Genomic DNA, 57,671 nt, shown 5'->3' on the forward strand with positions numbered 1-57,671 from the left:
GGTGGACGGAGTCGGGGCCCGAACTCCCCGCCGACGCCCTGCTGTCGCTGACGGAGGACGAGGAGGGCCGGGTGGTCGCCGCGACGCTCTCCCCGGGAACCGGAGAACTCCGCGTCACCCGGCGCAAGGACGAGCCGGGGATCGCCCTGGAGGCCTGGCGCACCGTCTGACCCCGCCCACACGAACAAGGGCCCGGCCACCACCTGTTCAGGTATCGGCCGGGCCCTTGTTCGTCGGAGCAGGTCAGGAACTCCCCCCGGTGGCGGGCGACTTCTTCGCCGACTCGGGGATCGCGGAGTCGGTGCGCAGCGCCTTCCACAGGGTCGACGCCCGCGGTTCGGCCGCCACCACCCGGTTCGGGTCGACCTTGTCGTACGCCACCGGGAGCATGATCGTCTCCATGGTGGACGGGTCGACGCCGTTCATGCTCCGGCCGAACTCGGCCAGCGCCGTGAGCGAGGCGAGGTCGGAGTCGGTGGTGAGGGCCTGGGTCAGGCTGTCGGCGATCTTGTACGTCTTCGTCGGGCTGCCCAGCAGGTCCTGCTTCTTGATCTCGGACAGGAGCGCGATCATGAACTGCTGCTGGAGGCCGATGCGTCCGAGGTCGCTGCCGTCGCCGATGCCGTGCCGGGTCCGCACGAACTCCAGGGACTGGGTGCCGTTCAGCTGGTGCGTGCCCGCGGCGAGGTCGAGGCCGCTGGAGCTGTCGTGGATGTCCTTGTCGACGGTGACGGTCACGCCGCCTATCGCGTCCACCAGGTCCTTGAAGCCGGCGAAGTCGATCTCCATGTAGTGGTCCATGCGGATCCCGGAGATCTTCTCCACGGTCTTCACCACACAGGCCGAACCGACCTGGGAGTAGATGGAGTTGAACATGACGCGCTGCGCGGAGGGCACCTTCGAACCGTCCGCCTTGGTGCACTCGGGGCGGGTCACCAGGGTGTCACGCGGGATGCTGACCGCGACGGCCTTCTGCCGGCCCTCGGGTATGTGCATCACCAGCGCGGTGTCGGAACGCGCCCCGGAGACGTTGCCCGTCTTGAGGGCGGCGTTGGCGCCCGAGCGCGAGTCGGATCCGAGGACCAGGATGTTCTGCCCGGAGGTGGGCAGCTTCGCCGGCCGGTCGTCACCGATGGCCTTGTCGAGGTCGACGCCCTTGATGTTGCCGTCGAGGTCGCTGTAGAGCCAGTAGCCGGTGCCGCCGGCCGCGAGGACGAGGACGGTCAGACCCAGCAGGATCTTCCTGCCCGTGCGACGGCCGCCGGTGCGCTCGCGCTTGGCGCTCCGCCTTCCGCCGCCGCCCTTTCGCGGCGCTTCGGATGCGGGGGTCTGGGGCGTCGGGACATGGCTCATCCTGGTCCGGGTCCTAGCTGGTCGTGCCCTGGTACGGGCGGATGTCGATGGCTCGAGGACTCGGGTGGGGGAGTGGCCGGTCCGTGCATTGCCGGGCTGACCTGCACTATAGACACGGGTTCGGACGTATGTGCGTCCAGGGGCGCCGGTCTCGTCCCTGTGGCTCAGGACCGTAGGAGCCACCCTCTCGGGAGGTGCCGGACGAGCGATCCCGGGCGTGAAAGGCCGAGGACCGCCCGGTCAGGGGCACAAGACGGGCATTGCTCCCGACTTGATTGAAAGTTCAGTGAATCGCGTCTCACGTTTGTGTCTGACGGGGACAAAAAGTGGACAGCCAGTGGCTGAGATGTGAATATTCCGTGACGTGATCTTCTCGGTTCGGGGCCGGGTGGTCCGCCTGTGTGATCACTTTGGGTGCGAGGGGGGCCTCAGCCCTTTTCCGGAAGACGCTGAGGAGCCGTGGTGAGCCCGGGTAACCCCGAGAACAGTGCCCTGGTATCGACATATCGATCCCTGGTGCCGGTGCGGGCACGTCGGCGCATCGTGCGCCGTGTGCCGCGCCCGCTGCGAGTCGCGGTCGTATGTACCCTCTCGGCCCTCGACTCGATCCGCTCGGCTCTGGCGAAAGCCGCGCTGGGCCGGCGCCACAGTCCGGCACTGCGCGATGGCCGCGCACCGATGCGCGTCGTGCAGTCCGCCGACCGGCACGTCCTGGCCACGGTGGTCCCGGGCGCCACCGAGTGGGCCGCTCGGGCCAGGAATCTCCATCTGCTGGTGGCGGTGCTGGAAGACGCCGAGATCGACTACTTCGCCGTGCGCGGCAACGGCAAGAACGTGCCTTGCGTGGCTGTTCCCGCCGTGTTCCGTGATGACGTGGAGGAGGTTCTCCTGCTCGTCTTCGGCCGCAACCCCGGCTACGTCAGCGCGCACGCAGGGGGGCAGCCGCGGAACGGAGGGTCGGCGAAGACCTGGCGCAGGCTCCGCTCGGAGCAGGTGCTCCGCCTGTGCTGGAGCGTCTGCGACCCGACGGAGAACCTCGTCTTCGGCCACGAATCGGGATGTGATCTGGAGTTCTGGGAGGAGGCCGACGGGCAACTGGTCGCACCGCGCCCCAACGCAGTGGTCGCGAGCACGCCGGTGCGCGGTGAACGTCGTCGCGTCGAGCAGCGACTCTTCAGCCCTGTTCCGTCCCTGTACGGAACGGGCCGGACCCGTACGCTTCCCGAGTTCACCGCTCCGCTGATCAGCGACCACCTCTACCCGATCGACCTCGTCTACACCTGGGTCGACGACTCGGACCCGGTCTGGCGCAGGCGCAAGGAAGCGGCACAGCGGAACCTGACCGCAGGTCCGACCTCGCTGCACGAGCAGGCGGCGAACGACGCGCGCTTCACGAGCAGGGACGAGCTCCGGTACTCCCTGAGGTCGGTCCATCAGTACGCGCCCTGGGTGCGGAACATCTTCCTGGTGACCGCGGGACAGGTTCCCGGCTGGCTGGACATCGAGTACCCGGGCCTGCACGTGGTCGATCACCGGGAGATCTTCTCCGACCCGGACGCGCTGCCCACCTTCAACTCCCACGCGATCGAAAGCCAGTTGCACCACATTCCCGAGCTCGCCGAGCACTTCCTCTACTTGAACGACGACGTGTTCTTCGGGCGGCCGGTGCTTCCGGACCACTTCTTTCATCCGAACGGACTCACCAAGTTCTTCATGTCCAAGGCGCTGATCCCGACCGGCCAGATCAAGCCGGAGGACCTTCCCGTGGACGCCGCGGGAAAGAACAGCCGCGGTCTCATCGCCCAGGAGTTCGGCACGGTCATCTCCCAGAAGATGAAGCACACCCCGCACGCCCTCAGGCGCAGTGTCCTCTCCGAGATCGAGGAGACCTACGCGAGGGCCCACTGGGTGACCCAGCACGCACGGTTCCGTTCCCCGTACGACGTTCCCGTCGCCTCGTCGCTGCACCATTACTACGCGTACAACTCCGCCCGCGCCACGGTGGGCGACCTGCGCTACGTCTACATCGACATCGGTGACAGCAAGGCGGAGCAACGGATGAACCGGCTGCTTGCCCGGCGTGACTTCGACACGTTCTGTGTCAACGACACAGTGGTGCCGGAAGACAGAGAGGCACAGGTGCGGATGGTGAGCCGTTTCCTCGACTCGTACTTCCCCGTCCCGAGCCCCTACGAGCGCACCGCCGGCGCCCTCGCTCCGCGGGTGGCCGCGCCGACGGAGCTGGAGGCCTTTCAGGCATGACCTCCTCTACGACGAAGCCTCTGACCACGTCCGGCGCGGCGGGAATTCGGCGACGCGGACTTCGTGGCCGCGTGGTGGCGCTTCGACTCTGGCTGATGCTGCATCTCTTCGTTCCGATGAAGAGAAAACGCAGCGCACAACTGCGCTACGCGGCCGTTCTCGACGGCCAGACCGTGAATCTGCATGCGGTCCTGCCCCCCGGCGTGCCCATGCCCGAGCGTGCGACAGTGATGCTTCGCCGGGGCCGCAGGCGGCACCATGCGCAGGCGCATGTCTACCGAGGCCCGGTCGACGAGGTCCTCGTGGACGCAGCTGTTCTGATGGGTGCGGAAGTCGGCGGGATACCCATCGGCACCGGAAAGTGGAAGCTCAGGCTTCGTATCCACGCAGGGCGCCGGTCCCGGTCCGTGGCGCTGCTGCTCCTGGAGCCCCCGGTACCTTATGAGGGCCCGACCAAACCCATGACGACATCCCGTATCACGGGAGTGCGTTATCGCGTCGGGCGCACCGTCACCGGTACCGCACGGATCGTCAGCTCGGATCCCGTGCCGGCTGTCGAGGTGTCCAAGGTGCACATGTCGCATGCCGGAGTCACCGTGGACTTCCGGGTGCTGGGTACGGAAGTCGAGCGCCCCTGGACGGAGTTCGTCGCTGCCGGACGCCAAGTCCGCCAGCCTGCCCAACCGTTGGGGCCCGGTCTCTTCAGGACCGAAGTCCCACTGGACCGGATGGGACCACGCTCCTCGAGGCCCGAACACTGGGACGTCGTGCTGTGCCAGGAGGCCGGCTCCCCCTTGAGGCTGGGGCGCCGGCTGCACGACGTCCGCAACCCGCGACGTGTCTTCGCGATGCGCAGCATGGCCATGACTCCCGTCGGCCGCACACCCTTGATCGTCCAACCGCGCTATACCCCCGCAGGAAATCTTCGAGTCACCTGCACGCGCATGCCCGAGGCAGGCTGAACCCCAGAAGTGAAGATCACATTCCTGCTGACCACCGCGGACGCCGTCGGTGGCACCGAACGCGCCGTCTTCAACCAAGCCACCGAACTCGCCGTCCGGCACGAGGTCCGCGTCCTCAGCGTCTTCAAGAGCAGATCAACGCAATTCTTCGCGCCTGGCGAGCGTGTACGCCTCGACTACCTGGTCGACATCACCGGGGAGACTCCGCGGCCACTGCGTTCCAGCACCGTGGAGGAGGAAGTGTGGGCGGGGCTGTCCGCCCGGCCGAGTGAAATCGTCGACCGGTCCTGGGAGTCGGCGTTCAACCGTCTCACCGACCTCGAGCTCGAACTCGCCCTGCAGCAGACGGACACCGACATTCTGATCACCACGACTCCCGCGCTGATGGCGCTGGCAGTCCGTCTGGCTCCGGCCCGGGTGATCACCGTCCACCAGGAGCACCGTGTCTCCGAGTTGCGGGGCACAAGCGGTGAACCGCTGCTCCGCCATGCCGCGCGGCTGGACGCACTGGCGGTCTTGAGCGAGCGGACCCGGGAATGGTTCGCCGAGACCCTGGGCGCGGCCGCTCCTCGTTTGGAGGTCGTGCCGAACGCACTGCCCAGCGGGTTCCGGCCGCGGTCGACCCTTGAGACCCGAACGGTCGTCATCGCAGGCCGGCTCGTCGCGGAGAAGCAGATCGACCATGCCCTCACCGCTTGGGCGACGGTGACGCAGCAGCACCCCGACTGGCAGTTGCGCGTGTTCGGGGACGGACCGCTCAGTGGTGCCCTGCGCCGCCAGATGGACATGCTCGGGCTGCACGACTGCGTTCAGCTCAACGGCAATTCACCGAACCTTGCGGAGGAGTGGGCCAAGGCCGGCATCGCCCTGCTCACCTCTCGGAACGAGGCATTCGGACTGGTCCTCGCGGAAGCGCAGGCGGCAGGTGTTCCCGTCGTCTCCTACGACGCGCCCAACGGCCCGCGGGAAGTGGTGATCGACGGGGAGACCGGCATTCTGGTACCCCCCGGTGACATCGACTCTCTGACCTCGGCTCTGCTGCGGCTGATCGAGGATTCGGAGCTCCGCCACCGTATGGGCGGCGCGGCGCTGGCCTCTGTCAGACGGTTCTCGCCCTCGGTGGTCACCGCTCAGTGGGAAGAGATGTTCCACGAGCTCATCGCAGAGCGCGACCGTGGGCGCAGGGCGATGGTGAAGGCCGAGCGCCAAGCGGTCCACGCCCACCTGAGCGGCCCTGAGGGAGGCGTGTCGGCGGCGCCTCCGCCTCCTCCCGGATCGGTCCGTTCGAGCGATCAGCGGGCCTTGGAACAACGCTTGCTGAACAAGCGAGGCATGGTCCAGGACGGCGGTCAGGTGTGCGCACTGCTCGAGTGGCAGTCGCCCTGGGACGTGGTTCAGGCGAATCTCGCGCTCGCGGCCAACGCCTTGGAAGGCGCGGACATTCCGTACATGGTCATGCGCGACCACATGGTGCGGCATTCGGTCGCCGTGCACCGCTCCTACCAGCAGGCTGTTTTCAAGGCGCTGGCCGAGCGGTATCAGGACGAGGCCGTCTACACGTCCGTCCTCAACGAGGCCCAGAAGACGGTGGCGACGGCTCTCGCGGCTCTGATCGGTCAGTACTCCGAGGACCCGTGCTCCGGCATCAGCGTCTACCAGAGTGTGGTGTCGCCGTCACGGACTCTGCGTCTTGGCGCGGTCTACGGTTGCCTGATCACGTTCTGGGACGACGAACCCGACGAAACCGGGTACCTCAAAAGCCCGTCGCGGACTCTCATCGGTGACCGAGTTCCGCTCAGCGCCATGCGCCGTACCCCCATGAGTCTGGGTGGTCGCCGTTACCCGACGATCGTGCCTTTCGGACAGACGCTCCATGGAGACATCGACTTTCCCGTGGACGCTGTCTACACGTGGGTGAACGGTTCCGATGTCGCCTGGCTGGAGCGGAAGAATTCCGTCCTGGCCGGTCTGGGAATGGACACTCAGGACGCGGCCACGAGCGCGGCACGCTTCCGCGACCGGGACGAATTGCGTTACTCCTTGCGGTCGATCGACATGTACGCACCGTGGATCCGCAACATCTACATCGTCACCGACAAGCAGGACCCGAAGTGGCTGGACCTGTCGCATCCCCGTGTGCGGGTCGTGGACCACACGGAGATATTCGGCGACAGAGGGGCGTTGCCCACGTACAACTCCCATGCCATCGAAAGCCAGTTGCACCATATCGAGGGTCTGGCAGAGCATTTCCTCTACTTCAACGACGACGTTTTCCTCGGGCGGACCGTGCAGCCCGGCATGTTCTTTCTCGGCAACGGTCAGGCCAGGCATTTCATGTCGCCCACAGCCGTGCCGATGTCACCGTCGTCGAACGGGGACGAGTTCAACATCGGTGCCGCGAAGAACAATCGGTCCCTGATCGAGCGCTCTTTCGGGCAGACACTGGTGCACTCGTTCCTGCACGCTCCTCATCCCTTGCGGCGCAGCATTCTTGTCGACATCGAGCGGGAATTTGCGGAGGAGATCGCGGTCGCCGCGAGTAACCAACTGCGTGATCACAGCGATGTGTCGGTGGCATCGTCCCTGCACCACTACTACGGATTCCACACGCTGCGCAGCGTGCCGGGAAGCATCTCCTGCGGGTTCGTCAATGTCGGACTCGCCGAGCACGGTCCTCGATTGCAGCGCATTCTCACGGCGCGTCCCCATGACGTATTCTGTCTGAACGATTTTCACGACGGGGATGTGCCGGAAGAGGAACAGGACGCAATCCTGACTGCTTTCCTCCCGAGCTATTTTCCAGTGGCCAGTCAGTTCGAGACGGGGTCCACCCGAAATCTGCGTGCCCATGCCGGCTATCTTTCGGAATGGCCGCTGTGACCAATTTTGACCTGGTAGAAGAAAGAGATCTGAGCGTGTCCAGCACTGCCTCCGTCCTGCAGATCGTCGCGCACCCGGACGACGACCTGTTCTTCATGAACCCCGCCACCTTTCAGACGGTCAAGGCGGGTACGCCCACCACGACCGTATATCTGACCAACGGGGACTCGGACGGCCGAAACCGCAGCCCTTGGCAGTTGACCGCGCCCGTCGCGGACCAGGAGGCATACGGGAAGGCGCGACAGAACGGCATTCGAGCCGCCTACGGTGCCATGGTGTTCGGTGACCGCACGGCAGCGTGGACATCGTCCACGCTGCCCACGGAGGACGGGGCCGTCGCCGAGGTCTACACCCTCACGGACGCGCCATGGATCAAGCTGATCTTTCTCAACATCCGCCAGCACGGGATTGAGGGCGGACTGCCGCGCAGCCTCCACGTTCTGTGGCAGGGGGAGGAAGAGCGCGTCCGTACGCTGGTGGTGAGCGGCGGGATCGTGAACGAACAGCACTGGTACACGCGTTCCGGCCTGGTCGACACCTTGGTCCAGATCCTCGACCTCACCCGACCGACGCTGGTCAGGACCCTCGACCCGGACCCTGACCGCCTCGTTCACGACGAACGGTTCCCGCAGCGTTACGACTTCGGCGATCATGCGGACCATTGCGACCACACCGCAGCCGCACTCTTCGCGTCCCTCGCGCTGGAACAGTACGAAGGTCCTGACGAAGGCCGCACTTTCGTCGTCGAAGCCTTCCGGGGCTACTACAACGAACGCTGGCCCCACGGTCTCGGTACCACGACGGTGTCCCTGAAGGAGTACTTCCTCAACATCTACGGTGCCGCGGACGGGTACGACTGCGGCGATCCCGCGGGCAGTGGCGACTACGCGGTCGGCCTCAGCGCACGCTCCACGGGCTGGGTCCAGAGCACTACGCCACGCCATCCGAACGGACCCTGGCTCGGGCTGGACGCACGTGGTCGGCTGACGGCGTTCGCCGTGGTCAACCAGCAGGCAGCGCTCTGGCTGGAGTCGCAGGCGGGCAGCGGCCAGTTCCGTGGACCGTTCCTCCTGGGGGGTGGCCCGCTGTCGCCGGGGCTGACGGCGAGCCTCACCCCGGACGCCCGTTGGCAGGTCTTCGCCCGGCGCATGTCCCACATCGGACCGGACCACGCGCACCGACGCGAGATCGTCGTGCTCGAGCAAGCCGAGCGGGACGGGGTGTTCACCGACTGGAGCATTCTGGGCAACCCCAGCGCGGGGCAGCCCGGACGTGATCGCCATCTGGGTGTGCCGGCTGTCACCCGTGACGCTCTGGGACGCCTGCACCTCTTCGTCCGCAACGCGGGACAGGGACTGCACACCCGTATCCAGGAGACGAACGGCGCCTGGGGCAAATGGACCGATCTGCGTGGCCATGAACTGCAGGAAGGGGTCTCCGCGCTGACGGCGCCGAACGGTCGTGTAGAGATCTTCGCCGCCAGCAGAGAAGGAGTCTTCCACTGGGTCCAGGGTCGTCATCAGGAGGAGTTGCTGCGTGCTCCCCGTTTCCGGCTCAAGGTTCCGGCCTCGCCCGCCACGGCCGTGGTCCAGCCGAACGGCAGGGTCATGACCGTGTTCCGGCAGCCCGAGACGGGACGGCTGCTCATGGCCGAAGAGGACACGCCGGGCGGCCGGTGGAGCAAGCCGCCTGTGTCGATCGGTGGACGAGGCGGCTACGGCGCGGTCGCCTGTGCCGCGAGCCCGGACATGGAGCTCGGGACACTGGTGGCCACCCTCAGCGACCTGGGCGGCGTCGCCTATCGGTTCGTTCCCGGTGGTCATCCCTGGCAGGAACTGTCCACCGATGCCCTCGGTGGACCGCCGGCGTACGCTCCGGCCGCGGCCTTCGACACGCTCGGCCGTGCGTGGATCGCCGTGCTGGGTGTGGACGGGCGTTTGGCCGTCGCCCGGCAGGCCGGCCGGGGATCGGTCGGGTTCGACGCCTGGCAGGTTCTCGGCTGAAGCCTGACGTCGAGTGACCCGGCGTGGCGCCTCGAACCGGCGCCGCGGAAGGCGACCATGACGTGCTGATCACTCCTCCGACCGCTTTCGCGCTGCACGGCGCAGGGCGGGTCGGCCCGGTGGTGATGGGACGGGCGTGCACGGGTGAGTGTGATGCGGCAGCCCGCCAAGGCGTGCCGCGGACGGTTCCGCTGCCGGTGTGTGACCGGCTCCCGGACCGATGTGCAGAGCAAACGAGGAAGGAAGAGGGAAAGCGTGAGGAGGATCTGCGTCCCGGGCAACTCCGTCGCCGCCTGGGCGGCGGAGAAGGAAGCACCGTTCGCCCGCTGGGGCCAGTACTTCGGCGAGTTCCTGAACGACTTCCATGAGGGGGAGGCCCGGGAGGACGAGCAGGCTGCCACGACGCCGGTGGCCGTACCGCCCGCTTCCTCCCGATGCCCAGTCAGTTCGAGGCGGGTCCACCGCGCAATCAGATGTTCCACAAGGGACGTCTTCCTGGATGGCTGCTATGAGTTTTAGTCTCCCTGACCTGAATCGTCCCTCTTCTGCCCCGGAGCGAGGAGAACCCGACGGCGTGGAGCCCGCGGGGGAACCCGTCGCGAGGCCCTCGCTAGTCCAGGTGCTGGCGCATCCGGACGACGACCTGTACTTCATCAACCCCGACCTGCAACGAGCGCTGGAGACGGGGCACCGGGTCACCAGCGTGTATCTGACGGCCGGGGAGGCCGACGGGCGCAACATCGACACCCGCGATCTCAGCCGGATGGACGGCGAGCCGGACTTCGAGGGGTACGCCGAGGCGCGCCAGCAGGGACTGCGCGCGGCGTACGCGGACATGGTGACGGGTGACCGCGAGAGCGAGTGGGCGCGTGACGTCTTCATGTTCTCCACCGGTGTGACGGTGGACCGTTCCACCCTGGTGGCCGCACCGCATGTCCAGCTGGTCTTCTTCGGGCTGCGGATGATCGACCCCGAGAGCGAATTCCCGGACGACGACGTACTGCCCGTCCAGCTGACCGAGCTGTGGAACGGGGAGATCTCCGCGCAGCCCACCCTGATCGCCGCGGAGTCGCCGCTGCGCCGGACGCAGGAGATCAGCAAGGACGGGCTGCTGCGCTCCCTGGTCGAGCTGCTCCACCGCGCGCGCCCCGACCAGTTCTGGACCATGGACCCCGACCCCTGGCACACGGACTGGAACGAGGAAGAGGGGCCGAAGTCCAGCGATCACCACGACCACACCGCGACGGCACAGTTCGCGTTGGCGGCGCTGGAGCGCTACATCGGGGAGGGCGGCGTGCCGCCCCTCGTCGACAACTGCGTCGGCTACGGCAACAAGCACTGGCCCAGCAACCTCACCGAGGACGCCTGGGCCGAGAAGAAGCGCGTGCTCAACGTGTACACCTCCGCCGACGGACACGTCTGTAGCCGCCGCTACTGCGGTGACCGGCAACTGTCCGACGGCGCCGACATCCGTCGCTACGGATGGAGTACGAGGGCCCGGTACGAGGGCGGCACCGACTGGCTCCATCTCCAGGCCGACGGCCGGCTCGCCGCGTACGCCGTGCTCGGAGGTCGGGCTGCGGTCTGGACCGAGAGCAAGCCGGGCAGCGGCACCTGGGACGGGCCGGATCTCCTTCCCGGCCACGGGCTGACCCCGGCGCTGGCCCTGGCACCGGACAGTACGGGCGGCGTGCACCTCGTCGGCCTGCGTCGCACCCCCGGACCGGACGGTCAGGTGGACGTGGAGGTCGTCCGCATGTGGCGGCAGGCCCACACAGGCGAGGTGCTGCCCTGGGAGAGTGTCGGCAACCCCAACGAGAGGTCGGAGGACTGGCGGCGCTGCCGGGAGGTCGGAGTTCCCGAGGCTGTTGCAGAGCCCACGGGACGACTGCATGTGTTCATGCGCAACTTCGGGTCCGGTGTCAGCGCCCGTCGTGAGACCGACGAGGGCTGGGGGCGCTGGGAGGACCTGGGCGGCCGCAACATACAGGACTGCCTGACTGCGGTCCTGAAGTCCACCGGGCGGATTGAACTGTTCGCCGCGAACCGCAGCGGCGGTGTGCACTGGTACCAGGAGGCCGTGTACGGCCCGTACAAACTGCAGGACGGTGTGACGTCGGCCGACCCGGACGCCTGGCGGCCCGTCGGTGGACTCACTCCGGTGCAGATCGGACGCTCGCGCATGGTGTTCTTCTACCGCGAGGAGGACTCCGGAGAGGTGCTGTGCGTGCGGCAGCGACCTGACGGCCGATGGAACGGACGTGTCGAACGGCTCGGCGGTCACGGCGGGACCGGCAGGATCGCGGCTCTGCGGCAGCAGAACGCCCGTCAGGACTCCATCGTCCTCGCGCGCCGCAACGCTCGGAACCGGCTGAGCACTGCGGTTGTCGCCACCCAAGGGCAGGGGGAGACACCGCAATGGACCGACCACGACGTACTGATCGCGCGTCCGCCTGCCCTGGCGCTGGACCACGCGGGGCGGGTCGTGGTGGCGGTGATGGGCCCCGACGCGCGGGTGAGAGTGATGCGGCAGGCCACGCGAGATGCCGCCGAAGGTTTCGGGCCGCCGACAGTCGTGTGACCGGCTTCCGGAACCATGTACAGAGAAATGATGAAGGTATGAGGAAAAAATGAGGAAGATCCGCATCTTGGGCAACTCCCTGGCCGCTTCGCGGGTGGAGAGGGAGGCACCGCTCGCTGGCTGGGGCCAGTACATCGGTGAGTTCTTGAACGAGGGCTACGAGGTGCACAACTACGCCCGTGATGCCATGACGTTGCGCGGCTACTACGCCGAGCGTTTCGCCGCACTCCTCACCCTCCTGCAGCCCGGCGATCTGGTGATCCTCGCCTTCGGCCACGTCGAGCAGCGCATCAACGAGCCGCGCCGATACCACGGACCGCGCGAGTACAAGGAGTACCTGCGCCTGTGCGTCGACGCGATCCGGGTCGAGGGGGGCATTCCCGTGCTGCTCACCCCGGAGGCCCGCTGTGTCTTCGACGAGGCCGGGAACATTCTGAATACTCATGACGAATACCCCGAACTCACCCGCGAGGCGGCGGCCGAGACCGGCGCTCTGCTGGTCGACATGAACGAGTACACGACGACGATGCTCGCGGAACTCGGGCCCACGCGAGCGCGTCGGCTGTTCCGCTGGATGGACCCGGGCGAACACCCGAACCACCCCGACGGGGTCGTTGACTCCACCCACTTCAACACCCAGGGAGCGCGCGAGGTGGCGCGGCTCACGGCCGTCCGTTTCCTCGAAACCCCGGGCCTGCCACCGGACATGGTCAACCCGCAACTGGTGACGCCCGGCGAGACACCCCCAGTGCTCACCGAGTTCATGGTGAGCAATCCCGAGATGGCCCTCACTCTGACGCCGAGCCTGCTGGGTATGGCGGACTTCACCTCGCCCGCGCCTGGGCAACTCGTCGGTGCCATGTGCAAGTTGGCGGGCACCACACCCGTGGGAACCGACTACATCCTCTTCTACGAGCAGGGCCGTTACCTCGGTGGCACCGCCGTCTCCGTCTCGGGGACGTGGCAGTGGCGCCGAACCGTCAACTGGAGCGCGGGCCGGCACAGCGTGGAGGCGCTCGCAGTCAAGGGCGATGCCGTCTCCTGGACGTCCGTGCTCGAATTCGAGGTTCTCGACCACGTCGAACCGCCGCAGGTCGAGGGCCCCAAGCCGGACGTTTTGAGCGGCCCACGCCCGCGCTTCTTCGGCAAGACTGCCCGCGGCACGACCAAGGTGATGGTCCTGGAGCAGGGCCGACTCATAGCCGCGGCACCCGTCAAGGCGGACGGAACCTGGCAGGTCACCCACGCCCACGACTGGCGCCCGGGTACCTACACCGTCGAGTTCGTCGGGATCTTCAGCGCCATCCACTCCGAGCCCGCCTCGCTGACGCTGCGCGTGCACGGCATCCCCGAGGACAGCTGGCTGCACACGTCGCTGGCGTCCCGCCACTCATGCACGGGCGAGTGCGCGCACTACCCGGTGATGCCGACCTGGTGAACTGACGCCTGAAGTTCGACGCCTGACGTTCCGGATATGAATGCGAAAGTGGGCCTCCGCCAGAAGCGGAGGCCCACTTTCCTGTATGCCGTCAGGCCGTTACGCCGGAACCGACGCCACGCCCGCGTCCAGGAAACGCTTCCCGGTCACGCGCTCCGAGACGCCCTCGCGGTCCAGGTACGGCGTGATGCCGCCCAGGTGGAAGGGCCAGCCCGCGCCGGTGATCAGGCAGAGGTCGATGTCCTGGGCCTCGGCGACGACGCCCTCGTCGAGCATGAGGCCGATCTCCTGGGCCACCGCGTCGAGGACCCGGTCCCGCACCTGCTCCTCGGTCAGGACGACGTCGCCCTGCTTGAGGAGAGCCGCGACCTCGGGGTCCAGCTCCGGCTTGCCGGAGTCGTAGACGTAGAAGCCGCGCTTGCCCGCCTTGACGACGGCCGCGAGGTTCGGGGAGACCGTGAAGCGGTCCGGGAAGGCCCGGTTGAGGGTCTCCGAGACGTGCAGGCCGATCGCGGGGCCGACCAGTTCGAGGAGGACCAGCGGGGACATCGGCAGGCCGAGCGGCTCGATGGCCTTCTCGGCGACCTCGACCGAGGTGCCCTCGTCGATGACGTTCTGGATCTCGCCCATGAAGCGGGTCAGGATGCGGTTCACGACGAACGCCGGGGCGTCCTTGGTGAGAACCGCGGTCTTCTTCAGCTTCTTGGCGACGGCGAACGCCGTGGCCAGCGAGGCGTCGTCGGTCTGCTCGCCGCGCACGATCTCCAGGAGCGGGAGGATCGCGACCGGGTTGAAGAAGTGGAAGCCCACGACCCGCTCGGGGTTCTTCAGCTTCGACGCCATCTCGGTGACCGACAGCGAGGAGGTGTTGGTGGCGAAGATCGCGTGCGCCGGGGCGACCGCCTCGACCTCCGCGAACACCTGCTGCTTGACGCCGATCTCCTCGAAGACGGCCTCGATGACGAAGTCGGCGTCGGAGAAGCCCTCCGCCTTGTCCAGCACACCGGAGACCAGGGCCTTCAGGCGGTTGGCCTTGTCCCGGTTCACGCGGCCCTTGAGCAGCAGCTTGTCGATCTCGGCGTGGACGTAGCCCACACCCTTGTCGACGCGCTCCTGGTCGATGTCCGTGAGGACGACCGGGACCTCCAGGCGGCGCAGGAAGAGCAGGGCGAGCTGGCTGGCCATCAGGCCCGCGCCGACGACGCCCACCTTGGTGACCGGACGCGCGAGCGACTTGTCCGGCGCACCCGCCGGACGCTTGCCGCGCTTCTGGACCAGGTTGAACGCGTAGATGCCGGAGCGCAGTTCGCCACCCATGATCAGGTCGGCGAGCGCCACGTCCTCGGCGTCGTAGCCCTTCTGGAGGTCGCCGTCCTTGGCCGCGGCGATGATGTCCAGCGCGCGGTAGGCGGCCGGGGCGGCCCCGTGCACCTTGCTGTCGGCGATGAACCGGCCACGCGCGACGGCCTGGTCCCAGGCCTCGCCGCGGTCGATCTCCGGGCGCTCGACGGCGATCTCGCCCTTGAGGACGGCGGCCGTCCACAGCAGCGACTGCTCCAGGAAGTCCGCACCCTCGAAGAGCGCGTCGGCGATGCCGAGGTCGTAGACCTGACCGCCCTTGAGCTGCTTGTTCTGGTTGAGCGAGTTCTCGATGATCACCGAGACGGCCTTGTCCGCGCCGATCAGGTTCGGCAGGATCGTGCAGCCGCCCCAGCCGGGGACCAGACCGAGGAAGACCTCGGGCAGCGAGAACGCCGGCAGGGCCGCGGAGACGGTCCGGTACGAGCAGTGCAGACCGACCTCGACGCCACCGCCCATCGCCGCGCCGTTGTAGTAGGCGAAGGTCGGGACCGCGAGGCCCGACAGACGCTTGAAGACCTCGTGGCCGCCCTTGCCGATGGCGAGCGCGTCCTCGTGCTTCTTCAGCAGCTCGACACCCTTGAGGTCGGCGCCGACCGCGAAGATGAACGGCTTGCCGGTGACACCGATACCGACGATCTCGCCGGCCGCGGCCTCCTTCTCGACCTGGTCGACGGCGGTGTTCAGGTTCGCCAGCGACTGAGGACCGAAGGTGGTCGGCTTGGTGTGGTCGAAGCCGTTGTCGAGGGTGATGAGCGCGAAGCGCCCGGCACCGAACGGCAGGTCGAGGTGGCGTACGTTCGCGGACGTCACTACCTCGTCGGGGAACAGCTCGGCTGCGCCCTTCAGGAGTTCAGCGGTGGTCACTTGTCGCCTCCGGCGTCCTTGTGGTGCGGGTTCTCCCAGATCACCGTGGCGCCCATGCCGAAGCCGACGCACATGGTGGTGAGGCCGTAACGGACCTCCGGCTGCTCCTCGAACTGGCGGGCCAGCTGCGTCATCAGACGGACGCCGGAGGAGGCGAGGGGGTGGCCGTACGCGATGGCGCCGCCGTACTGGTTGACGCGCGCGTCGTCGTCGGCGATGCCGTAGTGCTCCAGGAAGGCGAGCACCTGGACGGCGAAGGCCTCGTTGATCTCGAAGAGGTTGATGTCCTCGATCGACAGACCGGCCTGGGCGAGGGCCTTCTCGGTGGCCGGGATCGGGCCGTAGCCCATGACCTCCGGCTCGACGCCCGCGAAGGCGTACGAGACCAGGCGCATCTTGACCGGCAGGCCGTTCTCGCGGGCGAAGTCCTCGGAGGCGAGGATCGACGCGGTCGCACCGTCGTTCAGACCGGCGGCGTTACCGGCGGTGACCCGGCCGTGGACGCGGAACGGGGTCTTCAGGCTGGACAGGTTCTCCAGCGTGGTGCCCGGACGCATCGGCTCGTCGGCGGTGACCAGGCCCCAGCCCGTCTCACCGATCTCCGCGTTGGTGTTGCGCACCGAGATCGGCACCAGGTCCTGCTGGATCTTGCCGTTGGCGTACGCCTTGGCGGCCTTCTCCTGCGAGCGCACGGCGTACTCGTCGGCGCGCTGCTTGGTGATGGTCGGGTAGCGGTCGTGCAGGTTCTCGGCGGTCATGCCCATGAACAGGGCGGACTCGTCGACCAGCTTCTCGCTGACGAACCGCGGGTTCGGGTCCACGCCCTCGCCCATGGGGTGACGGCCCATGTGCTCGACACCGCCGGCGATGACGACGTCGTACGCGCCGAAGCCGATGGAGCCCGCGGTGGCGGTGACGGCCGTCAGGGCGCCGGCGCACATGCGGTCGATGGAGTAGCCGGGGACCGACTGGGGGAGCCCGGCGAGGATGCCGGCCGTGCGGCCCAGGGTCAGACCCTGGTCACCGATCTGCGTGGTCGCGGCGATGGCGACCTCGTCGATCTTCTTGGGGTCAAGACCGGGGTTGCGGCGCAGCAGCTCCCGGATGGCCTTCACGACGAGGTCGTCGGCGCGGGTCTCGTGGTAGATGCCCTTCGGGCCCGCCTTGCCGAACGGGGTGCGGACGCCGTCTACGAAGACGACGTCCCTGACGGTACGAGGCACGATGGCTCTCCTCCAGATGCGGGATGGCACTGCTGCGCGACACACGCCTGAGCGCGCGCTCAGCACCCATGCTACTTACGAGTAACCAACCTGCCCAGTCCCGCGGGCGGGAGCGGCGAAGGTCACATCCGGAAGGCCTACGCGTTCCGGCCCGGCCACTCGCGAGCGGGCGGCCGGCGCCGGGCCGCCGCCCGGGGTCCGCCCCGCCGGCCCTCGCGCCGGACGGTCCGTCCGCGGCCTTCCGGCCTGCCGTCACGCCGCTTCACCAGAGTCGGACACCCAGGAAACGGCCGCACGCGGACGCCCCAGGATCTTGGCGTGATCTCGTCGCCCGTTCGACGGGCCGATTCCCCTTCGAGGACCCGTCCGGCGCGCACCGGGAGAGCCGGCACACGCCCCGGGCGGCGCACACGGTGGGGCACGACGGACATGCCGGGCGCGCGGAGTGCTTCCGGCACACGGAGCAACCGGAGCGCGCGCCGGACGTCCGGCGCGCACCCGGCGTACAGGCGGCGCACGGTGCACACGGGCGCGCGCCCGGTACGGTCCTACGCCCGGCACGGCACGGTTCTACGTCCGGCCCGGCACAGTTCCACGCCCGGCACGGTCCTACGCCAAACGGGTGGCCGTACGCCGGGTGCGCCGATACGCCCGAGGCGCGGCCCGTACGCCATGCCCGCCGTCGAGCGGGGAGACCGCCGCCGTGGAGAGGCACTCCGGGCCGTCTCGGGTTCCGGTCCGGACCGCCCCGGGCACAGCGCCCCCGGCGGGCCGGGGCGTCCCGAGGGTCCGGTCGTCCTAGGCGGTCTTCACGGACAGCGCCGTCACCAGTTCCGGCGTGACCAGCTCCACCTGCCAGGGCCGCGCCCCGCAGGCGGTGAGCGCCGCGCCCACCGACTCCGTGTCCGGTGTCGTGGGCGGCTCCCAGCACACGCGCCGCACGGTGTCCGGGGTGATCAGGTTCTCCTGTGGCATGTTCAGCCGGTCGGCCAGCGCCGACACGGCGGCCCGCGCGGCGGAGAGCCGGGCGGCGGCGGCCGGGTCCTTGTCGGCCCAGGCCCGCGGCGGGGGAGGCCCGGTCACCGGCTGGCCGGGCTGGGGCAGCTCGGCGTCCGGCAGCGCCTTCGCGCGGTCGACCGCGGCCTGCCACTGCTCCAGCTGGCGCCGGCCCATGCGGTGCCCGAAGCCGTTCAGGGCGGCCAGGGCCTGCAGGTTGGCGGGCACAGCCAGCGCGGCTTCGACGATCGCCGCGTCCCCGAGCACCTTGCCCGGCGAGATGTCCCGGCGCTGCGCGACGCGGTCGCGGGTCTCCCACAGCTCCCGGACGACGGCCATCTGCCGACGGCGGCGCACCTTGTGCATCCCGGACGTACGGCGCCAGGGGTCCTTGCGCGGGGGCGCGGGCTCGGCCTGGGCGATGGCGTCGAACTCCTGCCGGGCCCACTCCAGCTTGCCCTGCCGGTCGAGCTCCTTCTCCAGGGCGTCGCGCAGGTCGACCAGCAGTTCCACGTCGAGCGCGGCGTAGCGCAGCCAGGGCTCGGGCAGCGGGCGGGTCGACCAGTCGACGGCGGAGTGCCCCTTCTCCAGGACGAAGCCGAGGACGCTCTCCACCATGGCTCCGAGGCCCACCCGGGGGAACCCGGCCAGGCGTCCGGCCAGCTCGGTGTCGAAGAGGGTGGTGGGGATCATGCCTATCCCGCGGAGGCAGGGCAGGTCCTGGGTGGCGGCGTGCAGGACCCATTCCGCCCCGGAGACGGCCTCACCGAGACCGGACAGGTCGGGACAGGCGACGGGGTCGATGAGCGCGCTGCCGGCGCCCTCGCGGCGCAGCTGCACCAGGTAGGCCCGCTGGCCGTACCGGTACCCGGAGGCGCGCTCGGCGTCGACGGCCACCGGGCCGGAGCCGGCGGCGAACGCGGCGATCACCTCGGCGAGCGAGGTCTCGTCGGTGATCACCGGCGGGATGCCTTCTCGGGGCTCGAGCAACGGGGTCGGCGCCGATTCGACGTCGTCCGGAGGGCCGCCTCCGGTGGTTCGCAGTGAGCTGTCTGCTGCGGTCTCTTGGGCGTCGGTCACCTGTCAAGGGTATCTGTGGATGGACGACGCCCGTCGACGGAACGTTCCGTCGACGGGCGTCGGATGGTCGTAAACCAGTCAGGTGAGCGCAACACGGGGTTCACGGGCCGGGAGTCGGCCAGGGGGCCGGGAGGCCGTTCGGTGTCGGGGTGGGATGCGGGCAGGAGGGTGGTGGGGGAGGGGTCAGTGGATGATTCCGGTCCGCAGGGCCACCGCGACCATTCCGGCGCGGTCGCCCGTGCCGAGTTTGCGCGCGATGCGGGCGAGGTGGCTCTTGACGGTCAGTGCGGACAGGCCCATGGAGACGCCGATGGCCTTGTTCGACTGGCCCTCCGCGACCAGGCGCAGGACCTCGACCTCTCGGCCGGACAGTTCGCGGTAGCCGCCCGGGTGGCTCGGGGAACCCGGGGGGCGGCGGTGCATACGGGCGGCGGCCGAGCCGATGGGCGCGGCGCCGGGCCGGGTGGGGAGCCCGACGTTCGTACGGGTGCCGGTGACGACGTAGCCCTTGACACCGCCCGCGAGGGCGTTGCGTACGGCGCCGATGTCGTCGGCGGCGGAAAGGGCGAGGCCGTTGGGCCAGCCGGCGGCTCGGGTCTCGGAAAGGAGGGTGAGGCCGGAACCGTCCGGCAGGTGGACGTCGGCGACGCAGATGTCACGCGGGTTGCCGATTCGGGGACGGGCCTCCGCTACGGACGACGCCTCGATGACGTCGCGCACTCCGAGCGCCCACAGATGGCGGGTGACGGTGGAACGGACCCGAGGGTCGGCCACGACCACCATGGCGGTCGGCTTGTTCGGGCGGTAGGCGACCAGGCTTGCGGGCTGCTCGAGGAGAACGGACACCAGGCCTCCTGGGGTGCGGGACGGGACCGGCTCTGGGGGGCGAGCCAGGACGAACCGTGCTTTCAAGGTCACAGACGTCTTCGGCATCAAACCTGTCGACCTTTAGGGAATGATCACGATGGGGTGAGTAACAATCCGCGCAATTCGGACGCGCGATCGATCATCCGAAGATCGAACCGAGTCGTTCCGCGTCGTTCCGCGTCGATACGCGGCCGAAAGTGGTCGTATCGATATGCGGCCGGTAAGGAAACGGAAAGGGCGCGCGCGTCGGCGCGCGCCCTCGCGGGGGTCAGCGGGACTGTGGTCCCCGGCGCTGCGGCAGGGTGACCACCGAGGCGTCACCCGGAGTCACCGGCGGCAGCCCCGCGACCTGGCACAGCAGGTCGCACCAGCCGGCGAGGTGCGCGGCGGTGTCCGGTACGCCGCCGAGCCCCTCCCGGGGGGTCCAGGACGCGCGGATCTCGATCTGCGAGGCGGCCGGGCGTTCCGCGAGCCCGCCGAAGTAGTGCGAGCTCGCGCGCGTGACGGTGCCGCTCGCCTCGCCGTACGAGAGACCGCGGGCCTGGAGCGCGCCGGTCAGCCATGACCAGCAGACCTCGGGGAGCAGTGGGTCGGCGGCCATCTCCGGTTCCAGCTCCGCGCGGACCAGGGTCACCAGACGGAAGGAGCCCTGCCAGGCGTCGTGCCCCGCCGGGTCGTGCAGCAGGACGAGGCGGCCGTCGGCCAGATCCTCGTCGTCGGCGACGACCGCGGCCTCCAGCGCGTACGCGTACGGAGCCAGGCGCTGCGGTGGTCGCGTCGGGTCGATCTCGATGTCCGGCCGCGGCCGCGCGGCCCGCAGCGCTTCGACGGCCGCCCGGAAGGGCAACGGGGCCGTCTCCGCCGCATTCCTGTCCTCCTCCTTCTTCTCCTTCGCGTCGTCCATTCCGCCAGCGCCGTCCGACAGTCGTCCCTGAGCCGCAGCCATGCCGGGAAGATTAAGGGGAACGGAGCCCGCGCGCAGGGAGAGACACCCGTGCGTGGGACCCCTGTCCGGATCGTGCCGCGCGAACACCGCCCGGTGGGAGGGCCGCCCGGAGGGCCGCGGGCGGGGCGGCGGAGCCCGGGACGGGGATGCCCGTGAGCCGTGGGAGACTTTCCGTCGTGAGCGCCAACCACAGCCCCGCCGGGCAGCAGCCGACAGCCACGTACGAGTCCGCCTTCCTCAAGGCGTGCAGGCGCGAGCCCGTGCCGCACACGCCCGTGTGGTTCATGCGGCAGGCCGGTCGCTCACTGCCCGAGTACCTCAAGGTGCGCGAGGGCATCCCCATGCTGGAGTCCTGCATGAGGCCCGAGCTGGTCGCCGAGATCACGCTCCAGCCGGTGCGCCGGCACCACGTGGACGCCGCGATCTACTTCAGCGACATCGTGGTCCCGCTGAAGGCCATCGGCGTCGACCTGGACATCAAGCCGGGCGTCGGCCCGGTCGTCCAGAACCCGATCCGCACCCGTGCCGACCTGGCCCAGCTGCGCGATCTGACCCCGGAGGACGTCTGGTACGTCACCGAGGCGATCGGGCTCCTGACGGCCGAACTCGGCGAGACCCCCCTCATCGGTTTCGCGGGCGCGCCTTTCACCCTCGCGAGTTACCTCGTGGAGGGCGGTCCGTCCAAGAACCACGAGCACACCAAGGCGCTGATGTACAGCGACCCACAGCTGTGGGCCGACCTGCTCGACCGTCTCGCCGAGATCACCTCCGCCTTCCTGAAGGTGCAGATCGAGGCCGGGGCGAGCGCCGTCCAGCTCTTCGACTCCTGGGTCGGCGCCCTGGCCCCCGCCGACTACCGCCGCTCCGTGATGCCCGCCTCCGCCAAGGTCTTCGACGCCGTGGCCTCGTACGGCGTGCCGCGCATCCACTTCGGCGTCGGCACCGGTGAACTGCTCGGCCTCATGGGCGAGGCCGGCGCGGACGTCGTCGGCGTCGACTGGCGCGTCCCGCTCGACGAGGCCGCCCGCCGCGTCGGCCCCGGCAAGGCGCTCCAGGGCAACCTCGACCCCGCGGTCCTGTTCGCGTCCACCGAGGCCGTCGAGACGAAGACCCGCGAGGTGCTCGACGCCGCCGCCGGCCTGGAGGGCCACGTCTTCAACCTCGGGCACGGTGTCATGCCGAGCATGGACCCGGACGCGCTGAGCCGGCTGGTGGAGTACGTCCACACGCAGACGGCAAGCTAGTGCCGCGACGGGGCGAACGTTGCCTGTCGCGGCACTAGTCCGGCTCCCGTAGCCCCGGCTCACCAACTGTGCCGCGCCTGTCTGCCGAACAGCAGGCGGCGCGGTTCGGGCGGTGGCGGGGTGCCCGGACGCAGCGGCCAGGCCAGGAGCATGCCGGCCAGGAAGCCGACGACGTGCGCCGCGTACGCCACGGTGCCCGCGGCGGGCACGGCGGCGCCGGACGAGTACGCGGCCTGGAGCACGAACCAGAAGCCCAGCACGAGCCACGCGGGCAGCCGGAGCGGCAGGAACACCAGGAACGGGACCAGGACCCAGACCCTGGCTCTCGGATACAGCACCAGATACCCGCCGAGGACCCCGGCGATCGCCCCCGAGGCGCCGATCAGCGGATCGCCCGAGTCCTCGTTGACCAGCGCGAAGCCGTACGCCGCCGCGAAACCGCACGCCACGTAGAACAGCGTGAAGCGCACATGCCCCAGCCGGTCCTCGATGTTGTTGCCGAAGATCAGTAGGAAGAGCATGTTGCCCAGCAGATGCAGCCAGCTCCCGTGCAGGAACATCGCCGTGAGCACCGACAGCGGCGGCGACTTGTCGTAGCCCCGCGGGCCCAGCAGACAGCCCGGTCCGTGCGGTCCGCCGCCGACTTCCCCGGTCGGCACCAGCCGGGGGATCCGATGATGGATCAGTTCCTGCGGCACGGCGGCGTAGTGGTCCATGAACGCGCGCAAGTGACACAGCTGCGACAGGGCGCTGTCGCCCGCCACCGATCCGGAGAGACCGGGGGTGTAGAGGAACACGAGCACATTGGCGGCGATCAGCGCGTACGTCACATAGGGCGTGCGCCGCACCGGGTTCACGTCATGGACGGGAATGACCACGAGGGACTACTGCCCCCGCTGGGCGGGGTGAATCCGGGCTCCACCGGGCTCGGCCCGGTCCGGCCGCCGGCACGGTTTCCCGCCGGACCCACTGAACACATGTGCCCCCACGGCCGTATGTCTCCTCAGCCCCCCGCGCCGCTCCGGCGGCGTGGCGCGGGTATGACGACGCGACGACGTGAAGACGTGAGGACACAGGCCATGAGCGACCGAGTTACTCCTCCGATGCACGCCCTGCCCGACGGCGAGGCGGAGATCGCGCTGGTGCTGCACCTCCCCTGGGAGGACGTCGCGGCGCTCGGCCAGGAGGCCGGACGGCTCGCGGCCCGGTTGCAGCGGCCCGTGACCCTGGACGAGGCCGTCAGCCATCGGCTGCGGTCCTCCCGGCCGGCGGCACACGCGAAGCCGGCCCAGACCGCGCCCGCGGTCACCGCGGGCGCGGTCTCCTCGGCCGGCTCGGTCTCCTCGCTGCCGCCTCGGCCGCCCGCCGAGCACGCCCGGCAGGCGATCGACCGGATCAATGGGGCGGCGGGGAACGAGTCCGCGTAGCCGTCGAGCGGGCTGTCGTCCTACGGGCGGACCGTCCGGGCGGGGCGGGAGCGCGCCGCCCAGGGTGCCCCGGACGCCGCGCCGGGAAGCGGGTGCCGGGCGTCCGCCGGGCGGGCGAGACCGTGCGGACACGCCCCGGTTCCCGTCACGGGCCCGCCCGGCGCACCTTCGCCACCGCCTTGCGGGCCGCCACCAGGACGGGGTCCCAGACAGGCGAGAACGGCGGCGCGTAGCCGAGGTCCAGCATCGTCATCTGTTCCACCGTCATGCCCGCGGTCAGCGCCACCGCCGCGATGTCCACCCGCTTCGCCGCGCCCTCCCGGCCGACGATCTGCACGCCGAGCAGCCGTCCCGTGCGGTGCTCCGCGAGCATCTTCACCGTCATGAGGGCGGCGTTCGGGTAGTAGCCCGCGCGGCTCGTCGACTCGATGGTGACGGTCTCGAACCGCAGGCCCGCCCGGTGCGCGTCCTTCTCCCGCAGTCCGGTGCGGGCGATCTCCAGATCACAGACCTTGCTCACCGCGGTGCCGACGACACCGGGGAACGTGGCGTATCCGCCGGCCACGTTGGAGCCGATGACCTGCCCGTGCTTGTTCGCGTGGGTACCCAGCGCGATGTGCCGCTCGCGTCCCGAGACCAGGTCGAGCACCTCGACGCAGTCGCCGCCCGCCCAGATGTTCTCGTGCCCGCGCACGCGCATCGCCAGGTCGGTCAGCAGCCCGCCGTGGTCGCCGAGCGGCAGCCCCGCCGCGCGGGCGAGCGTCGTCTCGGGGCGCACGCCGATACCGAGCACCACCACGTCCGCCGGGTACGTGGCGTCCTCGGTGACGACCGCGCTGACCCGCCCTTCGGCGCCGGTGAGGAACGCGGTGACCTCGGCGTCGTCGACCATGGTGATCCCGAGGCCCTCCATGGCGGTGTGCACCAGGCGGCCCATGTCCGGGTCGAGCGTGGACATGGGCTCCTTGCCGCGGTTGACCACCGTCACCTCGTACCCGCGGTTGATGAGCGCCTCGGCCATCTCCACGCCGATGTAGCCCGCGCCGACGACCACGGCCCGGCGGCCCTCGGCAGCCGTCAGCGAGTCGAGCAGGGCCTGCCCGTCGTCCAGGGTCTGCACGCCGTGCACGCCCGGCGCGTCGGCGCCCGGCAGGTCGGGGCGGACCGGACGCGCGCCGGTCGCGATCACGAGTCGGTCGTACGACGTCCACTGCTCGTCCCCGCTGCCGAGGTCCCGGGAGCGCACCCGGGCCCCCGCGACGTCGATCTCGGTGACCTCCGTACGCATCCTCAGGTCGATGGAGCGCTCCCGGTGTTCCTCGGGGGTCCGCGCGATCAGCCGGTCGCGGTCCGGGACGTCGCCGCCCACCCAGTACGGGATGCCGCACGCCGAGTACGACGTGAAGTGGCCCCGCTCGAACGCCACGATCTCCAGCTCGTCCGGACCGCGCAGCCGGCGGGCCTGTGACGCGGCGGACATTCCCGCCGCGTCACCCCCGATCACGACCAGTCGTTCCCGGGCGCCACGCCCGCCGTCGGCACCGTTCGTATCGCTCATGCTCATACGAACACGCTACGGGGGCCCGGTACTTCAGTCCTCCTCGCCGCCTTCCGCGGTTCCGCCGCGCGCGGGCGGGGCGGCCTTCGGCGCGGCCTCGCCCGCCGGAGCCGGGCCGGGAGCCGGGCGGGAAGCCGGAACCGGGACCGGGACCGCCGACGCCCGCGCGGCGGCACTCGGGGCCGGACCCGGAGCCACCGCCGGGGCCGGGCGGCGGGGCAGCCGGGGACGCACGAAACGCATCCACACCAGGGCGATCAGGCCGAGGACCACCGCGAAGGGGAGCAGCGCCCCGATCGCCAGGGCCAGCCAGCGCACCATGGTGACCAGCACGTCCCAGCCGCCCTGGAGCGCGTCCAGGAAGCCCGGGTCCTCGTCCTTCTTGGCGGCCTTCTTCACCGGGGTCTCGGACAGCGAGAGGGTGATCGTGGCCAGGCTCGTGCGGTCCTTCAGCGACGCCTGCTGGGCGAGCAGCGATTCCAGGTCGGCCTGCCGGCTGCTCAACTCCCCTTCCAGCGCCACCACATCACTGAGCTTGGTCGCCTTGTCCATCAGTTCCCGGACCCGGGTCACGCTGGCGCGCTGCGACTTGACCCGGCTCTCCACGTCCACGACCTGATCGGTGACGTCCTGTGCCTTGGCGGTCCGCTCGACGACCTTGCCGGCGCCCTCCAGGTCGGCGAGCACCTGGTCGTAGCGCTCGGTGGGCACCCGCAGGACGACGCGGGTGCGCTCGTGGCCCCTGCCGTCACGGGTGGTGGTCTCGTTGCCGACGTAGCCGCCGGCGTTCTCGGCCGTGGCCCGGGCGTCGTCCAGGGCCTTGGCCACCTCCTTGACCTCGACGGTCAGGGAAGCGGTGCGGATGATGCGGTTCACGGTCACCTTGGGCGGGGCGGCCTTGCGTCCGCCCGAGCTGTCGCTGCCGGCCGCACCTGAGTCCGCCTGCTCCGCGGGGCCGGCCTTCGCGTCTCCAGCGTCCTGCGCGTACCCCTTGTCGCTGCTGGTGCCGGCCGTGTCATCGGCGGCGCCGCATCCCGACAGCGCGAGCGTGGTGACGAGGAACATGCCGGCGAGGACCCGGGCCGGGCGGGCGGTGCGTCCTGGCGAGGCGGGTGAGACGGACGAGACGGGTGGCACGGGTCGGTCCGGACGTCCGGAGCTGCGTGTGAGCATGCGGTCTACCCCCAAGGTGGTGACGACTGACGCTTCTTCGACGCCGCGGCGGCCCGGAACGTTGGACGACTCCGGTCCCGATGCGGTCACGGTCCGGGCTCGCGCCGGACACCGGGCTCCCCGACAAAGGCGTCGGTGGTGTCTGAGAAGGTGGAGCCATGCGCGAAGAGGACACTTCTCCGGGTTCGGGACACGTCGTGGTGGTCGGCGGAGGGATCGCGGGGCTGGCAGCCGCCCACCGCCTGCTCGGGCGGGGCGCGCGCGTCACCGTCCTGGAGGCCTCCGACCGCCTGGGCGGCAAGCTGCTGGCCGGCGAGATCGCGGGCGCACGCGTCGACCTCGGCGCCGAGTCGATGCTGGCGCGCCGCCCGGAGGCCGTGGACCTCGCCCGCGAGGCGGGACTGGGCGACCGCCTCCAGCCGCCCGCCACCGCGACGGCCTCCCTGTGGACCCGCGGCACCCTGCGCCCCATGCCCAAGGGCCACGTCATGGGTGTCCCCGGCAGCGCGTCCGCCGTCGCGGACGTCCTCTCCGAAGAGGGCCTGCGCCGCATCGAGCAGGACGCCGACCTGCCCCGCACCGAGGTGGGCGAGGACATCGCCGTCGGCGAGTACGTGGCGGCGCGTGTCGGCCGCGAGGTCGTCGACCGCCTCGTGGAACCCCTCCTCGGCGGCGTGTACGCGGGCGACGCCTACCGCATCTCGCTGCGCCTGGCCGTCCCCCAGCTCTACGCCGCCGCCCGCACGCACACCTCCCTCACCGAGGCCGTCCGCGACATCCAGGCCAAGGCGGCCGCCGCCGGGCAGACCGGCCCCGTGTTCATGGGCATCGACGGCGGGGTGGGCCGGCTGCCGCTCGCCGTCGCCGGGTCGGTGACGGCACGCGGGGGCGAGATCCTCACCGGGACGCCGGTGACCGAGCTGCGCAGGACCACGGCGGCCGGGGCCGGGGAGCCCGCCCGCGCCGCCTGGCGCGTCGTCGCCGGGGACCGTGTCCTGCACGCCGACGCGGTCGTCCTGGCGCTGCCCGCCCCGGCCGCCGCCGCGCTGCTGCGGGCCGAGGCCCCGGCCGCGGCGGCCGAGCTGGCCGCCGTGGAATACGCGTCGATGGCCCTGGTGACCCTCGCCTACCGCAGCGAGGGCGTCACCCTCCCCGAAGGAAGCGGCTTCCTGGTGCCGCCGGTCGACGGGCACACCATCAAGGCGTCCACCTTCGCCTCCCGCAAGTGGGGCTGGATCGCCGACCAGGACCCCGGCCTGCTGGTCCTGCGCACCTCCGTCGGGCGGTACGGCGAGACGGAGGTGCTCGGCAGGCCCGACGCCGACCTCGTCGAGGTGTCCCGCCACGACCTGCGGGAGGCGACGGGGCTGGACGCCGAGCCGGTGGAGACCCGGGTGACCCGCTGGGACGACGGCCTGCCCCAGTACCCGGTCGGCCACCACGCGCGCGTGGCCCGCGTCCGCGAGCACGTCGCAAAGCTGCCGGGCCTCGCGGTGTGCGGCGCGGCGTACGACGGGGTCGGCATCCCGGCCTGCATCGCGTCCGCGTACGCCGCCGTCGACCGGCTCGGCGGCGACGGCGGCGGTCTCGAGGCGCTGCGGGCCGACCCGGTGCAGAGCCTGCACGGCGGCGCGGGAGAATAGCCTCATGAGTGACGACGCCCCCACCACCGAGGCCGCCAGGATCCCGAACAAGGGCAAGCTGGCCAAGGACCTGAACGAGGTCATCCGCTACACCCTGTGGTCGGTCTTCAAGCTGAAGGACGTGCTCCCCGAGGACCGGGCCGGTTACGCCGACGAGGTCCAGGAGCTGTTCGACCAGCTCGCCGCCAAGGACGTCACCGTCCGCGGCACCTACGACGTCTCGGGACTGCGCGCCGACGCCGACGTCATGATCTGGTGGCACGCCGAGACCAGTGACCAGCTCCAGGAGGCGTACAACCTCTTCCGCCGTACGAAGCTGGGCCGTGCCCTGGAGCCCGTCTGGTCGAACATGGCGCTGCACCGGCCCGCCGAGTTCAACCGCTCGCACATCCCGGCGTTCCTCGCCGACGAGACGCCCCGCGACTACATCAGCGTCTACCCCTTCGTGCGCTCCTACGACTGGTACCTGCTGCCCGACGAGGACCGCCGCCGGATGCTCGCCGACCACGGCAAGATGGCCCGCGGGTACCCCGACGTCCGCGCGAACACGGTCGCCTCGTTCTCGCTCGGCGACTACGAGTGGCTCCTCGCCTTCGAGGCCGACGAGCTCTACCGCATCGTCGACCTCATGCGCCACCTGCGCGCCTCCGAGGCCCGGATGCACGTCCGTGAAGAGGTCCCGTTCTACACCGGCCGCCGCAAGGACGTCGCCGAACTGGTCGCGGGCCTCGCCTGACCGTCCCGGCCGGGTTCGGCCGGACGGTCCCGCGAGCAGGCGGGCGCCCCTCCGGGGGACGCCCGCCTTCGGTTTTCCCGGAGCCGGTCAGTGTGCCCGGGCCACCGGTTCCCGGTGCGGTGCGCACCCCGCGTTCCGCCCGGGGAGCCGGCCCTCCAGCAGATAGGCGTCCAGATAGCCGTTGACGCAGGTGTTGGGGCCGCCCGCGATCCCATGGGTGCCGGCACCGTTCTCGGTCACCAGCACCGAGCCCCACAGCCGTCGCTGCAACTCCTTGGCACCCTCGTACGGCGTCGCCGCGTCCCGCTCGGCGGCGAGGATCAGCGTCGGCGGCAGCTCCCCGGGCAGCGTCCGTACGTCGAGCGGCTTCTGCCGGGGCGCGGACCAGTACGCGCACGGCAGGTTCATCCACACGTTGTCCCAGGTCTCGAACGGGGCGACCCGCGCGAGACGGGTGTTGTCGCGGTCCCAGGTGCGCCAGTCGGTCGGCCAGGGCGCGTCGTTGCACTCCACGGCCGTGTAGACCGCGTTGCCGTTCTCCTGCTCGGCGGCGGCCTCCGGATGCGGTCCCGCCAGCTGGATCAGCGGCTTCGGGTCGCCCTTCAGATAGGCGGACAGCGCCAGCGCGCGCTGCGGCCAGTAGTCGTCGAAGTACCCGGCCTGGAGGAACGCGCCCTGAAGCTGGGCGGGCCCCACCGTGCCGCCCGCGGGGGAGGCGGCGAGCCGGGCCCGCGCCTTCTCGTAGGAGCGCCGTACCTCCTCGGACGTGCGGCCCAGCTTGTACACCGTGTCGTGCCGGGCCATCCACGCGCGGAAGTCGGCCCAGCGGGTCTCGAACGCGGCCGACTGGTCGAGGTTGTTGCCGTACCAGACCTTCTCGGGGGCGGGGTTCACCGCCGAGTCGAAGACCATACGGCGTACGTGCGAGGGGAACAGCGTCGCGTACAGGGCACCGAAGTAGGTCCCGTACGAGGCACCCATGAACGTCAGCTTCCGCTCGCCGAGCGCGGCCCGCAGCACGTCCAGGTCACGGGCGTTGTTGAGCGAGGTGTAGTGGCGCAGGGCGGAGCCCGAACGCCGGGCGCAGCCGCGGGCGTACGCCTTCGCCTCCGCGATCCGTGCCTTCTTGAACGACTCCGAGGGGACCGCCGGGGCCTGGAGGAGCGGCTTCGGCGGGTGCTTGGGGTCCCGGCAGGACAGCGGCGCCGACCGGTCGACACCGCGCGGGGCGTAGCCGACGAGGTCGTAGGCGCCTCCGATCCGCTTCCACGCGGGCAGCATGCCGATCAGCGGGAAGTACACGCCGGAGGCGCCGGGACCGCCGGGGTTGTACACGAGAGCGCCCTGGCGCGGCACCTTGTGCCTCGCGTTGTGCGGATCCTTGCCGGTGGCCTTCACCCGGCTGACGGTCAGTCTGATCCGTTTGCCGTCGGGGAGCGCGTAGTCGAGGGGCACCGTGACCGTGCCGCACTGGAGGCCGGACGGCAGGTGTTCCTCCTTGGGGCACTTGCCGAAGCGGATGCCCGCGGCGGCGGCGCGCTGGGCGGCGACGGCGGTGCCGCGCGTCTCGGCGGAAACGAGCGGGTCCGGCCAGGCCGGCGCGCCGTCCGCCGGAGCGGCGACGAGGCCGGTCAGCAGCAGGGACCCCGCGGTTCCGTGGAGGACGGCAGTTCTCATCGCGAAATCCCTTCGGCGCACGGCAGCGACAGAAGGGATGCTTCGGCCGGCGGCCGGCGAAGTAAAGCACCGCCCGCCGGTGTCGGCGCCAATGACCCCGATGCGCCCCCCCGGGAGCGCCCCCTCCCGTCAGGAGGTCTCGCGGTCGCGGTGTGTCAGGGCCGCGCGCAGTTCCGGCTCGCCGATCGCGCGGATGCCGCGTACGGCGACGGAAGTGAGGTACGTACGGTCGTCGCCGGACGCGTCGGCGTGCCTGGCCAGGGTGCCGAGCAGCCGCTGTCCGGCCGGGGAGGCCCAGCGGGTGCAGGGGTGCACCTCGATCCGGGCTATGGCGAGACAGCTCAGCGTCAGGATGAGCGGAAGCAGGAACCAGACGGCCACCGGCACGTCGCTGCCCGGAGCCTGGCCCGGCAGCAGCAGGGCCACCACGCCCAGCGCGAGGACCGCGGCCGCGGCGGCCCGGACCTGGCGGACGGCACTCGCGACGGAGGTGCGGGCCCCGTCGGGGACGGCGAGGCCGGCCGCGACCAGGCGGTCCGCGAGACGGCGTACCGAGTCGGCGGCGGCGGTGGCCGCCCGCACGGGTGCTATCCGGGACTGGCCCTCGGGTCCGATGGCCCTGATGACCGAGCGCTCCATGTCGTCGCGCCCGCGCGGGTCGACGACCGTGGCCCAGCCGGTGTGCGCGAGCAGCAGGCGACGCTGGCGGGCCATCGACACCAGGGTCAGGTCGGCCACCCGGGCCGGTCCGCCGGACAGGAACGCGGCCTCGTACAGCGTGAGGTCGTGCCCGCGCGCGGCGTCGGCGTCGAGGGACGCGGTGTGGACCGCGGCCAGACACAGCCGGGTGCAGGAGACGCCGGCCGCCAGCCAGGCGAGGAACAGGAGAAGGACCCAGAACATGGCGTGTTTCTATGCGATGTGGCCGGTGGCGTCATGTTCCACTCACGATGTGGGACGCAGCCGTTCCCGGTATGTGACGTTCCGTTTGCCGCGGACCTCGGCGAATCGGCGCCCCACGTGCCCAACTCGTATGAGTCGGGCCGCTCTTGAGGAACAGACCCCTCGCGGACGGCCCGACCTGGTCGTTCAGGAGGTCGGGGAGGGATGGGGGCGCGTGGCGGCCGGAGGGAGCGGGTAGCCCGAGGACGGGGTCACCGGGAGGGGTGACGACGGGGACGGGACCGGGCCGGGCGGTGCGGGGGAGCGGGTGAGCGGCGGCGGGCTCGCGGTGGCCGCGTCCTCGGCGAGCGCGTCGAAGTCCACGTATCCGGTCGCTTCCAGGACCTTGATGTGGTCGAGCACGGTGGTGTTCGCGTCGTCGGCGAGATCCCGTACGAGCGAGTTCCGGGTGTTCGCGCGGACCTGCGCGACCATGGCGAACACCTTGCCGTGCGCCGCGCGCAGGATGTTCGCGAAATCCTGGTCGTACCGCGTGCCGTGCGCCGCGCTGAGCGTGGACAGCCACTGACGCTGCTGCGGACTGGGCTGGCTGGGCAGTTCCAGGCTGAGCCGCGCGGCGACGCTGCGGACACGGGCGTCGAGGAACGTGTGCCCCTCGATGAGGTGCTGTCCGGCCGTCCGTACGGCCTGGGTGGTGCCGCGCTCCTGGGCCTGCTGGCCGGCGGGCAGCTCCCACAGACCGGCCAGCCGGACCCTGGTGACGAAGTCCCGGTCCAGGGCGGACAGCGGACCGTAGGGGGTCGGCACGGTCTGGGAGTTCAGGGTGTCCAGGCCGGTCCCGGCACGGTCCGCGTACGACCAGATCGGAAAGGCCAGCGCGACGAAGGTCGCCAGCAGCGCGGCGACGATGAGCCCTGTTCCGCTGACGAGTCCGGTGCGGTTGTCGGATCGCATGGTGCCTCCTGTTGCGGCACCGCACGCTAATGCGCTTCGGGTGCGGGTTGGCATGCTACTGGGGGCTCTACGCCAACTGCCGTACACGAAGAACGGATCGGACTGAGGGGGGAAGGCGCCGATTGCGGTGGTTCGCGCGTACTCCAGAACAGCTTGAAGCGGTTGAAACGGGGCGCACACATGACCTTCACAAGCGGAGGTGTTACTCCGGGCACACTCCGCGGGTGAGGTGTGTCGGGTGCCCGGGCCAGGCGGCGCGCCGTGGCCGGTGGCGCGCGGCTGTGTGCCGGGCGGGTTCCCGCCCGGCACGCCCGCTCAACGCCGGAGCAGCACCCGGCGGGTGGCCCGGGCCAGCCGGGCCGCGGGCCGCCCGGACAGCGGGGCCGGACCCGATCGTTCCAGCCACCAGTCGCGCAGCCGCCGCGTGTCCGCGCCTTCCGGGAGTCCCGTGAGCAGCAGGTGCTCGGCGAAGTCCAGGGCGTCCCGGCGGTAGCCGCCGGTCATCGGACGCCGCTGCGCGTACGCGAGGAACGCCGACCGGTAGGCGTCGGCCAGGATCGCCGGCAGCTCCGGGGCCACCTTCGCCACGACGTCCGCCCGCTTGGCGGCGAGGGCGCGCGCCTGTACCCCGAGGCGGACGCGGTCGAAGCCCTCGGGGGCGGGGGTCCCGGCGACGAGCGAGGACAGCAGGGCGGCCTGCGCCAGCGCCACCCGCTGACGACGGGCGTCGTCGGTGCCGGCGCGTGAACCCGGTGCGGCCTGCTCGTCCGGTCCGCCCGCACCGCCCTGCTCGTCCGGTGCGGCCTCGGTGTCACCCGGTGTCCGGGACGCGGGCGTGGTGATCGCGGGAGGGGGCGACGAGGTGCCCGGGCTCCGCGTCGGCTCCGTTTCCGCCCCCGCCTCCCCGGCGGCCGCCGGAGAGGCGGCCCGGCAGCCCGCCAAGGCCACCGCACCCCGCTCCGCCGCCCGGGCCGCGGCCTTCGTCGTCTCTCGCATCTCCCGCGTCTCCCGCGCCCCTGGGGTCCCCCGGGTCGCGGCTTTTGCCGTCTCCAGCGTTCCCCGGATCGCGGTCAGCTCCCGCTCCAGTCCGGCCGGGTCGGGGAAGTTCTCGTCGCGTTCGAGGAGGACCCCCGGCGGGGTCACCCGGGACGCGAGGTCGGCGAGGATGTCGAGCACGGGCCGCGTGACGGGATGGGCGTGGCTGTCGTGCCATACGCCGTCACGCTCGAAGCCCCCGGCGACGTGGACGTAGGCGATCGCCTCGACGGGCAGTTCGTCGAGCGCCTCGGCGGGGTCCTCGCCACGGTTGACGTGGTTGGTGTGGAGGTTGGCCACGTCGATGAGCAGCCGGACGCCGGTGCGGTCGACCAGGTCGTAGAGGAACTGGCCCTCGGTCATCTCCTCGCCGGGCCAGGAGATCAGCGCGGCGATGTTCTCCACGGCGAGCGGGACGGGCAGCGCGGCCTGAGCGGCGCGGACGTTCTCGCACAGGACGTGCAGCGCGTCCCGGGTGCGGGGAACGGGCAGCAGGTGCCCGGCCTCCAGCAGTGGCGACGCGGTGAGCGGGCCGCCCGCCCGGACGAACGCGATGTGTTCCGTGACGAGGGGCGAGCCCAGTGCCTCGGCGCGTTCCGCGAGCGCGGTGAGCCGCGCCTCGTCGGGCCGGTCGGCGCCGCCGAGGCCCAGGGAGACGCCGTGCGGCACCACCGTGATCCCCCGCTCGCGCAGCCGCAGCAGCGACTCGGGGAGATGACCGGGGCACACGTTCTCCGCCACGGCCTCGACCCAGTCGATGCCGGCCATGTTCTCCACGGCCTCGGCGATCTCCGGCCTCCACCCGATGCCCGTACCCAGCCGCCCCGGCTCCCTCATGTCCCCTCCTCCGTCGCGGCCTCGGCCGCGCCCCGCCCCTACGTCGCTCCCCACGACGGCCGGTGCACCGGCGTGACCAGGTCATGGCCCCGGGGGCCGGGACCGAACCCCCCGGGGCGGACGTTCAGAGCAACATTTGAGGTTTCGCGGTTTCGTGCCCGGCGTCTCCGGGGTCACGCGGATGCGCGGCGAACGACCGCCCCGCGGGGGGCACGACCGGCGGCGGTCCCTGCCGATCGGTCATTTCGGGCCACAACGGTGAACGAGGGGGTGTCAATTGGCCTGAAAGCCCTCCAGCGTCCTTCGTTCGGGGGCTGGTAACGCCAACTTCCGTTTCCCTAAGATGTATTGCCGGTGGGGCCGGTCAGGCCGGCCGACACTGATCTGGGGGAACGATGCAGCCTGGCGAGCAGCTGACCACGTCGATCGATGCCACGGTGCCCACGGCCGCGCGCATGTACGACCACTACCTCGGCGGCAAGGACAACTACGCCGCCGACCGGGCGGCCTGCGAAGAGCTGGACAAGGTCGTGCCCAGCACGCGCGCGCTCGCTCTGAACAACCGGCGCTTCCTCCAGCGGGTGGTCCGGACGCTGGCGGACGGCTACGGGATCAGGCAGTTCCTCGATCACGGATCCGGCCTGCCCACCCAGAACAACGTGCACCAGGTCGCCCAGACGGTCGACGAGACCTCCCGGGTGGTCTACGTCGACAGCGATCCGATGGTGCTGGTGCACGGCCGGGCCCTGCTGGACCAGAACGAGCGGACCGCCGTCATACACGCCGACCTGCGGCAGACGGAGGAGATCTTCTCCCACCCCGACACCCGGCGGCTGATCGATCTCTCGCAGCCGGTGGCCGTGCTGTTCAACTCGGTGTTCCACTGCATCCCGGACAGCGAGACCGACGGGCCGCTCCCCGTGATCCGCCGCGTCGCCGAACGGCTGGCGCCCGGCAGCTTCATGGTGATGTGCCAACTGGTCAGCGAGGACGCCGAGGTCCGCGACTTCGTCACCGGGTTCATGGACACCGCGACGCAGGGGCACTGGGGCCGGGTCCGCCAGGAGAAGGACGTGGAGCAGTTCTTCGACGGCATGGACATCCTCGAACCCGGACTGGTCGAGGTATCGACCTGGCGCCCGGACACCGACGTCGTGCCGCGCCAGCTCACGCAGGAGTGGATCGAGTTCGGCGGGGTCGGCCGGATCCGCTAGTTCCGGTCCACTTCCGGCCTCCCGGCGCCTGCGGCGGGACCCGCTCGCGGGTGCGCGGCGGGATCTGCCCGACGGGAGCTGTCTGGCGGGGCCTGCCGGCAACGGTCCGGGCCCGGCGTGACGGCCCGTCAGTGCGAGGCGTTGTACCGCTGTTCCACCGTGCTGCGCAGCAATGCCAGGGACGCGCGCGGGCTGAGAGCCTCGTCGGCGAGCCGGTCCAGGACCACCCGGTACTCCTCCGTCTCGTCGCGGTCCTCCAGGAAGTTGGCGCTCCTGATGTGCTCCAGATAGACGATGTCGGGCAGTTCGACGCCACCGAAGCGCAGATAGGTGACGGGGATCGCCGGAGCCGAGGCGTTGGTGACGTCCAACGGCACGATCTGCACGACCACATGGGGGCGCTGGGCCATCTCGATGAGGTGCTCCAGCTGCGCGCGCATCACCTCACGGCTGCCCAGAACGCGCAGCAGTACGGACTCGTCGACGACGGCCCACAGCTGAGGGGCGTCCACCCGGTTCAGCAGCTCCCGCCGGCGCATGCGCAACTCCACCCGGCGCTGCACCTCGGCGGCGGGCGCCGTCGGGAGCCCGCGCTCCACCACGGCCCGTGTGTAGTCCGGGGTCTGCAACAGGCCCGGAACGTACTGGATCTCGAAGGTGCGGATGGTGGTGGCCGCCTCCTGGAGTCCGACCAGCCGGTCGAACCACTCGGGCATCAGCCGCTTGTCGTAGCGCTGCCACCACCCCGGCTCGCCCGCGCGCTTGAGCAGTCTGAGCAGGACCGACACCTGGTAGTCCTCGGTCCCGTACAGGTCGAGCAGCGCGCGGACGTCGCCCTCCGTCGGCGGCCGACGGCCCTTGCCCGCCTCTATGCGCGACAGCTTCGCCGCGCTGAACCCCAGGGAACGCGCGGCCTGTTCCTGGGACAGCCCCGCGTCCTCGCGGGCGCCGGCCAGCTGAACGCCGACCAGCATCTTCAGCAGAGTGGGGGCGGGCTCCTCCCGGCTCAGATACGGTTCGAGGCGGGAGACGCGGCGTGACTCGACGGACATCCTGACTCCCAGTCGAACGGCAGAAGACAGCCAAAATTATCGCACTGCCCCGGACTCTGCCGCAGGGGGAGACAGAAGTGGACAACCATCGTTCCGTTTCAACGGAGTTCGGAGCATCGGACGCCTGGATCAGAGCAGGTGGTCGAACTCCCCGTCCTTCGCGCCGGCCAGGAACGCGGCCACTTCCGCGGGGGTGTAGACGAGGGCGGGACCGTCGGGGTCGCGGGAGTTGCGTACCGCGATACCTCTGTCGCCGAGGTCGGCCACCTCGACGCAGTTGCCTTCGGCATTGCTGTGCCTGCTCTTGATCCAGGAGGCGCCCAGCGAGCTCGCCCGCACTCCGTTCGGCACTGATGGCACCAACGCACTCTCCTTGCTGACGTTCCACCAGGTGTGTGTTTGTCCGGCCGCCCGGTCGAGGGCTCCGGCCGGACCTCACGTGGCCCAAAACTCTCTCCGGCTTCATGCAATTTCTCGTGCAATTGCACGAAGACGCTGACAGCGTGGATAATAGCCGTGGCGTCAACCTCGTTACCAGGGGCGTGTAGTGACGTCGGCTCAGCCGCTCCCCCGGGGAGCGTGATCGTCCGGGACGGGCCCTCGGCCCGCCCGCGCACCTGTCACTGTCCGACGCCTTCGGAGGGAGCGGAAATGGCAACACCACTCGGGAATTTGGAACGCGTGCCGTGGGACGAGATCAAGGACTCCAAGGGGTCGGCGGAAGCCATCCCCTTCCTCCTCGACACCGTCGCCTGGGGGGATGCGGCAACGGCCAGGGCGGCACTCCAGGACCTGAGGGAACGAATCTGCCAGTTCGGATTCGTCGTGGAGCAGGCGACGGCCGCCACCGTCCCCTTCCTCTGGGAGCTCGCCGAACTTCCCCAGGTCACCTGCCGCGTTCAGATAATCCAGCTCCTGAAGGACATCGCGGACGCACGGCAGTGGGAACGCACGGCCGCCGCCTACCCCAAACTCCTCAACCGCCGGGAGAACTGGGTGGGATGGGAGCGCGAAGCCCGCCAGGCCGTGCGCGCCCACAGAGGCACCCTCCAGCACCTGCTCGCCGAGCCGGACACCGAACTCGTCCGCGTCACGGCGGAACTCGCCACCACGCTGGCGAAGTAGGGGCCGCCGTCAGACCGCCGCATCCGGAACGCTTTTCGGCAGGGTGCCGACGCGGTCGTGTCCCTCGACGGCGACCGTCAGTCCGGGAGCGATCTCCGTGAACCCCGCGTCACGGACCAACGGCAGCTCGGAAGCGCTGAGTTCACTCCAGCGGGCCGGGTCGGCCGTGCGCACCGAGAGGGCGAAGCCCGCCTCGCGCCAGGCGATCCGCTCCTTCTCCGACAGTTCCCACCAGGCCAGCTGGGCGCCATGGCCCGTCTGCGCCATCGTCTTGCCGGCCGACATGTCGAGTTCCGGGTTCAGCCACAGCACGGGCGCCGCCGGATCGGCCGGTGCCGGGGGCTCCGGATCGTCGAGATCCGTGCCGGACACCTGGAGCCGTGCCAGGTCCTTGGGCCAGCCGTCCAGCGGTACCGGCGGGAAAACCCGTACCTCCGCGGACCGCCCGGTCACGGTGATGCCGGGCAGAGTCTCGGCCCGCCGCCACTCGGCTCCGCGCGCCCGCCGCACGACCTTGCGGATCCGGGCGTCCTGCCAGTCCCGCATCGCCTCCGCCCAGATACCGTCCCCGAGCGACCGCTCGTCGCTCAGGATGGTCAGCACGGCCCGGGCGGCGGTCTCCAGCGCGTCGGTGCGCGCCGGGGGAGCGGCCTTCTCGATGTGCACGACCAGCGGCAGCACGAACTGCCGTGCCTCGTCGCGCACGGTGGGCTCGTCACGGAACGGGCTGTCGTCGGCGGGGGTGGGGTCGTCGCTGCTCACGCCCCCAGTCTGCCAGGCGGAAGATCCGTTCCGGACGGACGGTCCGGTTCCGGAGCCGCCCGTCCGGCCGGTGCCGACGCCGGTCAGCCCGAACACGCGGTGCGCTGTGCCTCCTGCCAGGCGCAGACGGGGCACAGCGTGATCCCCCTGTACGACTCCGGATACTCGGTCGGTTCACGGCACAGCACGCACTCCGCGTACGGCGGCCCGGCCTGTTCCGCCGCCGGGTCGAGGGCGTCGCGGGAGTCCATGCCCGGCCGCCCGTTTCCGCCGGTCGCGCAGTGGTCGTCGCTCATGCCTCCACCTTACGAGGAGGCGCACCGAGGTCCCCGGCCGTTTCAGCCGGTCCGGTAGGTCCGGGTCGGTCCGCCGGGCCGGCGGGCGCGCGTTCAACCGGCCCCGAACTCGTCCGGATTCCCCGAATCCTTGGGGCCCTCCGGCTTCACGGGCACCCTGGGCTCGCCCAGGATCCCGAACGTGTCCGGGATACCGAGTCCGTCCGTGTCCGCGAACGCCTCCGGAAGGCCGAGAGCCTCCGGCACTCCGTTGATCCGCTCCGGCGGGGCGGGAGGCTCGACGGGCTCGACCGCCGGCCGCCGCTCCCGCTGCGACTCCGTCACCACCGGCGGCTGTCCCGACTGGGCCCGTTCCAGGAAGCGCAGCAGTTCGACCGGGAAGGGCAGGACGAGGGTGGAGTTCTTCTCGGCCGCGACGGCCACCACCGTCTGGAGCAGCCGCAGTTGGAGCGCGGCCGGCTGTTCCGACATCACCTCGGCGGCCTGCGCCAGCTTCTTGGACGCCTGAAGTTCCGCGTCCGCGTTGATGATCCGGGCCCTGCGCTCGCGGTCGGCCTCGGCCTGGCGGGCCATGGACCGTTTCATCGTCTCGGGCAGCGACACGTCCTTGATCTCGACCCGGTCGATCTGCACGCCCCAGCCGATCGCCGGGCTGTCGATCATCAACTCCAGCCCCTGGTTGAGCTTTTCGCGGTTGGAGAGCAGATCGTCCAGGTCGCTCTTGCCGATGATCGACCGGAGGGAGGTCTGCGCCATCTGCGAGACCGCGAAACGGTAGTCCTCGACCTGGACGATCGCGTTCGCCGCGTCCACCACCCGGAAGTAGACGACCGCGTCCACGCGGACCGTGACGTTGTCCCGGGTGATGCCCTCCTGCGCCGGGATGGGCAGGGTCACGATCTGCATGTTGACCTTGCGCAGCCGGTCCACGAACGGCACGACCATGGTGAAGCCGGGGGAGCGGACCTCTCCCGCGAGCCGCCCGAGGCGGAAGACGACCCCGCGTTCGTACTGCTTGACGACCCGGGCGCCGGCCGCGACGTAGATCACCGAGGCGGAACAGGCCGCCGTGATCGCCACGATGAGTTCCTGGACCATGACGACCCCCTTCCGAGCCGCCCGACAAGTCTGGCCATTCCACTCTACGTCGCGGGGGCACGGTTGTTGCCGGGTCGGCGGGGAGGGGCTCCTGGTGCCCCGCCCCGCGTCCCGCGGCATGATCCGAACGGCAGACCCTAGGCTCCCGGGTGCTCCACGAGCCCCTTCGCGTCGCGGGCGAGCGCGGTCAGCCGGGAGATCGCGCGGAAGTACTTCTTGCGGTAGCCGCCGTTCAGCATCTCCTCGCTGAACAGACGGTCGAAGGGCATTCCGGAGGCGAGGACCGGTACCTCGCGGTCGTACAGCCGGTCGGCGAGCACGACGAGCCGCAGCGCCGTCGACTGGTCCGGGACGGGCTGGACGTCGGTGAGGCAGACCGCCTTGATCCCGTCCGTCAGGGCGCCGTACCGGCTGGGGTGGACGCGGGCGAGATGGCCGAGCAGATGCGGGAAGTCGTCGAGGGACGCGCCGTCGGTGGCGTACGCGGCCTTGGTGACCTGCTCCTCGGAGAACGGGGACGGCGCCTCGGGCAGCCCGCGGTGGCGGTAGTCCTCGCCGTCGATGCGCAGCGAGCGGAAACGCGCGGACAGGCCCTGGATCTCCCGCAGGAAGTCGGCGGAGGCGAACCGGCCCTCGCCGAGCTTCCCCGGAAGCGTGTTCGAGGTGGCGGCGAGCGCCACGCCCGCGTCGACCAGCTTGCCGAGCAGGGTGGAGACGAGGACGGTGTCGCCCGGGTCGTCGAGTTCGAACTCGTCGATGCACAGGAGGCGGTGCCCGGAGAGGGTCTGCACGGTCTTCTGGAAGCCGAGCGCGCCGACCAGGTTGGTCAGCTCGACGAAGGTGCCGAACGCCTTGAGCGCGGGCTCCGCCGGGGTCGCGTGCCACAGCGAGGCCAGGAGGTGGGTCTTGCCGACGCCGTAACCGCCGTCCAGGTAGACACCCCGGGGACCGGCCGGCGTCTTCGGGGCCTTGCCGCGGCCGAACAGCCTCCGCTTGGGCGTACCCACGGCGTGCGCCCCGCCGAGACCCCCGGCGAAGGTTTCGAGGATGCCTACGGCCTCGATCTGGCTCGGCTGGTTCGGGTCCGGGATGTACGTGGCGAAGCGCACCGAGTCGAAGCGCGGCGGCGGCACCATCTCGGCGACGAGCCGGTCGGCGGGGACGTGCGGCTCGCGGGCGCACAGGGACAGCGGGGCCGCTTCGGCTATCGGGTCGATCGCGGAGGCGGTGGAGGTGGACGACACGGTTCCCCACTCTATGCGCCGTGCCAGACTGCACGTCATGCGACGCCTGTTCCCTGTGACCCATGAAACAGCAGCCGAGGCCTCTGCCGAGGCCTCGGGGGCGGATGTGACGGAACGCGAGTGGGAGCTCGGGGAGCTGGCGGAGGCGTACGCCTATCCCGAGGTCCGGTGGCCCTGGCTCCGGGCCAACATGGTCTCCACGCTCGACGGCGCCGCCCAGCACGACGGGCGCTCGCAGCCCATCTCGAACGCCACCGACATGAGGATCTTCGGTGTGCTCCGGGGGCTCGCGGACGTCGTGGTCGTCGGAGCCGAGACGGTGCGGCAGGAGGGCTACCGGCCGGCCCGCGCGCGTGAGGCCTTCGCGGCGCTGCGGGAGGCCGCCGGGCAGGGCCCCGCTCCCGCGATCGCGGTGGTCACGGCGAGCCTCGACCTGGACTTCTCGCTGCCGCTGTTCACCTCGCCCCTGGTGCCCACGCTGGTGCTGACCGGTGCCGCGGCGGCCCCGGACCGGGTCGCCGAGGCCGAGCGGGCGGGTGCGCGGGTGGTGATCGCCGGGGACGGCGTGGGGATCGATCCCGCGCGTGCCGTACGGGCCCTGGGCGACCTCGGGCACACCAGGCTGCTGACCGAGGGCGGGCCGAGGCTGCTGGGCCAGCTGATCGCGGCCGGTGTCCTGGACGAGATGTGCCTGACGCTGGCCCCGATGCTCGCCGCGGGTGACGCCCAGCGGATCGCGGGAGGGCCTTCGGTGCCGGTTCCCCAGCAGTTCGGACTGGTGTCCCTGCTGGAAGAGGCCGGGTTCCTGTACAGCCGGTACGGTCGGTCCGGCCGACAGTCGGAATAGTAGATTCCGTTTCTCTTCCGACGGGCACACTAATTCGCGCAGTACCCGTGCTGTCACGGGGCAGGATGGTTTCCGCAGGGGGCCGGGACGGCCCACGGACGAGAAGGGCGCCTGTCGTGTTCACGAGCGTATTGATGATCGAGAAGGCCCTGACGTCCGCCGACGTGGAGTTCGTCACCACCTTGCACGGTGACGAGACAGTCGCCTTCCACGTGCTCCTCCAGCCCCGGGGCGACCAGGCGGACCGGCTGCTGCGGGCCATCGACGACGTCGCGATGGGCGAGCTCGACGAGGCGACCCGCGAGGGCGAGACGCCGGAGGGCGAGGAGGCCGCGAGTCAGGGCGAACGGGCACTGGAGGTGTCGCTGGTGGCGCTGCGCGGTTCCGGCAGCACGGCCGAGGGCCGGCTCATCGAGGACCACCCCCTCGACGCGCTGAAGACCTTGGTCGACGAGGTGGAGGCCGACGAGGTCATCGTGCTGACCGACCCCCACTACGTGGAGGAGTTCTTCCACCGTGACTGGGCCTCCCGGGCCCGCCACAAGGTGGGCGTGCCGGTCCTGAAGCTTTTCTCGCACAGCAAGGCGTGAGCGGGCTCCCGGTTCCGGGGGCATGAGAGCGGCCCGGGCGCGTGTCCCTGGCGCCCGGGGCCCGTCCGCCGGTGTCCCTTGTGAGGCGCTGTCCGTCGCACCCAATAGGCTGGGCCCGCGTTCCCCTCGGGAGAACGCGCCCACCTTCGTACCGGATCTTGGGGAGATACACGCATGGCACCCGGCCTTCCTACCGCGATGGACCGACCGCACTTCATCGGCATCGGCGGCGCCGGGATGTCGGGCATCGCGAAGATCCTCGCGCAGCGTGGAGCCCAGGTGGCGGGCAGCGACGCGAAGGAGTCCGCCACCGCCGAGGCGCTGCGCGCGCTGGGCGCCACGGTCCACATCGGGCACGCGGCCGGCCACCTCGCCCCCGACGCCACCTGTGTCGTGGTCTCCTCCGCGATCCGCGCGGACAACCCGGAGCTCGCCCGCGCGGCCGAGCTCGGCATCCCGGTCGTCCACCGCTCGGACGCCCTCGCCCGGCTGATGGACGGCCTGCGCCCGATCGCGGTCGCCGGCACGCACGGCAAGACGACCACCACCTCGATGCTGGCCGTGTCCCTGTCCTCGCTCGGCCTGGCCCCGTCGTACGCCATCGGCGGCGACCTCGACGCCCCCGGTTCGAACGCCCTGCACGGCGAGGGCGAGATCTTCGTCGCCGAGGCCGACGAGTCGGACCGCAGCTTCCACAAGTACGCGCCCGAGGTCGCGATCATCCTCAACGTCGAACTCGACCACCACGCCAACTACGCGTCGATGGAAGAGATCTACGAGTCCTTCGAGACGTTCGTGGACCGTGTCACCGAGGGCGGCACGCTGGTGATCTCGGCGGACCACGAGGGCGCCCGCGAGCTGACCCGCCGTGTCACCGGCCGTGGGGTGCGCGTCGTGACGTACGGCGAGTCCGCCGACGCGGACGTCCGGGTGCTCTCCGTGGTCCCGCAGGGCCTGAAGAGCGAGGTGACGGTCCTGCTGGACGGCGCCGAGCTGACCTTCGCGGTCTCCGTACCCGGCCGCCACTACGCGCACAACGCCGTGGCGGCGCTGGCCGCGGGTGTCGCCCTGGGCGTCCCGGCCGCCGAGCTGGCCCCCGCGCTCGCCTCGTACACCGGCGTGAAGCGCCGCCTCCAGCTCAAGGGCGAGGCGGCCGGCGTCCAGGTCGTCGACTCCTACGCGCACCACCCGACCGAGATGACCGCCGACCTGGAGGCCATGCGCGCCGGCGCCTCGGGCCGCATCCTCGTGGTCTTCCAGCCGCACCTGTTCTCCCGCACCCAGGAGCTGGGCAAGGAGATGGGCGAGGCCCTGTCGCTGGCGGACGCCTCGGTCGTCCTGGACATCTACCCCGCCCGCGAGGACCCGATCCCCGGGATCACCAGCGAGCTGATCATCCAGTCCGCGCGGACCGCGGGCGCGGAGGTGACGCCGGTCCACGACAAGGCCGAGGTCCCGTCCGTCCTCGCGGGAATGACGAAGCCCGGTGATCTCGTTCTCACCATGGGCGCCGGCGACGTGACGGATCTCGGACCCGAGATCCTCGCCCGCCTGGCCGAGTGACCGTGGCCCCTCAGCGGGGCCTCCTTGAACGTGAGGGGTTGAGCTTCATGTCGTACGACATCGAAAAGCCGGACGAGCAGTGGCGAGCGGAGCTGACCCCGGCCGAGTACACGGTGCTGCGCAAGGCCGGCACCGAGCCCGCCTTCACCGGTGAGTACACCGACACCAAGACGACGGGCGTCTACTCCTGTCGCGCCTGCGGCGCCGAACTCTTCACCTCCACGGAGAAGTTCGAGTCGCACTGCGGCTGGCCGTCCTTCTACGACCCGAAGGACTCGGACGCCGTCGAACTGATCCAGGACCGTTCGCACGGAATGATGCGGACGGAGGTGCGGTGCGCCCGCTGCGGGTCGCACCTCGGCCATGTTTTCGAGGGTGAGGGGTATGCGACGCCGACGGACCAGCGGTACTGCATCAACTCGATCTCGCTGCGGCTGACGCCGGACGAGGGCTGAGACTCTCTTCGCCTGCTCGGTCGTCCATCTCCGGATTCATGAGATCCGCTTCAGATGCTGCGCGAGCTGGTGGAGGGCCCAGCCGCGGGGGTCGGTGCCGTCGCCGATCGGGTAGTGCAGAGCGGGTTCGGCGGCGGGGCCGAGCTGGACAGGGGTGGGGCCGAGGGGCGGGCTGAGGGCGTGGGCACGGCGGCTGTTGTCCTGTCAGAACCGGCCGTGTGCCGTCCCTTCGCCGTTCACAGCACCTTGCGGTGCACCAGGGCCGACAGGATGAGCGTGCCCGGGAGCAGCGGGATCCAGACCGTCAGGACGCGGTAGCCGATGACGGTGGCCGTCGACAGGCCCGTCGGGGCGCCCAGCGAGACCATCGTGAAGACCATGGCCGCGTCCACGGGGCCGATTCCGCCCGGTGCGGGTACGGCGCCGACGGCGGTACTCGCGATCAGCAGCGCGAACACCACCTGAGCCCACGACAGCGGCAGCCCGAGCGCGAAGCCGACCGCCGCGATCGTGCTCCCCTGGAGCACCGGGGCGACGGCCGAACCGCCCCAGAGGGCGAGCACGCGGCTGGGCCGGGTGTGCAGGATCCGTACATCGGTCAGCGCGGTGCGAACGAAGTCGACGGCCGGGCGGCGCAGCGGACGGACCGTCGTCACGAGCAGGCAGACGGTCGTGAGACCGAGCACCGCGCTTCCTGCCGCCGCCAGCAGCGTCGAGCGGTCCGGGGCGAGCGCGCCGAACCGCAGGGTGTCTCCGACGGCGATCAGGAAGACGATGAGCACCGGAATCCTCGCCACCGGCTTGACCAGCGAATACAGGGCGAGCGAGGCGGTCGCGCGAGCCAGGGGTATGCCTCTGCCCCGCAGGAAGCGCAGGGTGACCGCGTGGGCGCCGATGCTCGCCGGCAGCACGTGGTTGGCGGCGCCGGCGGCCAACTGCGACGCCAGCAGCAGGCCGGGCGGCAGCCGTTCCGGCAGGGCGCCCTGCCGGACGCACGCGGCGACGACCCAGCCCAGCAGGGTGAAGAGGAGCCCGGCCAGCAGCCACCAGGGATCGGCGTCACCCAGCCGGGCGACGCCGTCGAGCACGGCGCTCCGGTCCAGCGCCGCCCACGTCCCGATCAACAGCAGGGGGAACAGCGTCACCACCAGGCGGGTGAGGCGCGAGAGGGACGTGGGGCGGGCGGCAGCGGGAGGGGGGCAGGTGGTTGTCGGCGGGCAGGTGGCCGGAGGCGACTGCGTCGACGGGGAGTGCGCCGATGCGGGGTGGTCGGGGCAGGACACGTCGCCGGCCGCGGGGGTGGTGGTGCGTGTGGGTGACGGTGCCGCTGTGGGCGTGGGGGCGGGGAGGCTGTCGAGCGGAGGCAGGGACACGGCGCACGTTGTCCTTCCGCGTCACGCCCGGGTACGGACGGACGGATCCAAGGCGAAGCAACGGGGACGGGGGAAACGTGCCCGCCCGGTGTGACGCCACGGTGTCCGGGAGTGGAAGGGGGACCAGCGCGTGAGCGACACGGCGTCCGGCAAGGAGGGGAACGGCGCGGGAGCGCCACGGCCGAGGTGTCGACTCCGGCGCCGGATGCCTGGCGGTCCCCGGTGGTGGTCCCCGGTGGTTGCGTCGACGACCCCGGTGCCGGATGCCCGGTGGATCCAGGTGGCGTGAGTCCGGCCGACCCGGTGACGGACGTCCGTGCCCGGGGAGTCGGCGAGTCGCCGTCCGAGGCACCCGCGCACCCCCGATCCTGGCCTGACGCGCGGCCCTGGACTCCCCGGCCCGGGGGCCGCGCGCCCATCGCCGCTCCCGTGCCGCCCCGGAACCTACGGAGAACCATGGACGCCGACAGCAATCACCCCGCGGACGACGGCGCCGAGGACCCCACGGGTACCGCGTCCACGGGCGACGGCGCCGTCACCCGCCCCGGCGGCCGCGACGGTACCGGCACCGGCGCGGCCGCCCCCGCCGGTGCCCCTGTTCAGGCGCGCGCCGCCACGCTCCTACGCCACCCGAAGCTGTGGCTGGTGCCCACCGTGCTGACGGGGCTGCTCGCGCTGCTGCTGTCGCTGCTGTACATGGGCGGCATCGTCAACCCCAACGGGCATCTGCGTCACCTGCCGATCGGCCTGGTCAACGAGGACACCGGCAAACCGCCTCCGGGGCAGCGGCAGAACGTGGGAACCCAGGTCACCGCGGCCGTCGTCGCGAGCGACACCTCCGGCACCGCGCGCTGGCGCAGGCTCACCCGCGCTCAGGCCCAGGATGAACTCGCCTCCGGCAAGATCTACGGCGCTCTCGTCGTCCCCCGGAACTTCACCGACTCGCTGACCGCGCTGACCACGGCGAACGCCACGGTCCGGCCCACCATGACGGTGCTGACCAACCCCGGTACGGGCAGTCTCGGTTCGTCCCTCGCGAGCCGGATCACCACGGCGGCCGCCCAGCAGACCTCCACGACGATCGGCAAGCAGCTGACGGCGTCCCCGGTGACCGCGCAGGCGGACGCCACGACACGGCTGCTCCTCGCCGACCCCGTCCAGGTCGTCACCCGCATCGGGCACCCCATCGGCACGCACAGCGGCCTCGGGCTGAGCGCGTTCTACTACACCCTGCTCCTGGTGCTGGCCGGCTTCCTCGGCGGCAACCTCATCAGCACCGGCGTCGACACGGCCCTCGGCTACGCCGACAACGAGATCGGCCCCTGGCACACCCGCCGTCCGACCGTGCCGATCAGCCGCACCCAGACCCTGCTCCTGAAGATGGTCATGACCGCCGGGATCACCGTGCTCACGGTCTCCCTGGTCATGCTGGCCACCGTCGCGATCCTGGGCATGGACGCCACCCACCTGCCGTTGCTGTGGATCTACTCCTACTGCGCGAGCCTCGCCGTCGGACTGGGCGTCCAGGCGATCAACGCGGCGTTCGGCGGGATCGGGCAGCTCGTGTCCATGTTCGTGTTCATCGTGCTGGGCCTGCCGTCCTCGGGCGCCACCGTCCCGCTCCAGGCGGTCCCCGGCTTCTACCGGTTCCTGTCCGTCTTCGAGCCCATGCGCCAGCTCAGCGACGGGGTGCGCGCCATCCTCTTCTTCGACGCGCGGGCCGACGCCGGGCTCGGCCGCGCCTGGCTCATGATCGCCGTCGGCGCCGTGCTCGCCCTCGTCTTCGGCTTCGTGATGACCCACTACTACGACCGCAGGGGCCTGGACCGACTGACCCCCCAGCCGCCCACCCGCCCGGCCACCCGTCCCGCGGCGTCCACCTGACCGGGCCGGCGGCTCACGCGCGGTCGGGCCCGTCCTCGGGCCCGTCCTCAGGTCAGGTGGCGCAGGAGCGCGCGGACCGCGGGAGGGGGATCGCCACGGGGGTGCACCATCATGATCTTCCAGTGCGGGGCGTGCCGGGTGAACGCGTGGGTGCCCAGGCCCGGGAACCGTCCCGCGATCGAGGTGGGCATGACACAGACGCCCAGGTCGTCGCGGACGAGTTCGGCCGCGGCCACGATGTCGTCGACCTCGAAGACCGCCTCCCGTTCCACACCGGCGGCACGGAACGCCCGGTCCACGCAGAGGCGGATCGCCGAGCCCGGCGCGAAGTCCACCAGCGGCAGCCGGGCCGCCTCGGCGAGGGTGACCGTGCCGTCCGGGCCGGCCCCGGCGAGCGGGCGTGACGGGGCGGACACCAGCACCATCTCCTCGTACGACAGCAGCCGGGTCACCAGGCCGCGCTGCCGCTGCCGGTCGAGCGCGACCACGGCCAGGTCGACGCTGCCCTCGCGGAGCCCGTGCCGGATGTCGGTCATGGACCCCTGCCGCAACCGCACCACCACGCCCGGATGCTCCGCCCGCAGCGCGGCCAGCGGCCGGTGGAGGTCGGCCCAGACACCCTGCGCCGTGCCGATGGTGACCCGCCCCCGCAGCTGCCCCCGGACCAGGTCGACGGTCGCCCGCGCCTGTTCCGCCGCCCGCAGAGTGGCGCGCGCCGCCGGGACGAAGGCCTCGCCCGCCGAGGTCAGGACCACCCGGTGCGTGGTGCGGTCGAACAGAGGGGTGCCCAGCTCCCGTTCCAGCGCGAGGACGGCGCTCGACACGGCGGACTGCACCACGTGCAGCCGCTGGGCCGCGGCGGTGAAACCGCCCTCCTCGGCCACCGCGACCACGACCTCCATCTGCCGCAGATCCATCTCCACTCCCGGGGCAGCAGCCCGTCGCGTACCGGGATCCCGTACTGGAGCGGGATTCCGTCCTGTGCCGATCGTCCGTACCGATTGTCCCAGGACGTGATCGTCCGTGGGGGCGGCGGAAGCGGCGGCCGGGGCAGGCGTGGACGGGTGGATGTACGGGGGAGGGGATGGGGAGGGGACGGGGTGCGCGGTCACGTCCCGCGGACACCGTTGCGCATCTCGCGCGGGCTCACCCCGAAGCGCTGCCGGAAGGCGGTGCTCAGCGCGCTCGCCGACGAGAACCCCGAGGCGTAGGCCAGATCGGTGATCGTGAGTCGCTCGCAGTCGCCGCACCGGAGCCGTTCGCGGACCAGCCGCAGCCGCTCCTCGCGGATCAGGTCGCGGGGGGTGGTGCCCGCGTGCTGAAGGGCCAGCTGGATCTGGCGCAGCGACCAGCCGAGCGCGCGGGCCATGGACGTACCGGTGAGGCCGGGGTCGGCGGCGTTCTCGCGGACGTGGCGGCGCACCACCGTCTCCACGTCGGACAGATGACGGGCGCCGTCGGGGCGGTCGTCACCGGTGGTGAGCATGCACAGCAGTTCCACCACCCGGTCGGACACGGCGTTGAACTGGGCCTCGGTGAGATCGCCGCGCTCGGCGTACAGACCGTCGACCATCGAGCGGACGACACGGCCGAGGCCCCTGCTCAGGTCGAGGCCGGTGGCCAGCGGCGACTTGCGGCTCAGGGGGCCGTCCAGCTCGCGGGCCGGGATCGTGAGGACGAACGCCTGCGTGGCGGCGTCCTGGACACACTGGAACGGCGACCCGAACGAGACGATCGTGCCCGTCCCCGGCGTCAGCCGTGCCTCGTGACCGTCCTGGCGCAGGAGGATCTGCCCGGTCAGCGGCAGCAGTAACCGGTAGTCCCCGTCGGGATCCTCACGGATCTGCCCCGCGGTCCTGCTGTACTCGATCTCGTCCGACCGGAACCTGACGAGTTGGTACGCCTCGGTGTGCTGTCGGACCGTCTCGCCGCGGAAGTCGTCCGTGCGGCTGTACCGGTAGCCCATCCGGGACTGGTACGAGCCGATGTGCTCGCTCCAGAAGTCGGTCCGCTCCGACGATTCCACCGCACCCGTCGACCGGGCTTCCACCAGGTAGTTCCCCGTGGGCAAGGCCACCATCGACTCCCGTGCGGGTGAGGGCAGTTACGCGGTGTCAGCCTAGTGCACACAGCCGGTGCGCATGGCGGCAACTTCCTTGCGCGCAGGAGAAAGCGTGAACGCCGACGCGCGGCTACCGTCATGCGCCCCGCCAACTCGCACCACATCCCTCACTGTTCCAGCTCGTGCCCCAGCAATGCGTTTCCGCATAAGAGGACTTGAGGACCATGACCGAACGGATACCGGAGGCCGCGTCCTGGTGCCTGGCGGCCGGACTGCTCGCCGTCACCGTGCTGCTGCTGCGCCAGCGCGGGATCAGCTCGCGGCAGCGCCGCCGGACCGACGATCTCACGGAGGACCTGCGCGCCCGCGACGAGGAGCTGCGCCACCTGGCCGAGGTCCGCCTGCCCACCCTGGAGGACACCCCGCACCAGTACGTCAGCCCGGGTGCCCCGCCCACCGCTCTGCTCGACGCGCGCCTGGCCGGCACGGACTTCGCGAAGCACCTCGACGGCGTCCTCGAACGCTTCTCGGAGGCGGTGGGACACGCACAGGCGCGGGCCGACCGGTCCGCGAAGTCCGCGCTCAAGGCGTCGATGCGCTCGATCCAGGCCCTCGCCAACGAGCAGCAGGTGTCCATCGCCGAGATGCAGGACCGGCACGATCACCCCGACGTCCTGCGCGACCTGCTCGAGATCGACCACACCAACGCCCAGTTCGGCCGCCGCGCACAGGCCATCGCCGTCCTGTGCGGCTCCTGGCCCGGACGGCAGCGTGGTACCTCCGAGCTGATCGAGGTGGTGCGGGGCGCGACCTCCCGCGTCCGTGACTACCGGCGCGTCCGCGTCAACGGACAGGTCGACGTCGCCGTCGAGAGCCGCGCCGTCGAACCGGTCGTCCTCGCCGTCGCCGAACTGCTGGACAACGCGGCACGCCACTCACAGCCCGACGCCACCGTCGAGGTCACCGTCCAGTCGGCGCACAACGGTGCCTGCGTGGTCGTCGACGACGCCGGTGTCGGCATGGACGGCGGGGCGGTCGAGCGCGCGGCCGGACTGCTGACCGGCCGCGACCTGGTGGACGTGACCCGGCTCGACGACCCTCCGCAGTTCGGCTTCGCCGTCATCGGTGTACTCGCCGCACGGTACGGATTCAGCGTCTCGGTGGACACCCGGTCCCCGTACGGCGGGGTGCGCGCGGTGGTCTTCCTGCCCACGACGCTGCTCACGCATCCGGCCCCGGCCGTGACGGTGCCCCCGTGGGCAGGGCCCTCACCGACGGCCGGAAGGCCGACGGGCGCGCCGCCGGTGCTTCCCACCCGGCGGGCGGCCGAGCCCGTCGAGACGACGACGGCCGGTGGCCTGCCGAAACGGCGGCGCCGGGTCCCGGGGCCGCCGGGCCTCGCGGGACAGTCCGCCACCGTGCCCACTGTGCCCCTCGTGCCCGCCGAGGACGTCAGCGCACGGTCGGCCGAGGAGAACGCCCGGCGCATGGGGGCGTTCGCCCGCGGTACCCGCTTCGGCCGCGCGGAGCAGGACACCACCGGCACTCCGGCCGTCCCGCAATCGCCGCACGCCCCCGAGACCCCGTACGGAACACCCCACTCGATCGAAGGGAGCACACTGGGATGACCGCGCCCATGACCAACGAGCTGGGGTGGATGCTCGACGAGGTCCTGAAGGTGCCGGAGGCCCGGCACGCGATCCTGCTGTCCACCGACGGCATGCTCCGCGCCCACTCCGCGGACATCGGCCGGGACGACGCCGAGCGGCTGGCCGCCGGCCTGTCCGGCGTGCAGTCGATCAGCCGCAGCACCGCCGAGTTCTGCGGCAGCCCGGACGCGCCCTGGCGGCAGACCCTGATCGAGTTCGCGCACGGATACGTCTTCCTCGTCGCCGCGGGCGAGGGCACCCACCTCGCGGTGTCCACGACCGAGGACGTCGACATGGAGGCGGTCAGCTACCGCATGCACAAGATGGTCGACCGGCTCGGCAAGGAGCTGACCAGCCCCGCCCGCAAGGACACCGGCAGCCCGGCATGACACCGCCCGGACGTCGTCCCGGGGAACGGCTGGTGCGGTCGTACGTCGTCACCGGCGGCCGCTCGCAGCCCTCACGCAACACCCTCGACCTCGTCACGCTGCTGATCGCCGCCGCCGGCCCGCCGCTCACCGGGCTGAGCCCCGAGGCACGGCGGCTGATGGAGCTGTGCCGGCCCGGGGCCCTGTCGCTGGCCGAGGTGGCGGGCCATCTGGAGCTGCCCGTCAGCGTCACCAAAGTGCTGGTCGCCGACCTGATGGACAGCGGTCACCTCGTCACCCGCGCGCCGATCCCCTCCGCCGGGCCGCCGTCCGACATCCGCATCCTCAAGGAGGTGCTCGATGGACTGCGCTCCCGCCTCTGAGACCGCGTATCTGCCCGAGGGCGTGCGGACCGCCGTGAAGCTGCTGGTCGTGGGCCACTTCGCGGTCGGGAAGACCACGTTCGTCGGCGCGCTCTCCGAGATACGACCGCTGCGCACCGAGGAGGTCATGACCCAAGCCGGTTTCCTCGTCGACGACTTGACGGGATCCCGGGACAAGACCACCACCACGGTCGCTCTCGACTTCGGCCGCGTCACCCTCAACGACACCCTGGTCCTCTACCTGTTCGGCGCCCCGGGGCAGCGGCGCTTCACCGGACTCTGGCGGGACCTGACGCGCGGAGCGCTGGGCGCGCTCGTTCTCGCCGACACCCGCCACCTGGACCGTTCCTTCGAAGTCATGGGCCTGCTGGAGGAGTTGGGGCTCCCTTACGCCGTGGCCCTGAACGACTTCGACAGCAGGCCCGCGTACAGCCTCGACGAGGTGCGCGAGGCCCTCGACCTGTTGCCCTCCACCCCGCTGCTGCGCTGCGACGCCCGCGACCGGGTCTCCGCCACCGAGACCCTGATCGCCCTCGTCACTCATCTGCTGGCCCGCACCGGCGAACTGGAGAACGTGTGAACGCCGTACCTCCCCCCGGCTGCCCGGCCCGTCAGTCCCTGTACGGGCCGGAGTTCGCGGCCGATCCGACGGCGGTCTACCGGCTGCTGCGGGAGTCGGGACCGACCGCGCCCGTCGAGCTCGCCCCCGGCGTCCGGGCCACCCTTGTCACCGGGTACGACGCCGCGCTGCACGTCCTGCGCAGCCCGGAGACCTTCTCCAAGGACCCGCGGCACTGGAAGGACCTCGCCGACGGCACCGTCCCGGCGGCCAGCCCGGTCCTCCCGATGATGACGTACCGGCCCAGCGCCCTGTTCACCGACGGCGAGGAGCATGCCCGGCTGCGGGGCGTCATCACCGACACGCTCGCCCGCGTCGAGTCCGGCACGCTGCGCGGCTATGCCGAACGCAGCGCCGACACCCTCATCGACCGGTTCGCGCCGCTCGGCACGGCGGATCTGCTCGGCGAGTACGCACAGGTCCTGCCCCTGCTCGTCTTCAACCACCTCTTCGGCTGCCCCACCGGGCACGGCGTCCGGCTCGTCGAGGGCATGTCCGGGATGTTCGACGGGGTGGACGCCGAGAAGGCGTACGAGCTGCTCATCGCCACTCTGGTCGACCTGGTCGCGCTGAAGCGGCGCCGACCGGCGCCTGATCTGACGTCCTGGCTGATGGAACACCCGGCCGCGCTCACCGACGAGGAGCTGATCCACACCCTCGCCGTGCTGATGGGGTCGGGCACCGAACCGCAGCAGAACCTGATCGCGAACGGCCTGCGCCTGCTGCTGTCCGACGACCGCTTCGCGGGCGACCTGTCCGGCGGGACCCTGCCGGTGGAGGACGCCCTCGACGAGGTGCTCTGGACCGACCCGCCGATCGCGAACTACGCCGTGCACTATCCGCGGTACGACGTCGTGTACGAGGGCACGCCCCTGCGCGCGGGCGATCCGCTGGTGGTGAGCCTCGCCGCTGCGAACACCGACCCCACACTGACGAACCGTCAGCGCACGGGCAACCGGGCGCACTTGGCGTGGAGCGCCGGTCCGCACACGTGTCCCGCGCAGGGGCCGGCACGACTGATCGCGTCCGTCGCGGTGGAGAAACTCCTGGACCGGATCCCCGACATCGAGCTGACGGTTCCCGTGGAGGAGCTCCGGTGGCGTCCGGGCCCGTTCCACCGCGCGCTCGCCGCCCTGCCGGTGAGCTTCCCACCCGCCCCGGCCGTCGGACGCTCCGGGAATGGACGCTCCGGGGACGGACGGCCCGAGTACGGACGCAGGGACAGCCCGGAGGGATCGTCGACCGAACCCTTCCCGCCGCCCGCGTTCGAGCCCTGGACCCCGGAGGCCGGCCGCCCGCGGAGCGCCTGGGCGCGGACGGTGACCTGGTGGCGCGGGGAATGACCCGGTCCCGGTGAGGCCGGACATCAGGCACAGGGCCCCAGGAACCCGACCCCAGGAACGAACCCGGAACCCAGGTACGCGACCGGGGAAAGCGTCCTACGAAAGACGGACCGGCAGTGAGCGGTGGCCGTTGGAGATGAAGGAGCCGACCGGCCTCAGCTCCTCCTCCGGGACGGCGAGCCGGAGGTCCGGGAAGCGGCCGAACAGGGCCGGAAGGGCGATCCGGGCCTCCAGGCGGCCCAGCGGCGCTCCCAGGCAGCGGTGCACACCGTGGCCGAAGGCGAGGTGCTCCTTGTCGGCGCGGGTGACGTCGAACTGATCGGCGTCCTTGCCGTGGCGCTCGGGATCACGTCCAGCGGCGGCGTAGGCCGCGAGGATCGCGTCGCCCTCGGCGATCACGGTCCCCTCGGGGCCGCCGAGTTCGGACAGGACGATGTCCTCGACGGCGTACCGCAGCGGCAGACTCGCGACCGGCGCGTCCGCCCGCAGGGTCTCCTCGACCACGTCGTCCCAGTCGGCGCGGCCCTCCCGGACGTGCGCGAGCTGCTCGGGACGGGTGAGCAGGGCGTGCACGGCGTTGTCGATGAGGTTGACCGTCGTCTCGTGACCGGCGCTGACCATGAGGATCAGGGTGTCCAGGAGTTCCTGTTCGCTGAGCGCACCGCCGTGCTGATCGTCGCGGGCCGCGATGAGCCCGGAGGTCAGGTCGTCGCCGGGTGACTCCCGTTTGGCGGCGACGAGTTCGCCCAGGACGATGAACAGCCGGCCGTAGGCGGACGTCATCTCGCCCGGGTCGGCGGAGGTGTCGAAGATGCGGTCCACCAGCTCGCGCAGCTCGGGCCCCCGCTCCTCGGGCAGTCCGAACAGTTCACTGATCACCTGGATCGGCAGCGGATAGCAGAACTCCTCGCGCAGGTCGACGACCTGGGAGCCGTGTCCGGCCTGCGCCACGCGGTCCAGAAGCTGCCGGGTGATCTCCTCGACGCGCGGCTGGAGCGCGGCCGTCCGGCGGGCCGTGAACGCCTTGGAGACCAGCGTGCGCAGGCGCCGGTGGTCACCGCCGTACGCGGTGAACATGTTCTGCACGGCCACCCAGGTGAACAGCGGCCACTCGGGCGTGATCGTGCCGTTCGCGAGCAGGGGCCAGTGCCGCCGCGCGTCCTTGGACACCCGGGGATCGGTGAGCAGCCGCTTCAGGAGTTCGGGACCGCTCACCGCCCAGGCTTCGACGCCCCCGGGAAGCTCCACCCGGGCCAGCGGCCCGCTCTCGCGGATCCGGGCGGCCTCCTCGTGGATGTCGCGTCCGGTCACGTCGATCACCAAAGGACGTGGACTTCCCATCAGGAACCTCCTGGCAGCCGAACTCCGATGCGCATACGGCACGTCACGCTACGCGACGGAGCGGGGCCGTCCGTATACGCCGGTGCCGGGTGCGTACGGTGTCAACTTCCCTGCGCGTACAGGCAATTACGTCTTCCCTGTGCGCGCGGGCAAGCCAGTGAGGGGCCGGATCCCGCCGGGCCGCCCGCCTCAGGCGTGCTCGCGGCGCAGCAGCCGTTTGCGCGGCTTCTGATCGGGGAGCCAGCCGAAGGCGAGGCAGCTTCCGACGGCCCCGAGAAGCAGGCCGATGAAGAAGCCGCCGAGGTTGGAGGTGACCCAGGTGCCGAGCGACAGCAGGATGCCCAGCAGGGAGTAGAACAGGCGCTGGGCCGGGTTGAAGAGGATCAGCAGGCCGCACAGCAGCATCACGGTGGGCAGCAGGTAGCCCGCGAGGCCCTGCATCCCGATGTGCAGGACGACCTTCAGCGACGCCTTCTCGGTGAGCAGGATCTCCGCCCCCGCCAGGGTGAGCAGCAGCCCGCCCCAGAAGGGGCGGTCCGCGCGCCACCGCCGGAAGGAGCCCCTCAGGTCCCGGGAGTCGTCCGTCCGTGTTCCGGTGCTCATCAGCAGCCTTGGTCGCTGAAGCGGAGCTTGAGGCCCGGGAGCTTGAACACCGCCGCCGTCGTCGCGTAGTTGGTCTGGCGCAGGTTCGCGATGCGCACGGTGTCGGCCTGCTGGCTGAACACGCCCTTGGGGCCCTGGACCCCGGCTTTGTCGAGCGTGCTGGCGTCGTTGCCGATCTCGATGTTGTTGAAGGAGGCGTTGCCGGACAGTTCCGTGGAGTCGGTGGTCAGGTTCGTCGCCTGGACCTTGTCCGCCCCGCTGCCGGCCGTGATGAGCAGGTTCGTGCCCCCCAGGTCGACGCTCTGGCACAGGTGGTCCAGGGTCGCGTTCTTGATCGCCGAGGTGACGATGAGGACCTGGCCGCCCGTGTCGCCGGCGTTCGGGCTGTCCTCGGCCATGTTGTCGAGGCCGCCGAACTGCTCGAAGCCGGTACCGTTCAGCTCGGTCGCGGTGACCGTGAACGGCATGCCGGAGATGGCGAACTGGACACCGAGGGCCCCCTCCGCCGTCGCGATCATCAGCCCCGCGGCGACCGCGGTGGCGGGTATCGCCATCACGGCGGCGCGGCGCAGCCGGACCCGCCCGCGTCGGTCCTGTCCGGCGGATGAACCGCTTTCCGGGGTCTCGGGCGTGGAACCGTTGGACGCCGTGGCGTCCGAGGACGAAGCCATGTCTGCTCCCTGGGCACGTTCGATGCTGGTATCGATGCGGGTTGGGCTCAGTGGCGCGTTGTCCTGGCGCGGACAGCGGCTGCCGCGTACGCCTCCTCGCGCCTCCCGGCGGTTGCAAGGGCTTTCTCGTTACGCGGCAGTAGCCTTCGAGGAAGTTACCGGGGGTTACACGCACGGTCAAGGCACGTGTGGGAAACCCGTGCCCGTTGTGCCTCACCTGTGAACACGCGTCGGCGGGAGAGCTGCGCTGACCTCCAACTTCCTTTCAGTGCCTTGACGTTGACCCTTCATCAGGTCTACAACTCTCAACTGTTTCCCGGATCCGTGGCGCCGGATCCGTCCGCCGACGCGCCCGTCACCTCCCGGACCCCGCTCTGCGGGGCGGTCATGGCGTGTTCCGGAGCGGCCCTGACGCGTACGCCGAAAAAGGCGCGCCCCCTCGGCCGATCCCCGAACCCGTGGCACCGGCGCGGTCACCTTCCCCCGAGGGCCGTACCGGTCGCCCGGCTGTCGCCGTCGGCCCGTGACGCACGGAGAAGGCGTCACGGACCGGCGGCGGTCCATCACCGCGCCACTCCCGCAAGCGGCCCCGGCATTCCGGCCCGTCGTCGCGCGCGGCCCGTTCGACCCCGCACACCCGCGCCACCTTCTCGACCCGCACCCCCGCGCCCCGGCGCGGTCAGGCACCCACACCCCCATCGGAGAAGAGGCACCCCCCCATGCGTACTCGATCCCTGCTCGCCCTCGCCGGCGCCGTCGCGGCTCTCTCGGCGTCCGCCGTCGTCCCCGCCTCCGCGGACGACATCGCGGTGCTCACCACCGGCAGCGCCGGAGGAACCCCCGTCGCCGTCGGCGACGTCCTCACCGCCTCGCTGGCGAGCGGCACCAACGCCACGCTCTACTCCAGCAGCACCGGAACGAGCGGCGTCTCCTGTTCCGCGTCGACCTTCACCGCGACCGCCGCCGACAACCCGGCGTCCCCCGGCACGGCCACCGAAACCCTCACCGGCCACACCTTCGACGCCAGTTCGTGCAGCAGCAACGTCGTCGGCGTCCTCGGCGTCACCAGCATCACGGTCGACAACCTGCCCTACAGCACCGCGGTGGGCTCCGACGGAAGCGTCA

Annotated in this window: 49 protein-coding genes and 1 pseudogene (2 of these 50 running past the window's edge); 24 read left to right on the forward strand and 26 right to left on the reverse strand. The window is 70.9% G+C overall.

The window, feature by feature from the left end; translation table 11 throughout:
- Positions 1–170: the 3' end of a hypothetical protein gene (locus OG410_RS31085; RefSeq protein ID WP_329302116.1), read on the forward strand. The gene continues 847 nt to the left of window position 1, outside the view; 170 of the gene's 1,017 nt are visible here — the last part of the coding sequence; its start codon lies off the left edge, out of view; it ends in the stop codon at positions 168–170.
- Between the two features lie 73 nt (positions 171–243).
- On the opposite strand, the gene OG410_RS31090 is transcribed toward OG410_RS31085, so the two are convergent.
- Positions 244–1,353 carry an LCP family protein gene (locus OG410_RS31090; protein ID WP_329302117.1) on the reverse strand — a complete coding sequence of 370 codons (1,110 nt, stop codon included), beginning with the start codon at positions 1,351–1,353 and terminating at the stop codon, positions 244–246.
- A gap of 459 nt (positions 1,354–1,812) precedes the next feature.
- On the opposite strand from OG410_RS31090, the gene OG410_RS31095 reads away from it, so the two are divergent.
- The 6 genes from OG410_RS31095 (at position 1,813) to OG410_RS31120 (ending at position 13,479) form a co-directional block, all read left to right on the forward strand.
- Entirely contained in the window at positions 1,813–3,615 is a 1,803-nt protein-coding gene (locus OG410_RS31095) for a stealth family protein (protein ID WP_329302118.1), read from the forward strand.
- Positions 3,616–3,710: 95 nt separating this feature from the next.
- The gene (locus OG410_RS31100; protein WP_329302119.1) at positions 3,711–4,577 is read left to right on the forward strand and encodes a hypothetical protein; all 867 of its coding nucleotides are present in this window, start codon (positions 3,711–3,713) and stop codon (positions 4,575–4,577) included.
- Between the two features lie 9 nt (positions 4,578–4,586).
- Positions 4,587–7,457, forward strand: coding sequence for a stealth conserved region 3 domain-containing protein (locus OG410_RS31105; RefSeq protein WP_329302120.1), 2,871 nt, complete (start codon positions 4,587–4,589; stop codon positions 7,455–7,457).
- 35 nt (positions 7,458–7,492) lie between these two features.
- Positions 7,493–9,460, forward strand: a complete 1,968-nt coding sequence (locus OG410_RS31110) for a PIG-L family deacetylase (RefSeq protein ID WP_329302121.1) — start codon at positions 7,493–7,495, stop codon at positions 9,458–9,460.
- Between the two features lie 574 nt (positions 9,461–10,034).
- The gene (locus OG410_RS31115; RefSeq protein ID WP_329302122.1) at positions 10,035–12,041 is read left to right on the forward strand and encodes a PIG-L family deacetylase; all 2,007 of its coding nucleotides are present in this window, start codon (positions 10,035–10,037) and stop codon (positions 12,039–12,041) included.
- 49 nt (positions 12,042–12,090) lie between these two features.
- On the forward strand, positions 12,091–13,479 hold the full coding sequence (locus OG410_RS31120; protein WP_329302123.1) for a GDSL-type esterase/lipase family protein: 1,389 nt from the start codon (positions 12,091–12,093) through the stop codon (positions 13,477–13,479).
- A 99-nt stretch (positions 13,480–13,578) separates the two neighbouring features.
- On the opposite strand, the gene OG410_RS31125 is transcribed toward OG410_RS31120, so the two are convergent.
- From OG410_RS31125 to OG410_RS31145, 5 genes are all read right to left on the reverse strand, one after another.
- A complete protein-coding gene (locus OG410_RS31125; protein WP_329302124.1) occupies positions 13,579–15,705 on the reverse strand; it encodes a 3-hydroxyacyl-CoA dehydrogenase NAD-binding domain-containing protein in 2,127 nt (708 codons plus the stop codon).
- The gene (locus tag OG410_RS31130; protein ID WP_329302125.1) at positions 15,702–16,928 is read right to left on the reverse strand and encodes a thiolase family protein; all 1,227 of its coding nucleotides are present in this window, start codon (positions 16,926–16,928) and stop codon (positions 15,702–15,704) included. The genes OG410_RS31125 and OG410_RS31130 overlap by 4 nt, the downstream gene beginning before the upstream one ends.
- A gap of 798 nt (positions 16,929–17,726) precedes the next feature.
- Positions 17,727–19,004, reverse strand: coding sequence for a ribonuclease D (locus OG410_RS31135; protein ID WP_329302126.1), 1,278 nt, complete (start codon positions 19,002–19,004; stop codon positions 17,727–17,729).
- Positions 19,005–19,187: 183 nt separating this feature from the next.
- Positions 19,188–19,850, reverse strand: coding sequence for a response regulator transcription factor (locus tag OG410_RS31140; RefSeq protein WP_030605794.1), 663 nt, complete (start codon positions 19,848–19,850; stop codon positions 19,188–19,190).
- A 289-nt stretch (positions 19,851–20,139) separates the two neighbouring features.
- A complete protein-coding gene (locus OG410_RS31145; RefSeq protein ID WP_329302127.1) occupies positions 20,140–20,817 on the reverse strand; it encodes a DUF3000 domain-containing protein in 678 nt (225 codons plus the stop codon).
- 176 nt (positions 20,818–20,993) lie between these two features.
- Here OG410_RS31145 and hemE point away from each other — a divergent pair, with 176 nt between their 5' ends.
- Entirely contained in the window at positions 20,994–22,061 is a 1,068-nt protein-coding gene (hemE, locus tag OG410_RS31150; protein ID WP_329302128.1) for a uroporphyrinogen decarboxylase, read from the forward strand.
- Between the two features lie 59 nt (positions 22,062–22,120).
- On the opposite strand, the gene OG410_RS31155 is transcribed toward hemE, so the two are convergent.
- A complete protein-coding gene (locus tag OG410_RS31155) occupies positions 22,121–22,939 on the reverse strand; it encodes a rhomboid family intramembrane serine protease (protein WP_329302129.1) in 819 nt (272 codons plus the stop codon).
- Positions 22,940–23,140: 201 nt separating this feature from the next.
- Here OG410_RS31155 and OG410_RS31160 point away from each other — a divergent pair, with 201 nt between their 5' ends.
- The gene (locus OG410_RS31160; RefSeq protein WP_329302130.1) at positions 23,141–23,488 is read left to right on the forward strand and encodes a hypothetical protein; all 348 of its coding nucleotides are present in this window, start codon (positions 23,141–23,143) and stop codon (positions 23,486–23,488) included.
- A 145-nt stretch (positions 23,489–23,633) separates the two neighbouring features.
- Here the strand turns inward: OG410_RS31160 and OG410_RS31165 are convergent, their stop codons facing one another.
- Both OG410_RS31165 and OG410_RS31170 read right to left on the reverse strand, forming a co-directional pair.
- A complete protein-coding gene (locus tag OG410_RS31165) occupies positions 23,634–25,052 on the reverse strand; it encodes an FAD-dependent oxidoreductase (protein ID WP_329302131.1) in 1,419 nt (472 codons plus the stop codon).
- Between the two features lie 27 nt (positions 25,053–25,079).
- On the reverse strand, positions 25,080–26,111 hold the full coding sequence (locus OG410_RS31170) for a DUF4349 domain-containing protein (RefSeq protein WP_329304303.1): 1,032 nt from the start codon (positions 26,109–26,111) through the stop codon (positions 25,080–25,082).
- 266 nt (positions 26,112–26,377) lie between these two features.
- On the opposite strand from OG410_RS31170, the gene hemG reads away from it, so the two are divergent.
- Both hemG and hemQ read left to right on the forward strand, forming a co-directional pair.
- The gene (gene hemG, locus OG410_RS31175; RefSeq protein WP_329302132.1) at positions 26,378–27,862 is read left to right on the forward strand and encodes a protoporphyrinogen oxidase; all 1,485 of its coding nucleotides are present in this window, start codon (positions 26,378–26,380) and stop codon (positions 27,860–27,862) included.
- A 4-nt stretch (positions 27,863–27,866) separates the two neighbouring features.
- Positions 27,867–28,598 carry a hydrogen peroxide-dependent heme synthase gene (gene hemQ, locus OG410_RS31180; protein ID WP_326784959.1) on the forward strand — a complete coding sequence of 244 codons (732 nt, stop codon included), beginning with the start codon at positions 27,867–27,869 and terminating at the stop codon, positions 28,596–28,598.
- Between the two features lie 87 nt (positions 28,599–28,685).
- On the opposite strand, the gene OG410_RS31185 is transcribed toward hemQ, so the two are convergent.
- From OG410_RS31185 to OG410_RS31200, 4 genes are all read right to left on the reverse strand, one after another.
- Positions 28,686–30,275 carry an alpha/beta hydrolase gene (locus OG410_RS31185; protein WP_329302133.1) on the reverse strand — a complete coding sequence of 530 codons (1,590 nt, stop codon included), beginning with the start codon at positions 30,273–30,275 and terminating at the stop codon, positions 28,686–28,688.
- Between the two features lie 129 nt (positions 30,276–30,404).
- Positions 30,405–31,178 carry a TIGR04222 domain-containing membrane protein gene (locus OG410_RS31190; RefSeq protein WP_329302134.1) on the reverse strand — a complete coding sequence of 258 codons (774 nt, stop codon included), beginning with the start codon at positions 31,176–31,178 and terminating at the stop codon, positions 30,405–30,407.
- A 186-nt stretch (positions 31,179–31,364) separates the two neighbouring features.
- Complete coding sequence (locus OG410_RS31195) at positions 31,365–32,132, reverse strand: DUF4142 domain-containing protein (protein ID WP_329302135.1); 768 nt, start codon at positions 32,130–32,132, stop codon at positions 31,365–31,367.
- Positions 32,133–32,447: 315 nt separating this feature from the next.
- Positions 32,448–34,004 carry a DUF692 domain-containing protein gene (locus tag OG410_RS31200; RefSeq protein ID WP_329302136.1) on the reverse strand — a complete coding sequence of 519 codons (1,557 nt, stop codon included), beginning with the start codon at positions 34,002–34,004 and terminating at the stop codon, positions 32,448–32,450.
- A 395-nt stretch (positions 34,005–34,399) separates the two neighbouring features.
- On the opposite strand from OG410_RS31200, the gene OG410_RS31205 reads away from it, so the two are divergent.
- Positions 34,400–35,218: an SAM-dependent methyltransferase gene (locus OG410_RS31205; protein WP_329302137.1), complete on the forward strand. Its 819-nt coding sequence runs from the start codon at positions 34,400–34,402 to the stop codon at positions 35,216–35,218.
- 128 nt (positions 35,219–35,346) lie between these two features.
- Here OG410_RS31205 and OG410_RS31210 read toward each other — a convergent pair whose 3' ends face one another.
- Both OG410_RS31210 and OG410_RS31215 read right to left on the reverse strand, forming a co-directional pair.
- Positions 35,347–36,270, reverse strand: coding sequence for a helix-turn-helix domain-containing protein (locus OG410_RS31210; RefSeq protein ID WP_329302138.1), 924 nt, complete (start codon positions 36,268–36,270; stop codon positions 35,347–35,349).
- Positions 36,271–36,399: 129 nt separating this feature from the next.
- Positions 36,400–36,630, reverse strand: a complete 231-nt coding sequence (locus tag OG410_RS31215) for a DUF397 domain-containing protein (RefSeq protein WP_329302139.1) — start codon at positions 36,628–36,630, stop codon at positions 36,400–36,402.
- A 291-nt stretch (positions 36,631–36,921) separates the two neighbouring features.
- On the opposite strand from OG410_RS31215, the gene OG410_RS31220 reads away from it, so the two are divergent.
- The gene (locus OG410_RS31220; protein WP_329302140.1) at positions 36,922–37,395 is read left to right on the forward strand and encodes a hypothetical protein; all 474 of its coding nucleotides are present in this window, start codon (positions 36,922–36,924) and stop codon (positions 37,393–37,395) included.
- Between the two features lie 9 nt (positions 37,396–37,404).
- Here the strand turns inward: OG410_RS31220 and OG410_RS31225 are convergent, their stop codons facing one another.
- The 4 genes from OG410_RS31225 to zapE all read right to left on the reverse strand — a co-directional run bounded on the left by OG410_RS31225 (position 37,405) and on the right by zapE (position 40,834).
- Positions 37,405–38,157 (reverse strand): peptidyl-tRNA hydrolase, encoded by a 753-nt coding sequence (locus tag OG410_RS31225; RefSeq protein WP_329302141.1) that lies wholly within the window; start codon positions 38,155–38,157, stop codon positions 37,405–37,407.
- An 83-nt stretch (positions 38,158–38,240) separates the two neighbouring features.
- Complete coding sequence (locus tag OG410_RS31230) at positions 38,241–38,453, reverse strand: hypothetical protein (protein ID WP_329304494.1); 213 nt, start codon at positions 38,451–38,453, stop codon at positions 38,241–38,243.
- A gap of 93 nt (positions 38,454–38,546) precedes the next feature.
- Positions 38,547–39,551, reverse strand: a complete 1,005-nt coding sequence (locus OG410_RS31235) for a slipin family protein (RefSeq protein WP_329302142.1) — start codon at positions 39,549–39,551, stop codon at positions 38,547–38,549.
- A gap of 137 nt (positions 39,552–39,688) precedes the next feature.
- The gene (zapE, locus tag OG410_RS31240; protein ID WP_443063818.1) at positions 39,689–40,834 is read right to left on the reverse strand and encodes a cell division protein ZapE; all 1,146 of its coding nucleotides are present in this window, start codon (positions 40,832–40,834) and stop codon (positions 39,689–39,691) included.
- Here zapE and OG410_RS31245 point away from each other — a divergent pair.
- The 4 genes from OG410_RS31245 (at position 40,833) to msrB (ending at position 44,250) form a co-directional block, all read left to right on the forward strand.
- Positions 40,833–41,642, forward strand: a complete 810-nt coding sequence (locus tag OG410_RS31245) for a pyrimidine reductase family protein (RefSeq protein WP_329302144.1) — start codon at positions 40,833–40,835, stop codon at positions 41,640–41,642. The genes zapE and OG410_RS31245 overlap by 2 nt on opposite strands.
- 116 nt (positions 41,643–41,758) lie before the next feature.
- Positions 41,759–42,232 carry an indole-3-glycerol phosphate synthase gene (locus OG410_RS31250; RefSeq protein WP_328446996.1) on the forward strand — a complete coding sequence of 158 codons (474 nt, stop codon included), beginning with the start codon at positions 41,759–41,761 and terminating at the stop codon, positions 42,230–42,232.
- Positions 42,233–42,406: 174 nt separating this feature from the next.
- Entirely contained in the window at positions 42,407–43,795 is a 1,389-nt protein-coding gene (murC, locus tag OG410_RS31255; protein WP_329302145.1) for a UDP-N-acetylmuramate--L-alanine ligase, read from the forward strand.
- Positions 43,796–43,842: 47 nt separating this feature from the next.
- Positions 43,843–44,250: a peptide-methionine (R)-S-oxide reductase MsrB gene (msrB, locus tag OG410_RS31260; RefSeq protein WP_329302146.1), complete on the forward strand. Its 408-nt coding sequence runs from the start codon at positions 43,843–43,845 to the stop codon at positions 44,248–44,250.
- Between the two features lie 36 nt (positions 44,251–44,286).
- Here msrB and OG410_RS31265 read toward each other — a convergent pair.
- A pseudogene (locus OG410_RS31265) lies at positions 44,287–44,430 on the reverse strand (DUF6177 family protein); the annotation flags it as partial.
- A 56-nt stretch (positions 44,431–44,486) separates the two neighbouring features.
- Complete coding sequence (locus tag OG410_RS31270) at positions 44,487–45,623, reverse strand: lysylphosphatidylglycerol synthase transmembrane domain-containing protein (RefSeq protein WP_329302147.1); 1,137 nt, start codon at positions 45,621–45,623, stop codon at positions 44,487–44,489.
- Positions 45,624–46,079: 456 nt separating this feature from the next.
- Between OG410_RS31270 and OG410_RS31275 the strand changes: the two genes are divergently transcribed.
- On the forward strand, positions 46,080–47,507 hold the full coding sequence (locus OG410_RS31275) for a YhgE/Pip domain-containing protein (protein WP_329302148.1): 1,428 nt from the start codon (positions 46,080–46,082) through the stop codon (positions 47,505–47,507).
- A gap of 47 nt (positions 47,508–47,554) precedes the next feature.
- Here the strand turns inward: OG410_RS31275 and OG410_RS31280 are convergent, their stop codons facing one another.
- Positions 47,555–48,424, reverse strand: coding sequence for a LysR family transcriptional regulator (locus OG410_RS31280; RefSeq protein WP_329302149.1), 870 nt, complete (start codon positions 48,422–48,424; stop codon positions 47,555–47,557).
- Positions 48,425–48,615: 191 nt separating this feature from the next.
- Positions 48,616–49,587: a helix-turn-helix domain-containing protein gene (locus OG410_RS31285; RefSeq protein ID WP_329302150.1), complete on the reverse strand. Its 972-nt coding sequence runs from the start codon at positions 49,585–49,587 to the stop codon at positions 48,616–48,618.
- Between the two features lie 206 nt (positions 49,588–49,793).
- Here OG410_RS31285 and OG410_RS31290 point away from each other — a divergent pair, with 206 nt between their 5' ends.
- Genes OG410_RS31290 through OG410_RS31310 form a run of 5 tightly spaced genes read left to right on the forward strand, consistent with a single transcriptional unit; the run spans position 49,794 to position 53,931 of the window.
- The gene (locus OG410_RS31290) at positions 49,794–51,197 is read left to right on the forward strand and encodes an ATP-binding protein (RefSeq protein ID WP_329302151.1); all 1,404 of its coding nucleotides are present in this window, start codon (positions 49,794–49,796) and stop codon (positions 51,195–51,197) included.
- Positions 51,194–51,607: a roadblock/LC7 domain-containing protein gene (locus tag OG410_RS31295; protein WP_329302152.1), complete on the forward strand. Its 414-nt coding sequence runs from the start codon at positions 51,194–51,196 to the stop codon at positions 51,605–51,607. Before OG410_RS31290 ends, OG410_RS31295 begins: the two co-directional genes overlap by 4 nt.
- The gene (locus OG410_RS31300) at positions 51,604–51,969 is read left to right on the forward strand and encodes a DUF742 domain-containing protein (protein ID WP_329302153.1); all 366 of its coding nucleotides are present in this window, start codon (positions 51,604–51,606) and stop codon (positions 51,967–51,969) included. The genes OG410_RS31295 and OG410_RS31300 overlap by 4 nt, the downstream gene beginning before the upstream one ends.
- Positions 51,947–52,549 (forward strand): GTP-binding protein, encoded by a 603-nt coding sequence (locus OG410_RS31305; RefSeq protein WP_329302154.1) that lies wholly within the window; start codon positions 51,947–51,949, stop codon positions 52,547–52,549. The genes OG410_RS31300 and OG410_RS31305 overlap by 23 nt, the downstream gene beginning before the upstream one ends.
- On the forward strand, positions 52,546–53,931 hold the full coding sequence (locus OG410_RS31310) for a cytochrome P450 (RefSeq protein ID WP_329302155.1): 1,386 nt from the start codon (positions 52,546–52,548) through the stop codon (positions 53,929–53,931). The genes OG410_RS31305 and OG410_RS31310 overlap by 4 nt, the downstream gene beginning before the upstream one ends.
- Before the next feature lie 96 nt (positions 53,932–54,027).
- Here OG410_RS31310 and OG410_RS31315 read toward each other — a convergent pair whose 3' ends face one another.
- The 3 genes from OG410_RS31315 to OG410_RS31325 all read right to left on the reverse strand — a co-directional run bounded on the left by OG410_RS31315 (position 54,028) and on the right by OG410_RS31325 (position 56,546).
- Positions 54,028–55,272: a cytochrome P450 family protein gene (locus OG410_RS31315; protein ID WP_329302156.1), complete on the reverse strand. Its 1,245-nt coding sequence runs from the start codon at positions 55,270–55,272 to the stop codon at positions 54,028–54,030.
- A gap of 189 nt (positions 55,273–55,461) precedes the next feature.
- Positions 55,462–55,875, reverse strand: a complete 414-nt coding sequence (locus tag OG410_RS31320; RefSeq protein ID WP_329302157.1) for a DUF6114 domain-containing protein — start codon at positions 55,873–55,875, stop codon at positions 55,462–55,464.
- Positions 55,875–56,546 (reverse strand): DUF6230 family protein, encoded by a 672-nt coding sequence (locus OG410_RS31325; protein WP_329302158.1) that lies wholly within the window; start codon positions 56,544–56,546, stop codon positions 55,875–55,877. The genes OG410_RS31320 and OG410_RS31325 overlap by 1 nt, the downstream gene beginning before the upstream one ends.
- Before the next feature lie 719 nt (positions 56,547–57,265).
- Between OG410_RS31325 and OG410_RS31330 the strand changes: the two genes are divergently transcribed.
- A protein-coding gene (locus tag OG410_RS31330; protein ID WP_329302159.1) for a Tat pathway signal sequence domain protein crosses the window boundary here: on the forward strand, positions 57,266–57,671 show its 5' portion. Its footprint extends 260 nt past the window's final position; the window shows 406 of its 666 coding nt (coding positions 1–406); its start codon is at positions 57,266–57,268; its stop codon lies off the right edge, out of view.

The organism is Streptomyces sp. NBC_00659, from assembly GCF_036226925.1.
Lineage (GTDB): Bacteria > Actinomycetota > Actinomycetes > Streptomycetales > Streptomycetaceae > Streptomyces.

Bases quoted from the DNA above. Each gene is read 5' to 3' on its own strand.
- OG410_RS31090 (WP_329302117.1), bottom strand. From the start codon at position 1,353: ATGAGCCATGTCCCGACGCCCCAGACCCCCGCATCCGAAGCGCCGCGA.
- OG410_RS31100 (WP_329302119.1), top strand. From the start codon at position 3,711: ATGCTGCATCTCTTCGTTCCGATGAAGAGAAAACGCAGCGCACAACTG.
- OG410_RS31120 (WP_329302123.1), top strand. From the start codon at position 12,091: ATGAGGAAGATCCGCATCTTGGGCAACTCCCTGGCCGCTTCGCGGGTG.
- OG410_RS31145 (WP_329302127.1), bottom strand. From the start codon at position 20,817: ATGGCTGCGGCTCAGGGACGACTGTCGGACGGCGCTGGCGGAATGGAC.
- OG410_RS31160 (WP_329302130.1), top strand. From the start codon at position 23,141: ATGAGCGACCGAGTTACTCCTCCGATGCACGCCCTGCCCGACGGCGAG.
- OG410_RS31165 (WP_329302131.1), bottom strand. From the start codon at position 25,052: ATGAGCATGAGCGATACGAACGGTGCCGACGGCGGGCGTGGCGCCCGG.
- OG410_RS31170 (WP_329304303.1), bottom strand. From the start codon at position 26,111: ATGTTCCTCGTCACCACGCTCGCGCTGTCGGGATGCGGCGCCGCCGAT.
- hemG (WP_329302132.1), top strand. From the start codon at position 26,378: ATGCGCGAAGAGGACACTTCTCCGGGTTCGGGACACGTCGTGGTGGTC.
- hemQ (WP_326784959.1), top strand. From the start codon at position 27,867: ATGAGTGACGACGCCCCCACCACCGAGGCCGCCAGGATCCCGAACAAG.
- OG410_RS31185 (WP_329302133.1), bottom strand. From the start codon at position 30,275: ATGAGAACTGCCGTCCTCCACGGAACCGCGGGGTCCCTGCTGCTGACC.
- OG410_RS31190 (WP_329302134.1), bottom strand. From the start codon at position 31,178: ATGTTCTGGGTCCTTCTCCTGTTCCTCGCCTGGCTGGCGGCCGGCGTC.
- OG410_RS31195 (WP_329302135.1), bottom strand. From the start codon at position 32,132: ATGCGATCCGACAACCGCACCGGACTCGTCAGCGGAACAGGGCTCATC.
- OG410_RS31200 (WP_329302136.1), bottom strand. From the start codon at position 34,004: ATGAGGGAGCCGGGGCGGCTGGGTACGGGCATCGGGTGGAGGCCGGAG.
- OG410_RS31205 (WP_329302137.1), top strand. From the start codon at position 34,400: ATGCAGCCTGGCGAGCAGCTGACCACGTCGATCGATGCCACGGTGCCC.
- OG410_RS31210 (WP_329302138.1), bottom strand. From the start codon at position 36,270: ATGTCCGTCGAGTCACGCCGCGTCTCCCGCCTCGAACCGTATCTGAGC.
- OG410_RS31220 (WP_329302140.1), top strand. From the start codon at position 36,922: ATGGCAACACCACTCGGGAATTTGGAACGCGTGCCGTGGGACGAGATC.
- OG410_RS31230 (WP_329304494.1), bottom strand. From the start codon at position 38,453: ATGAGCGACGACCACTGCGCGACCGGCGGAAACGGGCGGCCGGGCATG.
- OG410_RS31235 (WP_329302142.1), bottom strand. From the start codon at position 39,551: ATGGTCCAGGAACTCATCGTGGCGATCACGGCGGCCTGTTCCGCCTCG.
- OG410_RS31245 (WP_329302144.1), top strand. From the start codon at position 40,833: ATGCGACGCCTGTTCCCTGTGACCCATGAAACAGCAGCCGAGGCCTCT.
- zapE (WP_443063818.1), bottom strand. From the start codon at position 40,834: ATGACGTGCAGTCTGGCACGGCGCATAGAGTGGGGAACCGTGTCGTCC.
- murC (WP_329302145.1), top strand. From the start codon at position 42,407: ATGGCACCCGGCCTTCCTACCGCGATGGACCGACCGCACTTCATCGGC.
- msrB (WP_329302146.1), top strand. From the start codon at position 43,843: ATGTCGTACGACATCGAAAAGCCGGACGAGCAGTGGCGAGCGGAGCTG.
- OG410_RS31275 (WP_329302148.1), top strand. From the start codon at position 46,080: ATGGACGCCGACAGCAATCACCCCGCGGACGACGGCGCCGAGGACCCC.
- OG410_RS31280 (WP_329302149.1), bottom strand. From the start codon at position 48,424: ATGGATCTGCGGCAGATGGAGGTCGTGGTCGCGGTGGCCGAGGAGGGC.
- OG410_RS31285 (WP_329302150.1), bottom strand. From the start codon at position 49,587: ATGGTGGCCTTGCCCACGGGGAACTACCTGGTGGAAGCCCGGTCGACG.
- OG410_RS31290 (WP_329302151.1), top strand. From the start codon at position 49,794: ATGACCGAACGGATACCGGAGGCCGCGTCCTGGTGCCTGGCGGCCGGA.
- OG410_RS31295 (WP_329302152.1), top strand. From the start codon at position 51,194: ATGACCGCGCCCATGACCAACGAGCTGGGGTGGATGCTCGACGAGGTC.
- OG410_RS31300 (WP_329302153.1), top strand. From the start codon at position 51,604: ATGACACCGCCCGGACGTCGTCCCGGGGAACGGCTGGTGCGGTCGTAC.
- OG410_RS31305 (WP_329302154.1), top strand. From the start codon at position 51,947: ATGGACTGCGCTCCCGCCTCTGAGACCGCGTATCTGCCCGAGGGCGTG.
- OG410_RS31315 (WP_329302156.1), bottom strand. From the start codon at position 55,272: ATGGGAAGTCCACGTCCTTTGGTGATCGACGTGACCGGACGCGACATC.
- OG410_RS31320 (WP_329302157.1), bottom strand. From the start codon at position 55,875: ATGAGCACCGGAACACGGACGGACGACTCCCGGGACCTGAGGGGCTCC.
- OG410_RS31325 (WP_329302158.1), bottom strand. From the start codon at position 56,546: ATGGCTTCGTCCTCGGACGCCACGGCGTCCAACGGTTCCACGCCCGAG.